The sequence below is a fragment of the Rahnella bonaserana genome (assembly GCF_019049675.1).
Classification (GTDB): Bacteria; Pseudomonadota; Gammaproteobacteria; order Enterobacterales; family Enterobacteriaceae; genus Rahnella; species Rahnella bonaserana.
Genome location: NZ_JAFMOW010000065.1, coordinates 1 through 56,965, shown reverse-complemented (window position 1 = coordinate 56,965; position 56,965 = coordinate 1). Strand labels below are relative to the sequence as shown.

Below are 56,965 nucleotides of genomic sequence, written 5' to 3'. Positions count from 1 at the left end.
GTGGCGGTACGCAAACAGGCGGCGGCATTTCGTGTGCGTCAGCCAAACCGGGGCGGCAGCGCGCGCTTTCTGACGCAGGCTGAGCGGCGTTATCTGAATTTCTCGGGTAATGATTATCTCGGCCTGAGTCAGGATGCTGACGTAATTGCCGCATGGCAGCAGGGTGCGGTGAAATACGGCGTCGGTAGCGGCGGTTCCGGGCACGTCACCGGTTACAGCGAGGCGCACGCAGAGTTTGAGCAGCAACTGGCACAGTGGCAGGATTATCCGCGTGCTCTGCTGTTTATCTCCGGCTTTGCCGCCAATCAGGCGATTCTTGCCGCGCTGATGCAAAGTGATGATCGCGTGCTGGCCGACAAACTCAGTCATGCGTCTTTACTGGAAGCTGCTGCACATGCGCCTTCGCAACTCCGCCGGTTTCATCACAATCAGCCGGATTCCCTGCAACGTCTGCTGGAAAAGCCGGTGAGCGGTGAAACGCTGGTGGTGACGGAAGGCGTGTTCAGTATGGACGGTGATGCTGCGCCATTGGCTGAACTGCATAATTTGTCGAAAACGCACGGCAGCTGGCTGATGGTGGATGACGCGCACGGCGTGGGTGTGACCGGCGAAGAAGGACGCGGCAGTTGCTGGCAGCAGGGCGTCAGGCCGGAGCTGCTGGTCGTCACATTCGGAAAAGCTTTCGGCTGCAGTGGGGCGGCAGTGCTGTGTGATGATGCCACTGCGGATTATCTGTTGCAGTTCGCCCGTCATCTGATTTACAGCACGGCGATGCCCGCCGCACAGGTGTGCGCGTTACAAGCCTCGCTGGCACGAGTCCGGCAGGACGACGACTTGCGTGATAAACTGGCGGCCAATATTGCCCGTTTTCGCGCGGGTGCAGCCGGTTTGCCCTATCACCTGACCGGTTCACAGACCGCTATACAGCCGGTGATTGTGGGTGAGAATCAGCCTGCGCTGGATCTGGCTTCGGACTTGCGCGAACGCGGGTTGTGGGTCAGCGCCATCCGTCCACCGACGGTGCCGCCGGGCAGTGCGCGGTTGCGTATTACCCTGACGGCGGCGCATGAGCCGGAAGATATCGATTTTTTGCTGGAGTCCCTTCATGGGTGCAGTCACTGAATTAGTGAACAAACAAGCGGTGGCCGACGCGTTCAGTCGCGCTGCCATCAGTTATGAAAGCGCCGCACAGTTGCAGCGTGATGTAGGCGAGGAATTACTGGCGCTCGCCGCACCCTATCTTCAGGACGCAGGTAATCTTGTCGTCGATGCGGGTTGCGGCACCGGATATTTCAGCCGTTACTGGAAGGCGCAGGGCAAAAAGGTCATCGCGCTGGATCTCTCGGAAGGCATGTTAGACCGTGCCCGCGAGCTGGACTCCGCCGATGAATACGTGCCGGGCGACATCGAACGTTTGCCGTTCGCCGACAATTCTGTCGACATTTGTTTCAGCAATCTGGCGGTACAGTGGTGTAACGCGTTGCCACGCGCGCTGGAAGAAATGCATCGCGTCACCCGCAACGGCGGGCTGGTGCTGTTTTCCACGCTGGCAGAGGGTTCGCTTAACGAACTGGCTGCGGCATGGATGAAAGTCGATGGCCGACGTCACGTGAATCAGTTTCTGACGCCGGACAAAATCGCCGAAGCCTGCGCGCCTTATCGCCATGAAGTAACCTTCAGCGACCACGTAGCCGAATTCCCCGATGTGATGTCACTGATGCGCTCGCTGAAGGGCATCGGTGCGACGCATATTAAAAATGGCCGTCTCGGCGGTCTGGGCGGACGCGAACGCCTGCAATTGCTGGAAAAACACTACGTCCGGCGCGACGGTGTCCTGCCGCTCAACTACCGGCTGGTCTACGGCATTTTGCAGGTCGAAGAACTTATCCCACGTTAACAAAGCTCCTCCCTGGTTTGAAACTGGCGCGGTCTGCTCCCTCCCTTCACAGGGGGAGGAGCAAAATCCGATGTCATTGCGGGGAGGGAGCCAGAACCAACACCAGGCTTTTATTAAAATAAATCATGAAACAAAAATACTTTATTACCGGCACCGACACTGAAGTCGGCAAAACCGTTGCGACCACCGCATTTTTGCAGGCCGCAGCCTGCGCCGGACACCAAACAGCCGGATACAAACCGGTGGCATCAGGCAGTGAAATGACCGCTGAAGGGCCGCGTAACAGCGATGCTCTTGCGTTACAGGCATACAGCACCGTGGGTCTGCGTTATGACGAAGTGAATCCATGCACCTTTGTTGAACCCACATCGCCACACATCGTCAGCGAACTGGAAAAGCGTCCGGTTGACCCGCAGGTGTTATCTGCAGGTTTACGTCATCTGGAACCGCTGGCGGACTGGGTGGTGGTGGAAGGCGCAGGCGGCTGGTATACGCCGCTGACCGCCGATTATACCTTTGCTGACTGGGTTATCGCCGAGCAGTTGCCGGTAGTTTTAGTGGTGGGAATGCGCCTCGGCTGCATTAACCACGCGGTGCTGACGGCGCAGGCCATCGCACAAAGCGGGCTGCATCTGGCGGGCTGGATAGCCAACGACGTGCAGGAAACGGGGAAGCATCATCAGGCATACATGGATACGCTCACGCGTATGCTGCCTGCGCCATTGCTGGGCGAGATCCCGTATCTGAGCGCCGGAACTGACGTTAATCTGGGGCAATATCTTCATCTTGACCGTCTCACTGCGTGAAACGTCAGACCGTCAGATAGTTTTTGACTAACGTGTCGTCGAGTTGCGCCAGGGTGCCCTGCGCGACATTGCGGCCGTCATCAACCAGACAGAACCGGTCGGCGACGCTGCGGATGAACGGCAGTTTGTGGCCGACCAGCAACAGTGTCAGACCAAGATCACGGTTCAGGCGGTGAATGATATTACCCATATTCGCCGCCATTGACGCGCTGGTATGCTCGGTCGGTTCGTCGAGTATCAATAATTCCGGCTCCTGAACCAGCGCACGGCTGATCGCCAGTTGTTGCTGCTGGCTTTCATCGAGCTCTCCCGCCTTACGCGCGCCCATTTCCTTTAAGGCCGGAAACAGGTCATAGACTTCTTCCGGCACGCGGCGTGTCTTATTCCTGCTCGCCATCATGGCGATTTGCAGATTTTCATCGACACTCAACTGCGAAAAAATCTGCCGTCCCTGAGGCACATAACCGATACCCATCTGTGCGCGGCTTTCGACCGGCAGATTCAGAAGACTTTGCGGTTCTTCATCACGCGACTGCCAGGAAATTGCGCCGCTTTTCACCGGAAGATGGCCCATGATGCAATTGACCAGCGTCGTTTTGCCCACGCCATTTCGCCCGATCAGGCAGGTGCATTGCCCGCGGTACAGTTCGAGATTGATGTCCCAAAGAATATGTTTTTGCCCGTAGTACTGATTAACGGATTTTACACTTAACATCAGATATACCTCCCTCATGGAGCTTTTCAACGGACTGCATTTTGACGGCCACTGTCTTGTTTCTGACATTTATGTTCCGCTGTATGTGCGTTCTACAGGGGAATCCTTCACAAAATCTCTTCAAAGAGTGAATTTGCAACTCTCAGGCCAAGTTTTAGCAGCCGGGGATAAAAAATGCGCTTACTCCGCTGTTAACAGCCCGGACGCGGATGATTTAGGATTATTCATGAGTATTGTCAGGATTTTGAGATTCGGCGCGAAGAGCGGTGAAAGGAAACTGCACTTTGTCAGTGCCGTCTTCACTGATTTTGGTGCAAGGTTTATGCAGTTGAGAAGCTAAAAAATCCTGCTCAGATGCACTTTTGGGTTTTGCAAGGAACATCCGCGCGGAAATCTAGGCGAAATAGGCATAAATAAGGAGATAAAAAAGATAAAAAATAACTAAAAAAGAGCTCTCAGACGCTGACGGAGGAAAAAATGGTTTTTTACCAACTCCCGCCGCGCTTGGCGTGCTGAGACTTATCCACTATTCCTGTGGATAACCTTGTGCATGAGAGTGAGAAAAGTTGCTACAGACGAGTCAGGACGCGGGTTTCGCTCAGTTTGCCCGTATTCGCAGCTTTTTAATGATGTTGTTTTTATTCAATGAGTTAGTTAAAAGCAATACAGCCGTAATTCGTTCGTCATAGTTGTGTCAATCTTCGTCAAGCTGTGGTCAAAAAGTGAATAGCCGTAAATTTTGGGATAAAAATGTCTTGTGATGGTGAGAATTCTCATTTGCCATAACCTAAAAAAGTGCAGTTGCAGCAAGATGTTAAAAGGGGGGCTGATATTATCGATTGGAAGCTGGTTTTATATACAGTATTATAGCGGCGGTAAAATCAGGGCTGGCAAAATTTGCGAAGTCTTTCATACTATTTTTCCTCGAACTGTTCCCCGGTTCAGCCCGTACGGCCTTGTGCATTTTCATTTCAGTCAGGTAGCCCGTCATGAGTAAAGAGTTCAAACTGCATTCCGAATTTAAACCGTCAGGCGATCAGCCTGAGGCGATACGCCGTCTGGAAGAAGGGCTGGAGAACGGGCTGGCGCACCAGACGTTGCTCGGGGTGACCGGTTCAGGCAAAACTTTTACTGTGGCGAACGTGATTGCTGACCTGAACCGTCCGACGATGGTGCTTGCCCCGAACAAAACGCTCGCGGCGCAGCTTTATGGCGAGATGAAAGAGTTCTTTCCGGAGAACGCCGTCGAATATTTTGTCTCCTACTACGATTACTATCAGCCTGAGGCGTATGTCCCAAGCTCAGACACATTTATTGAAAAAGACGCCTCAGTGAACGAACACATCGAGCAAATGCGTCTTTCCGCGACTAAAGCCCTGCTGGAACGCCGCGATGTCATCGTGGTAGCGTCAGTTTCTGCGATCTACGGTCTGGGTGACCCGGACTTGTATCTGAAAATGATGCTGCACCTGACCAAAGGGATGATTATCGATCAGCGAGCCATCCTGCGTCGTCTGGCGGAACTGCAATATTCCCGTAACGATCAGGCTTTCCAGCGCAGTACTTTTCGTGTGCGCGGCGAAGTCATTGATGTGTTTCCGGCTGAATCTGATGATCTGGCGCTGCGCATCGAACTGTTTGATCAGGAAGTTGAACGCCTGTCGCTGTTTGATCCGCTGACCGGTCAGGTTCAGCACGAAGTGCCGCGTTTCACCATCTACCCGAAAACGCACTACGTGACCCCGCGGGAACGTATCGTGCAGGCGATGGAAGAAATCAAAGTCGAACTGGCCGATCGCCGCAAAGTGCTGCTGGCCAATAACAAACTGCTGGAAGAGCAGCGCATCAGCCAGCGCACGCAGTTTGATCTCGAAATGATGAACGAGCTGGGTTACTGCTCCGGTATCGAAAACTACTCGCGCTACCTTTCAGGACGCGGGCCGGGCGAGCCGCCGCCGACACTGTTTGACTATCTGCCCGCAGACGGTCTGCTGATTGTGGATGAATCCCACGTGACCATTCCGCAAATCGGCGGGATGTACAAAGGCGACCGCTCGCGTAAAGAAACGCTGGTGGAATACGGTTTCCGTCTGCCATCAGCGCTGGATAACCGTCCGATGCGCTTTGAGGAATTCGAAGCGCTCGCGCCGCAAAGTATTTATGTCTCGGCCACGCCGGGTAAATACGAACTGGAGAAATCCGGTGATGATGTCGTCGATCAGGTGGTGCGTCCGACCGGTCTGCTGGATCCGATCATCGAAGTGCGTCCGGTGACCACGCAGGTTGACGACTTGCTGTCTGAGATCCGTAAACGTGTGGCAATTAACGAGCGTGTGCTGGTCACTACGCTGACCAAGCGTATGGCGGAAGACCTGACTGAGTATCTGGAAGAACACGGCGAGAAGGTGCGTTACCTGCACTCTGACATCGATACCGTCGAGCGTGTGGAGATCATCCGCGATTTGCGTCTGGGAGAATTCGATGTGCTGGTCGGCATCAACTTACTGCGCGAAGGCCTGGATATGCCGGAAGTCTCGCTGGTGGCGATCCTGGATGCGGACAAAGAAGGCTTCCTGCGTTCTGAACGCTCGCTTATCCAGACCATCGGTCGTGCGGCGCGTAACCTCAACGGTAAAGCGATTCTCTACGGTGATAAAATTACCAACTCGATGGCCCGCGCCATTGAAGAAACCGAACGTCGCCGCGCCAAACAGGAAGCGTACAACCTCGAAAACGGTATCACGCCGATGGGGCTGAACAAGAAGATTTCCGACATCCTGCAACTTGGTCAGCCGAAGACCAAAAAGAACAAAGACAAACGCGATGCAGAAGCGGCGCAAACTTTCAAATCGCTTACGCCGAAAGCGCTGGAGCAACGCATCAAAGAGCTGGAAAGCAAGATGTATGCACACGCGCAAAATCTGGAATTCGAAGAAGCGGCCAACACCCGCGACGAGTTGCATGCATTACGCGAGCAGTTTATTGCCATTTCATAAACCTGAGATGCTAGACTGCGCGGCCTTAAAATAGAAAACGTAAAACGAAGAGCGAGCCAATGACTGATACACCACAAAACCCTGGCGCAGCGAAAGATCCGCTGCACGGCGTCACGCTGGAAAAACTGCTGACAACGCTGGTGGATAACTTTGGCTGGCCGGCGCTGGCTTCGCAGGTGAATATCAACTGCTTTAAAAGCGACCCGAGTGTGAAGTCAAGTCTGAAATTTCTGCGCCGCACGCCGTGGGCGCGCAAGGAAGTTGAAACGCTGTATCTGGATTTCATTGAAGGCCATCTGCGACCGGATATGACCCGCAGCAAGCGCCGTACGCCGCTCTCCGCACAGGCCCCGCAAAAGCCAAAAGTCAGCACCGCCAAACCGGCTGCCGACAGCCCGTGGAATAACCATCCGCTGGTGAAAAAGTAATTTACGCGCATAGCATTCTGTTCATTTGAGGGGAAAGTCGTGTCAGAGCAACATGTTCTTATTGTGGTGGATATGCAAAACGGGGTTTTCGCTGCCCCACGTTATGACCGCAACGGGCGGGCTGAACGTATTAATCAGCTGATTGACCGGGCAGGGCGCGTCATTTTCATTCAGCACGCTGAGGGTGACATGACCGAAGGCAGCGAATTCTGGCAGCTGTTACCTGAACTTCATCAGCCAGCAGGCGCGATTTCAGTCACCAAAACCGCCTGTGATTCTTTCTATCGCACCACGCTCGAATCGGTATTGCAGGAACTTAATGCCACCCGTTTTACCGTCTGCGGTTGTGCAACGGATTATTGCGTTGATACCACCATCAAAGTGGCCGCCAGCAAAGGCTATTCAGTCACCGTGGCGTCTGATGCGCATACCACCGCCGACCGTACGCATGTGACGGCGCAGCAACTGATCGGGCAGCATAACGAAGTGTGGCGTGAGTTATCGGTGCCGGGCAATCCGGTTACTGTGAAAACCACCGCTGAGATCCTGACAGACTGGCAGTAAATTCAGTTTTCGCACATATAAGAAAGGCCGCATCAGCGGCCTTTCTTATATCGCGGTTTACTCATCAGAGCATTTGTTGCAGCGCTTCTTCGATGGCCGCCCGCAACATATCGCGGTCATGGCGATAGGGCACATCGCTGGCTTCAAGCGGGCTCTGAATAATCAGATGTTCAGCAGCGCTTCCGCCGACTTGGACTTTCGGCCCGACAATCGCGGCATCCGCACGGCGGCCAATCCGCGTTTCAATCATATCCAGTTTGTTGTCCAGCGTCAGAGACGCGGCGGCGACGCTCAGTTCTTTCCCCAGATTACCGATATACACGATATGGGCACGACTGCGACGCAGCGCTGTGGTGAGATCATTCATGAGCAAAAGCGGCATCAGGCTGGTGTAGAAACTGCCCGGACCAATCAGGATCAGGTTGGCTTCTGCTATGGCCTGCAACGCTTCGCGGGTGGCCGGCACCTGAGGTTCAAGCCGCAGTTCCTGCGGGATCTGCGTCAGTTTATCGACATTCACTTCCCCGTGAACCGTTTCACCGTTCGCGTCAATGGCGGCCAGATCGACCGGCTGTTCTGACATCGGGATAAGTTCTGCGTCGACTTTCAGCAGGCTGCGCACCAGATTGATCGCTTCGAGCGGACGGACGGTCAGATGATCCAGCGCATGCAGCATCAGATTCCCCAGATTATGACCGTCGAGTTCACCCTGACCGCTGAAGCGGTATTCGAACATCGCGGAGGCCAGGCTCGGTTCGGTGATCAACTGATTCAGGCAATTGCGCATATCGCCCCAGGCGATGCCGCCGACGGAACGGCGGATGCGGCCGGTCGAACCGCCGTTATCGGTGGTGGTCACAATACCGGTCAGGCGCGGGCCAAGAGGAGAGAGGGAGGACATCACACGGCCAAGCCCGTGTCCTCCGCCTAATGCCACCACCCGGTCGAGGTCTGCTAATGTTCGGTTGCGCATGGTTTTCCTTTGAAATGGGGAGTGGCGATATAAATCAATTTTCTGCGGGGATTTTACCTAACTTTGCAACAAGATGTTATCACTTAAGGGGGCGACATACGCAGACTCAGCGTATTCAAAATCAAACGCTTTTCGCCTTGAAAATGCAGCACTTTGTGGTGAAAAATCGTTATATATCAAAATGCATAACGAAAAACCATCTTGGCGATCCGGACTTTACGGCGTTAGAATATGCCCCGTTACCCCCGTATTCATCATCGCTCCGCTATGGACCGGATGAATCAACTCCTAGCCCTGGTTCCTAAGTTGCCTTTCTGACGTTGTTCCCACAGAAACAATATGGAGCCCTGGCCGTGACAATCAGTCACCAGGGTGCATGGCAGAAATGCCCGCATCTCCCGTATTTGGAAAGGTGTTAAGGTGCTTCAACTTACTGATGCTTTTGCCCGCAAGTTTTATTACTTGCGGCTGTCGATCACAGACGTGTGCAATTTTCGTTGCACCTATTGTCTGCCGGATGGCTACAAGCCGCACGGACACAGCAATAAAAGTTTTCTCTCGCTCGATGAAATCCGTCGGGTCAGCCGCGCGTTCGCTAACTTAGGGACGGAGAAAGTGCGTCTGACCGGTGGAGAACCGTCGCTGCGCCGCGATTTCTGCGAGATCATTGCCGCAGTGCGCGAAAATCCTTCCATCAAAACCCTCGCGGTGACCACTAACGGTTATCGTATGGCGCGTGATATCAATAAATGGCGCGATGCCGGTCTGACGAATGTGAACGTCAGCGTCGACAGTCTCGACGCCCGCCAGTTTCACGCCATCACCGGCCAGGATAAATTCCGCGATGTGATGGCCGGAATCGATGCCGCTTTTGAAGCCGGTTTCAGCAAGGTGAAAGTCAATACCGTGCTGATGCGCGATGTGAATCACGCCAGCCTGAATACCTTCCTCGACTGGATTAAAACCCGCCCGATCCAGCTGCGTTTCATCGAACTGATGGAAACCGGCGACGGTGGCGATCTGTTCCGCAAGCATCACGTTTCCGGCGAAGTTCTGCGTGAACAGCTGGTGCGTCAGGGCTGGCAGTTACAGGTTCGCTCCCGCAGCGACGGCCCCGCGCAGGTCTTCAGCCATCCGGATTATCTCGGTGAAATCGGTCTGATCATGCCGTACGAAAAAGACTTCTGCACCAGTTGTAACCGGCTGCGCGTGTCTGCCATCGGCAATCTGCATTTGTGTCTTTTCGGCGAGCAGGGCATCCCTCTGCGTGATTTATTAGCCGACGACATGCAGCAGGACGATCTGATGGACCGCATTCAGGGCGGCCTGAGCCGCAAAAAACAAACTCACTTCCTGCATGAAGGCAATACCGGAATTACCCAGAACCTGTCGTTTATCGGCGGCTGAGTCCGGCATTAATCGTTTAAGGAGCAAACTGATGAGCAAAGCCAGCAAAGAGTTTTTGCCTTTATCTGTGGCGATCATGACGGTTTCCGACCGCCGCACCGAGGCTGAAGACACGTCCGGGCATTACCTGAAAGAAGCTGTCACCGAAGGCGGGCATCACGTCGTTGCACAGCAAATCGTCAAAGAGAACGTTTACAGCATCCGCGCCGTGGTTTCTGCGTGGATTGCCGATGAAAAAATCCAGGCGATCCTGATCAACGGTGGCACCGGTTTTAACGCCGGCAATAATACGCCGGAAGCACTGAAACCGCTGTTTGACCGCGAAATTGAAGGCTTCGGCGAGTTGTTCCGTATGGTGTCGTTTGAAGATATCGGCACCTCGACGATACAGTCGCGCGCCATTGGCGGCATCGCCAACCAGACGGTGATTTTCGCCATGCCCGGCTCGACCCGCGCCTGCCAGACCGCCTGGGACAACATCATTGAAGCACAGCTCGACGCCCGTCAGGGACCGTGCAATTTCACTCCACATTTGAAGAAATAAGTATGTCTGAACTCACTCATATTAATGCTTCCGGCGATGCTCACATGGTGGATGTCTCCGGTAAAGCCGAAACTGTTCGCGAAGCGCGTGCCGAAGCCTTTGTAGAAATGGCTGCCGACACGCTGGCGATGATTATTAATGGCAATCACCACAAAGGTGATGTGTTTGCGACGGCGCGTATCGCAGGCATTCAGGCGGCGAAAAAAACCTGGGATTTAATCCCGCTGTGTCATCCGCTGTTGCTGACGAAAGTGGAAGTGAATCTCGAAGCGCAGCCAGAACATCACCGCGTACGCATCGAATCCCGCTGCCGTCTGAGTGGCAAAACCGGCGTGGAAATGGAAGCGCTGACGGCGGCCTCCGTGGCGGCGCTGACTATTTACGATATGTGTAAAGCGGTGCAGAAAGATATGGTGATTGGCCCGATCCGTCTGCTGGAAAAGACCGGCGGCAAATCCGGAGACTTTAAGGTGGAAAGTAAAGCGGAAGGTAAGGTGGAAGTATGATCGACGTTCTGTTCTTCGCGCAGGTGCGCGAACTGACCGGCACCTCCGGTCTGCAACTTCCGGCAGAATTCCCGACGGTAGAGGCATTACGTACCTCGCTGATTGCACGCGGTGACCGCTGGGCACTGGCGCTGGAATCCGGAAAATTACTGGTGGCGGTTAACCAGACACTGACCACGATGGCGCATCCGCTCACGGCAGGCGACGAAGTGGCCTTCTTCCCGCCGGTCACCGGAGGCTGATATGAGCGAGACAAAAATTGTTGTTGATGCTGCGCCGTTCAGCGTGGGTGATGAATATAACTGGCTGGCGCAATCAGACGCCGACGGTGCGGTGGTGACGTTTACCGGCAAAGTGCGTAATCACAATCTGGGTAACCATGTCAGCGCGTTAACGCTGGAACATTATCCGGGCATGACTGAAAAAGCGCTGGCAGAGATTGTTGCCGAAGCCCGTACCCGCTGGCCGCTGCAACGGGTGTCGGTTTATCACCGCGTCGGGCCGATGTATCCGGGCGATGAAATAGTGTTCGTCGGCGTGACCAGTGCGCATCGCGGCATGGCTTTCGAAGCCAATGAATTCATTATGGATCATCTGAAAACCCGCGCGCCGTTCTGGAAGCGTGAGGCCACGGAAGAGGGCGACCGCTGGGTTGATGCCCGTGACAGCGATAAACAGGCCGCGGCCCGCTGGTAAATCGCATCTCAACCGCACGCAGACCTTCCATGCTTTTCTCTCTATCTGTGATACGCTTTAAAAATCGGGAGGCTGTTTTGGCCTCATTTTTCGTCCTCCATGCAAAAGGGTAATCATCATGGATCGATATCCACGCAGTAACGGTTCAATTGTTGAACGCGCGAATACCGGCATTCAGGCGTACATGGCGCAAGTGTATGGCTGGATGTTCTGTGGTTTGCTGCTGACCGCATTTGTAGCCTGGTATGCTTCCGGCTCTGAGAAAATCATGAGTTTTGTTTTCTCCAGCCAGATTACGTTCTTCGGTCTGATCATCGCTCAGCTGGCGCTGGTGTTCGTGATTTCCGGCATGGTAAATCGCCTGAGTGGCACCGTCGCCACCGGCCTGTTCATGCTGTATTCCGCGCTGACCGGGCTGACGCTTTCCAGTATTTTCCTGGTCTACACCGGTGACTCGATTTTCGGTACCTTCATTGTCGCCGCCGGTATGTTTGGTGCGATGAGTGTCTACGGTTATGTGACCAAGCGTGACCTGACCGGCATCGGCAGCATGTTATTTATGGCGCTGATTGGCCTGGTGCTGGCGTCGCTGGTAAACATGTGGCTGAAAAGCTCCGGCCTCGCGAACATCATTTCGTACGCCGGTGTGCTGATCTTCGTCGGTCTTACCGCCTATGACACACAGAAGCTGAAAAACATGGGGGCGCAGTTGTCTGCTGATGATCGCGATAACTTCCGTAAATACTCCATTGTTGGCGCACTGACGTTGTATCTCGATTTCATCAACCTGTTCCTGATGCTGTTGCGGATTTTCGGCAACCGCCGGTAACGGTTTTTGATTGCAAACGTTTGAGAGGGGCACTGAGAAGTGTCCCTTTTTTTATGCCGGAGCCGCGGCAAAGGGCGGCTTTTAAAAAAGGATTGAGAATGTTTCGGTTTCTCACGTGCGGTGATCGCATAACTCACTGTGCCGAAACCGACCAAAGAGGGCTATGACGAGCCCTCTTTGGAATCTCCACATCTTGAACTGCGCGCTAGCGCTGGCATGATGGACATGTTCCGGCGCATTAGTGAGTGGCGCAAAATGTCATCGCTGCGCGATTCCCGAATTTCAGGTGTCGAGCCAAAGGTCTCGAACCGTTCATTCGGTGTCATTTTTGATCACGCCAATAAACTTATCTAAAAGATAAAAACAGTCTGCCGTTGATTTTAAGATTGTGCGGGCGATTCAGAAATCTTCCCGAACGGAGCGGCCTGAAGACCCAGGGCTTCAGGACCGAGAGAGGGAACCGCTCAGCGGCAAGATTTCCAGCCTGTCGCAGCGGTTGCTGAAACATAGCCAGCGAGCGTAGCGCTTGTTGAAAAAGCGAGGGGAAATCCAAAAGGGGAAAAGCACTTTCCCCTTTTGGTCGGTTTCGGCGCAGCAAGTTAAATGAACGACGTCATTAAGAAACCGAAACTTTCTCAATCAATTTTTAAGTCAAAAAGTTTCCGCTATTTCCAAATGGCCCAGACCCGCCCCGGATACCCCAGCTTACGGTATTCTGACCCGCCCCGTCGGCACCTGCCGGAAACTCCACCACACCTGCACGGTGTTGAACAACACCAGAATCGCCGTCACGATAAACACCCACCTGAAGCCGAGCAGGGCAGAAGCACTGGAGCCAATCAGCGGGCCGACCACGTTCCCCAGATACATAAACGACTGGTTGTATCCAAATATCCGGCCGGTGACCTGATCGCTGCTGTATTTCACCAGCAACGCCTGTACCGCAGGCATCAGCGCGCCATCGCCGAAACCGAGCATGAAACGTAAAATACCCAGTTGAGTTGGGGTATTAATCAGCGCCATCAGACAGAACAGGATGAAGCAAAAAACCAGCGCGGCAATAAGAATACGGTGCGCGCCAATACGGTCGCCGAGCTTGCCAAGTTTCGGGGCGGCCATCAGCGCGGAAACGCCCGGTACGGCGGCGATCACCCCGCTGATAAATGCGATGTTGCTGGTATCAGACGAAATCTCACGGATAAACAACGTCAGGATCGGGCTGATGGAACCGTTCGCCAGTTGAATCATCATGGTGGTGACGAACAGACTGACAATCAGCCAGGGATAAGGCAGCGTGGTAAATACCGCTTTACCGCTGAGGCGGTTAGCTTTGGTGACCGGCACCACGCGCTCTTTGATCAGGAATAACGTGATCAGGAAACTGATAAATAACATGCCGCTGGTGACGAAAAACACCGTGCGCAGGCCGAGATGGTCGGCCATAAAACCGCCGAGCAGCGGGCCGATAATCACCCCTGATACCTGGCCGGTAGACAGCGTGCCCAGCGCCCAGCCGCTTTTATCCCGTGGCACCTGAGAGGCCACCAGCGCCATCGCATTGGGAATATATCCGGACGTCAGCCCCATCAGTGTACGCAGGATGAAAAGCTGCCAGACGTTGGTGGCGAACCCCTGCAACATCATGACAATCGCCATACCCAGCGCGGCGCGCAGCAGCATCAGTTTTCGGCCTTTGCGGTCAGCGAGGCTGCCCCACAGCGGCGCGACAACGGCGGAAACCAGAAATGTTCCGCTGAACACCAGCCCTGACCACAGACTCAGCGATTCATGAGATGTCACGCCCAGCTGTTCGATATAAAGCGGTAAAAAAGGCAGGATCTGACTCATTGCCATGCCGGTAAAAAAACAGCCCAGCCAGACGGAGATTAAATTTACTTTCCAGGTTTCCATGTTGCAGCAAGCGAGCCTTATGGACAGAGGAATGAGAGAAACGAAGCATAGCAATCAAATCTGTGAAGTGGGACGCAAAAAGTGGGAACCCATTCATCAGATTTATAATTGATTATCCTGTGTCAATATTTGGGATTATCACGACAGATTATGCCGCCGGAAAGCGTTGCAGGAGTCAGCCTCTGTAACCGTCCGTTACAGGCTCACAGGAGATAAGTTCACGCACGGCGGCGTTCTGTGGTAGAATCCACACAACTGGCGCACTGCAGTTTGTGCCGAATCCTCGTGGTAATGCCTCATTTGCCTCGTCTGATCATCCACTCTTGAAACTGCACCGAACCCCGTTCGGGTTAGAGTGGACTGGAGCTTTTCCTTATATGTCATTTGATTCCCTCGGCTTAAGTGCCGAAATTTTGCGTGCTGTTGAAGAACAGGGCTATCGTGAACCTACGCCTATTCAGCGTCAGGCTATCCCTGTCGTGCTGGAAGGTCGTGACCTGATGGCGAGTGCGCAGACCGGTACCGGTAAAACCGCTGGTTTTACGCTGCCGCTGCTCAATATGCTCAGCCATACCAACGCGCAATTCAAAGGACGTCGCCCGGTTCGTGCGCTGATCCTGACCCCAACCCGTGAGCTGGCGGCGCAGATTGGTGAAAACGTACAGGCTTACAGCAAATACCTGACCCTGCGTTCGCTGGTGGTATTTGGTGGTGTGAGCATCAACCCGCAGATGATGAAACTGCGCGGTGGTGTGGATGTTTTGATCGCAACGCCTGGTCGTTTGCTGGATCTGGAACATCAACGTGCTGTTGATTTATCTCAGGTTGAAATTCTGGTGCTGGACGAAGCCGACCGCATGCTGGACATGGGCTTCATTCATGATATCCGTCGCGTGCTGGCGAAACTGCCTGCCAGGCGTCAGAACCTGCTGTTCTCCGCGACTTTCTCTGATGAGATTAAAGGTCTGGCGAGCAAGTTGCTGACCAACCCTGCTTCTGTCGAAGTAGCCCGTCGCAACACCGCTTCTGCGCAAATTGAACAAAGCGTTCACTTTGTTGATAAGAAACGTAAAAGAGAATTGCTGTCTCAGATGATCGGCGAAGGCGACTGGAAACAGGTGCTGGTGTTCAACCGTACCAAACACGGCGCAAACCATCTGGCTGAACAGCTGAATAAAGACGGCATCACTGCCGCAGCGATCCACGGCAACAAAAGTCAGGGTGCACGTACCCGCGCACTGGCTGATTTCAAAGCCGGTTCCATCCGCGTTCTGGTGGCAACAGACATCGCTGCGCGTGGTCTGGATATCGACCAGTTGCCGCACGTTGTGAACTACGAGCTGCCAAACGTGCCGGAAGATTATGTTCACCGTATCGGCCGTACCGGTCGTGCGGAAGCCACCGGTGAAGCGATTTCTCTGGTGTGCGTTGACGAACACAAACTGCTGCGTGATATCGAACGTTTGCTGAAACGTGAAATTCCACGCATTGCGCTGGAAGGTTACGAGCCAGACCCGAGCATCAAAGCTGAGCCGATCATCAATGGTCGTCAGGGCAGCGGCGGCGGCGGTCGTGGCGCGCCACGTCAGGGCCAGCGTCCGGGCGCACCACGTTCTGGTGCTCCACGTTCCGGCGCTCCGCGTCAGGGCGGGAATGCTCAGCGCAGCGGCACCTCAGAAAATCGTGGTTCAGAAAACCGTGGTTCAGCTGAGAACCGTCCGGCACGTTCGCGTCCTGCCCATGCAGGCCAGCGTCGCACCGGCAATGCAGGCAGCGGCAACAAGTAATTGTTATCACTGCTTTGCAAACAAACCGCCTTCACCGGCGGTTTTTTTTCGTCTGCGATCTCACGGGTCTACTTTATCTGATCACATACGCACAGCGCCGTGCGCCCTGCAAAATATGCTCGGTGCGTTGCACATCAGCATCCAGCACATCGCTGAACACATCTCGCTCTGCACGGCAAAATCCCTGACAGGTAGCGGCTGCGGCACAAATCGGGCAGTGATTTTCGATAAACAGATAGCTGCCATCTTCCTGTAAGGTCCAGTCCGCCATATAACCTTCGCGGGTACGGATATCTGTCAGTCGTTGCAATTTTTCTTCCATCGACACCGCACCGCGCATCGCCTGACGGTAGTTTTCCTGCGTGATTTTTTCCCGTGAGGTGATCAATTGTTCCAGCGCTGAATCGCCCAGAGAGGTGCGGATCAGTTGCAAAAGTTGTACGGTGAGATCGGCGTGCGCATCGGGGAATCGCGCATGGCCTGCGGCAGTCAGTTGCCAGAACTGTGAGGGGCGGCCGACGCCCTGCGAAACAGCTTTGGCTTCCACCAGACCTTCTTTCGCCAGCTTCACGAACTGCTGCCGTGCGGCTTCACCGGTGGTGCCCAAAAGGTGACCGGCATCACTGGCCTGTAATTCCCCGCGCGTTTTCAGAAGCGTCAGCAGACGTTCTGCCACACTTTGTCTGACGTCATTTTTATTTTCCAAGTCATTGCTTGACATATTACCTCGGCGGGTTCTAGATTACGTAAAACATATTCCAAGTTATTTCTTGTTTTAATCATACCATAACCACAACACGCTTCAATGCGTGGAAAGCATAAACCAAAGGGACACAGAGAAATGTCGGGAAGTCAGAACGGTTGGGCGGATTTATTCAGCGCAGAAAACCGCGGGAGTGCCATTACCCTCAGCGCCGGTGTCGCACTTTACGCCACCAACAGTTACATCGTGATCACCATTTTACCCTCCGTTGTGCAGGATATCGGCGGGCTGGCGTGGTATGCGTGGAACACCACGCTGTACGTCGTGTGCTCCATTCTGGGTTCGGCACTTTCCGCGCGTCTGATGCGAACTGCCGGACCACGCGGCAGTTATCTGATGGCGACCGGTATTTTCATTGCCGGTGCCGCGATTTGTACCGCAGCGCCGAATATGCCCGTGCTGTTGCTGGGCAGGGCGCTGCAGGGGCTGGGCGGCGGATTCCTGTTTGCGCTTTCCTACGCGATGATCAATCTCCTGTTTAAAGAATCTCTGTGGCCGCGCGCAATGGCGCTGATTTCTGCCATGTGGGGGATTGCGACCTTAATCGGCCCTGCGGTGGGCGGGATTTTTGCCGAACTGCACGCCTGGCGCTGGGCCTTTGGTTTGCTGCTGCCGGTGACGTCTTTGTTCGGGCTGTGGGTGTGGCGGATCTTGCCGAAGGCCCAGCGTGAGAAACAGGCCGATGAGCCGTTACCACTGATGCAACTGGCATTACTGACCGGCGCGGTGCTGGTGGTTTCTGCTGGAAGCTTGTCCTCCGAAGGCCTGATTAATCTGATCGGATTCGTCATTGCAGTGGTGATGGTGTTAATTCTGCGTCACCGCGAATTTACCGCTGATGTCAGACTGTTGCCGCGTAATGCATTACGCCGTTCTTCTCCGCTTTACGGCCTGTATCTGGTGATGAGCCTGCTGATTATCGGCCTCGGCTGCGAACTGTTTGTGCCTTATATGCTGCAACATTTGCACGGTCAGGCACCGCTGGCGGCCGGATATATCACGGCCGCAGCGGCTGCCGGCTGGACATTAAGTGAGGTTGCGAGCTCCGGCTGGACAGGTCGCCGTGCTGATAACGCCATTGTTTGCGGGCCGGTGATACTGGCTGCCGGTTTGCTTCTATTGTTGTTTACCGTACCCGTCGCGTTTGGTTTGCCGTGGCTGAATATCAGTGGTGTCGTCCTCGGTCTGACGCTGGCCGGTTTTGGCATCGGTCTTGGCTGGCCGCATCTGCTGACCCGCGTCCTGCAACAGGCTCCGGAAGAGGATCGCGAAAAAGCCGGTGCTTCGATAACCGTCGTCCAGTCTTTTGCTTCAGCACTCGGCGCGGCACTGGCGGGCACCGTCGCTAACTTCGCGGGCGTGAGTCAGGGCGATACCGGTGCGGCCAACGCGGCATTCTGGATGTTCCTGCTGTTTGCTATACCGGCCTTCCTGGCTGTGTGGATTGCCTGGCGTTCGGTAAAAGCCCGGCAGGCCAGCGGCAATGCGCCGGAACACCTGAGCCGCGATTTGTCGCAGGGGTAATTGCCCGGCGGCGGGCCATGCGGTAATCTTGCGCGTCATTTTTAAAGGTTGAACAACGATGCGCGTATTACTGGCTCCGATGGAAGGTGTGCTTGATCCTCTGGTTCGTGAACTTCTCACTGAAGTGAACGACTACGATTTGTGCATCACTGAGTTTGTGCGTGTGGTCGATCAGCTGCTGCCCGCCAAAGTTTTCCATCGCCTGTGCCCCGAATTACATCACGACAGCCGTACGCCTTCCGGTACCCGGGTGCGCGTACAACTGCTCGGACAATATCCGCAATGGCTGGCCGAAAATGCCGCTTTCGCCGCAGAGCTCGGCTCTTACGGTGTGGATCTCAACTGCGGCTGTCCGTCGAAAATGGTCAACGGCAGCGGCGGTGGAGCGACGTTACTTAAAGATCCTGAGCTGATTTATCAGGGGGCGAAAGCCATGCGCGCCGCCGTTCCCGCGCATTTACCGGTGACCGTCAAAGTGCGTCTTGGCTGGGATTCCCTTGAACGCAGTTTTGAAATTGCTGATGCAGTGCAACAGGCTGGTGCCACGGAGCTGACCGTTCACGGGCGAACCAAAGAAGACGGTTACAAGCCGGAGCGCATTAACTGGGCCGCGATTGGTGAAATCCGCCAGCGGCTGAGTATTCCGGTGATTGCCAACGGCGAAATCTGGGATTACGAAAGCGGTCAGGCTTGTCTGCAAACCACCGGATGTGATGCTGTCATGCTGGGGCGGGGTGCGCTGAATATCCCGAACCTCAGCCGCGTGGTGAAGTATAACGAACCGCGTATGCCGTGGCCGGACGTGATGACGCTGTTGCAGAAATATACCCGTCTGGAAAAGCAGGGCGATACCGGTTTGTACCACGTCGCGCGTATCAAACAGTGGCTGAGCTATTTGCGTAAAGAGTACGAAGAAGCGACAGAGTTATTTACTGAAGTCCGTGTGCTGAAGACGTCCAAGGAGATTGCTGAACGCATTAACCGGTGATTTCACTCCATGACGTTTTCTTCGCGCAATAACGTTTAAAAATGGAGAAACATCATGGAACACCAGGATATCGGTCTGTCTCACATCGCATTTGCTGTTAAAAATCTGGATGCCAGCATCGCTTTTTACCAGCAATTCGCCGACATGAAAGTCATTCACCGGCGCGGAGAAAAGGGCAGCACTGCCCGTCCTGTCGCCTGGCTGAGCGATATGACCCGCCATTTCGCCATCGTTCTCGCCGAAGACCCTGAAAATTCCGACACCAGACTGGGCCCTTTCGGCCATCTCGGCGTCGCCTGCGCGTCAAAAGCAGCGATGGATGCCAAACTGGCCGAGGCGCGTGCCGCAGGCGTTTTACGTCAGGAACCGACTGATTCCGGCGCGCCGGTCGGCTACTGGGCATTTCTTGATGATCCGGACGGCAATACGCTGGAATTATCTTACGGGCAGGAAATTGGTTATCTGATTGGCAACCAGTAAGTTTTAGTCAGTAGATGGATTTCAGTGCAATCTTACGCAAGTGTTCACTTACTCGCCGTTCCACGGTTTGCGGGCGCTGGTGACAGACTTTGTGACAAATAGAATTGAAAAATGCGGGTGCCAAGACTATTCGCGTCACTTATAATTCCGCCCGCTGTTTCGACATAACTCAATGACAACTTTCTAAATACAGAGCAATGCATGTGAAAATCCGTCTTCTGGTTCTGAGCTTATTAGCCTTAAATACAGGCATGTTGTCTGCACCTGCCGCTTTCGCTGCAAAGCAAGCGCAGGCCGTCGCCCCGATTGTTCAAATTGCTTCCGGCAGTGCCATGGTGGTGGATCTTAAAAGCCACGAAGTGATTTATTCGCGAAATCCTGATGAGGTGAGGCCGATTGCCTCCCTGACGAAACTGATGACCGCGATGGTCACGCTGGATGCGAATCTGCCCCTCGACGAAGTGATTAATATCGATATCAGCAATACGCCTGAAATGCGCGGCGTTTTCTCCCGCGTGAAACTCAACAGCGAAATTACACGTCGTCAGATGATTCAGCTGGCACTGATGTCTTCGGAAAACCGTGCGGCAGCCAGTCTCGCGGCGCATTATCCTGGCGGTTACTCTGCGTTCATTAAAGCCATGAATGCCAAAGCGAAATCGCTGGGAATGACCCACACGCATTATGTAGAACCTACCGGTTTGTCACCGCATAACGTCTCAACGGCACGTGATTTAACGCGCCTGCTGCTGGCCTCCCAGCGTTATCCGCTGATCGGCCAACTGAGTACCACAGCGGAAAAAACCGCGGTCTTCAGCCATCCGGCGTATGCCTTGCCTTTCCGTAATACCAATCATCTGATCATGAACCCGTCCTGGAATATCCAGCTGACCAAGACCGGTTACACCGATGATGCAGGGCACTGTCTGGCGATGCGCACCACCATCAACGGTAAACCGGTTACGCTGGTCGTGATGGATGCTTTCGGAAAATATACGGCTTTTGCCGACGCAAACCGTCTGCGCACCTGGATGGAAACGGGTAAAACCGTGCCTGTTCCGCAAATTGCGAAGAACTATCGCAAGCAGAAAGAGCAGCAGAAAACACAGCCATCCGTCGAAGAAGCAGACGACTAAAAATATCCTGCATACTTCGGACCGCAATGGCGTTGGCGACGTTCACTCACCCGAATCACTGACTAATGTCAGCTCATCGGGATTCGTTCGCTTGCCGCCTTATTGCAATCCGAATTATTTTGGATATTTCAGCAATCGCTGATAAATGAAAAAGTCCGGCCATGTGCCGGACTTTTTGTTTGCAGGGAATAAATTGATGATCAGAAAATCAGTTTAAACACCCCAGTGAGGGTCAGCAGGCCGACGATAAAGATGATGGCGATGATCCACAGAATAATTTTCATGTTTTCTCCTTAACATACTTTTCAGTCATCATCGGCCGTCCGGCTAAGCCAATGATATTCCTTATCAGTATAGCGTCTGCCTGCGTTTTTGCTTTTTGCCCGCTGTTTTTCAGGCCAGCACCGCGCGTAAACCACATTCGGGGCTGGTGAGCGGTTTGCCCATTTGTGTCAGCTGGGCCGCACCGGTCATTGAAGCCTGAGCCAGCACCACGCAATCCGCACCTTTCAAATATTGCGCATCTGCCGCTGCCGCGATGGCCTGTAAATACCCGGCCAGATCACCCTGCTTAAACTTTTCCCACGCACCCGTTACCAGACGGATTTCAAGCTGTGCCTGTGGATGTTTTTCCACCTGTGCGAATAACTCTCGCGTCGGCTCAAGCGTCGTGTCGACCGCACACAGCGCGACCACCTTGCCTGCCGTTTTCATGGCCAGTTCTGCCAGCGCCTGATCGACTCGCACCACCCGTACCGCGGCTGTTTTGCTGGCAAGCGTTGCCGCTGAGCCCAGCGTTGAACAGGTGAGTAAAACGCAGTCAGCATTTTCACTCAAAGCCAGCAATACATCTGCAGTTTGCTGACGGATTTCCTCGGTCAGTCCGCCGGCCTTTTCTGCTGCGGCGAGCAAATCAGGCCGGGAGATATGGACAAACTGATGCTGATTCAGCCCAAGCGCCTGCGCGGTATTTTCAAACACCGCAATATTGCTGTCGGCCGTGTGTAAACAGGTGATGCGCATGTGATTCTCCTGTGTGATGCGTGCCTTTACGTTAATGACTTTTTAACCGGTATGCAGGCTTTTTTGCCTGTAAAAATTTGTTAGTTAGTGTACGCACTCACTACTAATTAAATAATTCATTGATTTAAAACAAATAAAGTATGTACCAGTTGGTTCAAAATATCTTACTTTCGCCTAACATCTTCGTATAATCTCCGTCACAAAATAAAAGCCCACCACAGATGTGGGTACTTCCCCGTCAGACCCCGTCAACAGGAGTTTAATCGTGAAACGCAGACATTTTCTGACCTCTATGGCGGTGCTGTTATTCAGCACCGCGCTGAAGGTTAAAGCCAAAATTTTCTCCGGTGGTATGCCGTGGATTATCCATTCGGTTCGTCCGCCAAAACCGGTGGTCGCCGGTGAATGGACCTTTTTCACGCCCGAAGAAGTCAGCCTGGTGGAAACCCTGGCCGACCGCATCATTCCGGCGGATGAACTCAGCATCGGTGGAAAAGAGGCCGGTTGCGCAGTGTTTCTGGATCGTCAGCTGAGCGGCGATTACGGCAAAGCCGTGACCACCTATCGTCTCGGACCGGTGATTCAGGACGGGCTGCCGCAAGCCGGACCGCAATATAAAGACACGCCAGCCGAGCGCTACAAACTGGGCCTGACGGCGCTGAATAACATCGCGAAATCGCGCAATGGCGGGAAAACCTTTGTCCAGCTGACCGGCGAACAGCAGGACGATTTACTGCGCCGTGTGGAATCCGGCGAGATCCCGCTGGAAGGCGTCAACGGTCAGTTGTTCTTCAACATGTTAGTGCAAAACATGCGTGAGGGCTTTTTCTCTGATCCGTTATATGGCGGCAACAAAGATATGGCGAGCTGGAAAATGCTCGGATTCCCCGGTGCGCGTTATGACTTCCGTGATGTCATCGACCGTCGCGGCGAAGACCTGCATATCGAGCCGGTCAGCATGCTGTCCCAATACGAAAAATCATAAAAACCGCTTATGAACGGTCATTGATTGAATTGATTTTTGCAGGAGTAAATGTCTTATGAGTAATAAACGTGAAAAGGTCGATGCGGTCATCGTCGGCCTGGGTTGGGCGGGGTCGCTGATGGCGAATGAGCTGACGCTGGCAGGGCTGAATGTGGTGGCAATTGAGCGCGGTTCATGGCGTGACACCAGCAACGATTTCCCGACCACCATTGATACCGATGAGCTGCGCTTCGTAAGCCGTCGCGCAATCATGCAGCCGACGGCGGTGGAAACCCTGACGTTCCGTAACAACCCGATCCAGCAAGCGTTACCGCTGCGTGAATTTAATACCTACCAGTTTGGCATGAATGTCGGCGGCGCAGGTACGCACTGGAATGGCATGACCTGGCGCTTCCTGCCGTACGATTTCCAGAGTTACAGCCAGACGGTTGAGCGTTACGGTAAGAATAAATTCCTCGAAGGCATGCAGGTGCAGGACTGGGGCGTGACCTTTGATGACGTGGAACCGTTCTACGACAAATTCGAACGCTATGCGGGCACCTCCGGGAAAGCGGGTAACATTAAGGGCGAAAAAATTGAAGGCGGTAATGTCTTCGAAGGACCGCGCAGCCGCGATTATCCGCTGCCGCCGCTCAAACGCACCCAGCTGTCGATGATCTTCGATAAAGCCACCCGCGAGATGGGTTATCACCCGTTTGCCGTGCCTGCGGGCAACACGTCTGACGCCTATACCAACCCGCTGGGCATCAATATGGCGCCTTGCACCTACTGTGGTTACTGCGAATTCTTCGGCTGCGGTAACTGGTCGAAAAGCAGTCCCAACGCCTGTATTTTGCCAGCCGTCATGCAACGCCCGAATTTCACAGTGATCACCGAATCTGAAGTGTTGCGCGTAAACAAAGCAGCGGATGGCAAAACCGCCACCGGCGTGACCTTTATCGGCAGCGACGGCGTGGTGTGGGAACAACCGGCTGACATCGTGGTGATTTCGGCTTACCAGATGGATAACGTGCGCCTGATGCTGCTTTCCGGCATCGGCAAACCTTACGACCATAAAACCGGCGAAGGCGTGGTCGGGCGTAATTATGCTTACCAGACTATTTCCGGCGCAGGCTTCTTCTTTGAAGATGAAATGATGAATCCGTTTATCGGTGCCGGTGCGCTGTCGCAGGCAATTGACGATTTCAACGGCGACAACTTCGATCACACCCACCACGATTTTATCGGCGGCGGTGTGGCGCTGGTGCATTCAACCAACGGGCGTCCGATTGGCTATTCCAATAATGTTCCGCCGGGCACCCCGCGCTGGGGCGCCGACTGGAAAAAAGCCGTCAAACACAGCTACCAGAACTACAACAACATCTATTGCATGGGGAACAGCTACCCGCACCGCGATGTATTCCTCGATTTGGATCCGCAATACAAAGACCGTCACGGTCAGCCGCTGCTGCGCGTGACCTTCGACTGGATCGAAAACGACAAACGCTCAGCGAAATTTATGGCAGACCGCTCGGTTGAAATTGCGCACGCGATGGGCGCAAAAACCGTTGTGCGTCAGGAGCCGACTGCTAAACCGTTCTCACCGATGGATAACCTTTCCTCGCATACCACCGGTGGCGCGTGCATGGGCGACGATCCGAAAACCAGCGCGGTAAACCGCTATCTGCAAAGCTGGGATGTGCATAACGTCTTTGTCTGCGGCGCTTCAGCCTTTGCGAATAATGGTGGATATAACCCGACCGGGACCGTTGGGGCGCTGACCTTGTGGGCAGCCGAAGCCATTAAAACCCAGTATCTGAAATCTCCTGGTCCGCTGGTGAGGGTTTAAGCATGAGCGTGAAAAAGACATTAGCAATTATTGCGGGCGTGGTTGTCATCGGCGGGCTGGGCTTTGCTGGTTTTAAAACCTGGCACAATGCCAGTCAGTCAGGCGATTTTCAGGCTCCGGCTGCGGCAGCTATGACCGGCAAAACTGCCATTGAGCGCGGAAAATATCTGGCACTGGCAGGGGACTGCGTGGCCTGCCACACCGCGCCGGGCGGCGGTAAACCTTTTGCGGGCGGCTACGGGCTGAATACGCCGTTCGGTACCATTTACGCCACCAACATCACGCCGGATAAAGAAACCGGTATTGGTGGCTGGACCGATCAGCAGTTCATTAATGCAGTGCGCAACGGCAAAGGGATCAATGGCGAAAATCTGTATCCGGCGATGCCATACAACGTTTACGCCAAAGTCAGCGATCAGGATTTGAAGGACATTAAGGCGTATCTGGATACCGTGCCTGCCGTGCACTACGACGGCCTGAAAACTGATTTGCCGTTCCCGTATAACATCCGTCTGATGATGTTTGGGTGGAACCTGTTGTTCCTGGATACGGCACCGTTTAAAGCGGACCCGTCGCAGTCGGCAGAATGGAATCGCGGCGCGTATCTGGTGGAAGGGCTGGGGCACTGTACATCGTGCCATACCGCTAAAAATCCGCTGGGCGGCGATAACTTTGGTGTGCATCTGCAGGGCGGAGAATTGCAGGGCTGGTTCGCGCCGGAAATCACCGGCAATCGCCGTCAGGGCATTGGCGACTGGAGCAATGATGAAGTGGTGCAGTACCTGAAAACCGGGGCTAACTCGCGTACCGTGGCTGCCGGTCCGATGGCAGAAGCGGTCACGAATTCCCTGCAGCATTTGTCGGATTCAGATCTGCATGCCATCGCGGTTTACCTGAAAAGTTTGCCGGGCAGCAAAGATGATTCCGCACCTTTAGCCGCAAATTCAGCGATGGCCAACGGCAAAGAACTCTACGCTGATAACTGCGCGGCATGCCATCAGAATTCCGGTGACGGGGTACGCAACATGATCCCTGCCCTGAAAGGGAATAACGGCGTTCAGGCCACTCAGCCGACTAACATTCTGCACGTACTGATGAACGGCGGGCAGGGTGCGGCAACGGCCAGCAATCCGACCAGCGCCGACATGCCTGAGTTCGGCTGGAAACTGACCGATCAGCAGATGGCGGATGTCAGTACGTATATCCGCAACGCATGGGGAAATCAGGCTCCGGCGGTCAGCAAAGATGACGTGGCGAAAGCACGTAAATCTCAGCAGGGCGCGGCAGCATTGCATAATCCCGATCAGCAATAAACGAAAACGAACGTAAGCAATAAAGTTTAAAGAGCCTTGTAAGAGGCTCTTTTTGTTGGTTTTAATTCACCGTCTAAATGTAAGCTTTCGAAACATAGATACATAAGCAGTGGGATTTGAATCGAGAAGGAGATTGATTTGATATGGTTATATATACAGCGCAAAATCCCCCCAGAATTAAGAATTTCTAAACAGGGAAAGCTCATGTGAGGGACAACAGCCATGTTTCAGCTCAGCACAATGGAAATCTCGCCCGTCAATCCGATGCTCTACTTTCCCGGTGCCCCTGCCTGGCCGGAAGAATACAAAGGAAAATTGCTCATGGAAAAGCTCATGCAAAATCAGATCAACAGTATTGAAAAACAAGGGATCAAAAACGGTGAGGAAATTGCCGGACTCAATTTGCGGGTTGGGAAGGTGGAGCAGCAGGTCACTCAGCTGACGGAAGTGGTCACCGAAACTAATCTGCGGGTCGGCAAACTGGAATATCAGATGGTCACGCTCACTGAAGCGATAACAGATATCGGTGTGCGTGTTGGAAAAACTGAACAGAGCATCTCCCGCATCGATGGGCATCTGCTGAGAATTGACGATCATTTTGTACGGATCGATAAACAGTTCGAACAGGTGGATAAACAGTTCGAACAAGTGAATAAACAGTTTGAACAGGTGGATAAGCAATTTGAAAGGGTCGATAAACAGTTCGAAAAAGTCGATAAGCGGTTTGAAAGAGTCGATAAACAGTTTGATCGTATGGATGAGCGCTTTGAGAAGGTCGAAGCTTCAATAACTTCGATGCAAACAATGTTTTACGGGCTTATGATCAAACAGACTCGCTGGATTATCAGCATGATGCTGGTATTGGTAGGTGCAACATTTACAGCCGCTCGCTTTATCCATTAAAGGGGGGCCTGCTGCGGTCAATCGCTGATTTCATTGGGTTGGTCGCAGCAGCAAAACTGGCAATAACGACTATAATATAGACAAGTCGCCACCTTCCTGGTGCCCTTGTGTGACGGGCATTCCCGAAGGTCTATCACTGCACGCCGCTGGCGGCTTTCGGCGTACAAGGGGGTGTTTCATGGCAAATCATGTCTGGGGACTGTTATCCCATCCTGGTCCCGAACTGCAGCAAATCCAGCGTGAGCGGGAAACCGTTTCACATGTGTATTCCCACCATGTTCTTTTAATGGCGTTGATCCCGGTTGTCTGTTCGTTTATCGGTACAACACAGTTGGGCTGGAATTTCGGTGACGGTCAGACGCTGATGGTTTCCATGTTCACCGCGTCATATATCGCCGTTATCTTCTATGTTCTGATGCTCGCCGCAGTCGCACTGATGGGGCGCATTATCTACTGGATGGCACGTCGTTATGACAGCCGCCCGACACTCAACAGCTGCATCGTGTTTGCCGGTTATGTTGCCACGCCGATGTTCCTCAGCGGTCTTGTTGCGCTTTATCCGATGGTCTGGTTATGTCTGTTCGTCGGCATCATCGGACTGTGTTACAGCGGATACTTGTTGTATCTCGGCATTCCTAACTTCCTGAATATCGACCGTCGCGAAGGGTTCCTGTTCTCCAGTTCAACGCTGGCAATGGGCGTTCTGGTATTAGAGCTACTTCTGGCTCTGACGGTGATTATGTGGGGTTACGGAACACAGTTATTTTAACTTAATGGCTATCTTACTTGCCATTTTGCCCCCGGGCAGTGCTCGGACCCTCACGTACTTGATGTACGCTCCGGGTCCTCCGCGCTGTCCGGGAACAAATTGCCTGCGCCGACTACGCCATTCCTCTTTTGAAAGACATTATTCCTGCCAGTTTTTCATCTTACTGGTTTTCCCGATACCCGGATTGAAGCTGTTGGTTGGGTCGGCCTGCCGGTAGAACTCTTTCAGATGCGGTTTTGCCAGATACAGATGTCCGACGTTATGCTCGGCCGGATATTCCGCGCCTTTGGCATCGAGCAGTTCAAGCATCCGGTGTTTCAGCGCCTTACTGTTCGTACCTTTTTTGACAATGTAATCCTGATGGAAAACGTGGCACATGAAATGGCCGTAATACAGTTTTGCCACCAGCTGATTGTCGATATCTTCCGGCAATGTTTCGAACCAGTCGCGGTCGTTACGGCGCAGTGCGATATCCAGTGCCAGAATATCTTCCACTTCTTTTTCATGTACCGCGTGATAGCGCACAGCAGCACCGGCTGCGGCGAAACGGTGCAGGAACGCTTTTTTGCCCTCGTCCGCCGAGCAGATAAAGAAATCACCCTGACCCTCACTGAAGAAACGCGTCAGAAATGTTCTGGCTTCATCAATGCCAGGGCCTGACATTTTCAGCAGTAAATGATGTTCAAACCGGTCGCGGTACTGCTTCATGCGTGGCGGAAGGTGATTTGGCAAAGCTTTGCTCAGACACTGCATAACGCGGTCGCTGAAGTTTTTCGGCAGGAAAGGGACTTTACTGGCATGCGCATCGAACTTCCCTTTAGCGGTAAACATGTCCGGCATTTTGTCTGTGCCAAGTTTATCGATCATCATGAACGTGTCTTTGCCGTACACTTCAGTGATATCGAAAATATCCCGATGCATGTATTCACCGGCCACCGGCAGATTCGCAAAATCACGCAAGATCTGACGACGTAATTCGGTCAGCACCGCCGTGTCATTGGTGCCGATATAGAATACCTGCTGCTGAGTTTCAGCCGGGAAGGTGTCCAGACGTACGGCGAAAACGGCCAGTTTTCCGGCGCAACCCGAGGCTTCAAACAGACGTCGCTCATCGGCGTTAAAACGCGAAGGCGTATCCGCGTCCACTTCACGCACCCGTGCAGCATAATCATGATCAGACGCCAGACGCTGATCGTGCAGAATGTCACTTTCCAGATAATCTGCTTTTTCCAGTCGCGTCAGTATTTCTTCCGGCGTTTCGCCAAGATTAATCCCAAGATGGTTAATCAGGCGTAATTCACCTTGTGCGTCTATCTGCGCATAAAGCGCCATTTCGGTATACGCCGGGCCGCGTTTCACCAGTGAACCACCGGAATTATTGCAAATCCCTCCGACGACCGATGCACCGATGCACGACGAGCCAATTACCGAATGCGGTTCACGGTTATAAGGTTTGAGGATTTTCTCCAGCTTATAGAGCGTACTGCCGGGGAAGCCGATCACCTGATGCCCACCGTCGAGCAACTGAATTTGATCAAGTTTGAGGGTACTGAAAATGACGATATCGCGATCATAATCATCGCCGCTTGGCGTTGAACCTTCGGTCAGCCCGGTATTAGCGGCCTGCATAATGACAATCTTATCAGCGGCGATACAGGCTTTGAGCAGTTGCCATTGTTGCAGCAGCGTTTGCGGAAATACCACAGCCAGCGCTTTGCCGCCACCTGAACGAAATCCTTTGCGATAGCGCTCAGTGTTACTGTCTCCGGTCAGAACATGACGGCTGCCAGCAATCTCTTTGAGCATGGCGATGAGTGACTGATTATCCATTTCATCTTCCTTTTTAAATGCGTTGCCATCTAATCATAGACTTAAATGATACTTATTAAGTTAAACCCCATTCGGGATATCCGTTAGGTAATTTCGCTTAATCTGTTGCATTTTTGTCATATGCTGTCCATTAAATCGTCATTGATGTGTCATATAACTCGCGCTTAATGAACGCCAGATTATGAAAGCAACCGAGAGACAGCATCATGGCGCAAGCTCAACTTAAGCTGGCACAGGCTGAATATCCTCAGACCGGGCCACAGCATTTGAACAAAGTTCTGGACGTGAAAGGCCTGGTGAAATCTTATAAATCAGGTCAGCGCGTCCTGAATGACGTCAATTTTGATCTGCACGCGGGCGAGTTCGTGGCGGTGATTGGCCGGTCCGGCGCAGGAAAATCAACTCTGTTGCACGTACTCAACGGTACCATTCCGCTCACCGATGGCAGTGTAGTGTGTCATTACGAAAACGGTGAGCAGCAGCAACTGGCCGGGCTGACCGGCAAAGCGTTGCGTCGCTGGCGTTCGGGTTGCGGGATGATTTTCCAGGATTTTTGTCTGGTTCCTCGTCTGGATGTGCTGACTAACGTGCTGCTGGGCCGCCTGAGCCATACCTCAACATTCAAATCTTTCTTCAATCAGTTTGACGACGAAGACCGCGCCCGCGCGATATCTCTGCTCGAGTGGTTGCATATGCTGCCGCATGCGTTGCAGCGTGCTGAAAACCTTTCCGGTGGTCAGATGCAACGTGTGGCGATTTGTCGTGCCCTGATGCAGAACCCGAAAATTCTACTGGCCGATGAGCCGGTTGCGTCGCTGGATCCGAAAAATACGCTGCGCATCATGAACGCGCTGAAAAAAGTCAGTGAAGAAAATATTGCCGTGATGGTCAACCTGCACTCGGTCGAGCTGGTAAAAGATTATTGCACCCGCGTTATCGGTATCGCTAAAGGGCAAATTATTTTCGATGGTCATCCGGAACAGTTAACTGACGGTATTTTGCAACAGTTATACGGTGAAGAACACGAAGCCATAAACAGTTAAACAATAACCTTATTTATTTTGCAGTGCTTATTTCTACTTACTCTCAATCTACACAAGGTCATCATTACATGAAGAAGTTATTACGTCTGGCAGTCTTCGTAGCAGGTTCTTTTACCGCAATGCACAGCATGGCAGAAGATGCTCCTAAAGAATTGAATTTGGGTATTCTGGGCGGCCAGAATGCAACTCAGCAAATCGGCGATAATCAGTGTGTAAAAGATTTCTTCGATAAAGAATTAAACGTGGATACCAAACTGCGTAATTCCTCTGATTACTCAGGTGTTATTCAGGGGTTGTTAGGTAAGAAAGTAGACATGGTATTAAGTATGTCGCCATCGTCTTTCGCCTCAGTTTATATTAATAACCCGAAAGCCGTAGATCTGGTCGGTATTGTTATCGACGATACCGATAAATCCCGTGGTTATCACTCAGTGGTTGTGGTGAAAGCCGACAGCCCGTACCAGAAATTGTCTGACCTGAAAGGTAAATCATTCGGCTTCGCTGACCCGGATTCCACTTCCGGTTACCTGATCCCGAACCAGACTTTCAGGAAAGAATTTGGCGGCACGACAGACAATAAGTACAACAACTTCTTCTCCAGCGTCACCTTCTCCGGCGGCCATGAGCAGGATATTCTTGGCGTGCTGAACGGTCAGTTTGAAGGCGCAGTAACCTGGGCGTCAATGATCGGCGACCGCGAAACCGGTTATACCTCCGGCGCATTCAACCGCATGATCCGCATGGACCATCCGGATCTGATGAAGAAAATCCGTATTATCTGGGAATCTCCGCTGATCCCTAACGGCCCGATCTTAGTGCGCAGCGATCTTCCACCGGCGTTCAAAGCTAAACTGGTTTCTGCCATTAAGAAACTGGATAAAGAAGACCACGCCTGCTTCGTGAAAGCCGTCGGCGGTAAACAACATATCGGCGAAACGTCCCTGGCTGAATATCAGCAGATTATTGATATGAAGCGTGAGCTGACTAAAGGCGGTCGCTAACCCGTAACTCCCTCCCCTGCGAAGGGGAGGGTTGGGGTGGGGTATTAATGGCAACTCAGGAAGCGAAAGCTTTTACCATTATTGTTTTTTTAATACCCCCTCCTGACCTCCCCCTTCGCAGGGGGAGGAATAATAATTATTGCAAATCGGAAATATTATTTTGAACAAAGACTTCAATCGTTATTACCAGCAGATCCGGGGAAAACAAAAACGTGAGGCGCTGATCTGGTCGGGGCTGATGCTGTTGTTATATCTGTGGTCAGGCAATGTTTCCGAACTTAATTTAAAAACGATTATTGTCTCCGCGCCGAGCTTCTTTGATTATATTGGTCAGACTGTTCCGGTATTACACTGGTCATTGTTATTTGCTGACGGTCATACAGAAGGTTCACTGGCGTACTGGGGATATCGACTTAATATTCAGTTGCCACTGATTTGGGAAACTATTCAGCTGGCGTTATCCTCGACGATATTATCGACCGCGCTGGCGGTTATTCTTGCATTTCTCGCAGCAGGAAATACGGATTCACCTAAGTGGGTGAAATTCAGTATCCGTACTTTTGTCGCTTTCCTGCGCACCATGCCTGAACTGGCGTGGGCGGTGATGTGCGTCATGGCCTTCGGCGTTGGCGCCATTCCGGGCTTTATCGCGCTGACCTTACACACAGTCGGCAGCCTGACGAAACTCTTCTACGAATCCATTGAAACCGCGTCGGACAAACCGGTGTGCGGTCTGAGAGCCTGCGGAGCCGGGCGTTTGCAGCGCATGCGTTTTGCCATGTGGCCGCAGGTCAAACCGATCTTTCTTTCCTACAGCTTTATGCGCCTTGAAATCAACTTTCGCCAGTCCACGATCCTTGGCTTAGTCGGGGCGGGGGGGATCGGGCAGGAGCTGATGACGTCAATCAAACTGGACCGTTATGACCAGGTCAGCATGACCTTATTGCTGATAATTCTGGTGGTGTCGGCGATGGATTTTCTTTCCGGTAAACTGCGTAAACGCGTCGTGGAGGGCACTTTCTGATGTTAACTGATGCGCTTGAACCTCATGTTGTCAGCAGCCTGAAGCAGCAGCACGGACATTTGTTTGCCGCGCAGCGCCGCTATCTGCGTTACCTTGCGATACTGGCTGTCGTCATTACGCTGTACTACCTCTATTTCTTCAGTTATTTCGGCATTCCGTGGAGCGAGGTGGTGCGCGGCACCCGTGAAGTCGGCCGTTACTTCCTGCGTATGTTCGTCTGGCATAACGTTTCCGAATGGCCGTTTAAGTATTACTTCACGCAGATTGCCATTACGCTGGCGATTGTGTTTGCCGGTACGATCACTGCGTCTTTCCTCGCGTTGCCGCTTTCTTTCCTGGCTGCGCGTAACGTGATGTCAACGCCGGTACTCCGTCCTGTTTCCATGATTATCCGTCGTCTGCTGGACGTACTGCGCGGGCTGGATATGGCGATCTGGGGGCTGATTTTTGTTCGCGCTGTCGGCATGGGCCCGCTGGCCGGTGTGCTGGCGATTGTGATGCAGGATTTGGGGCTGCTCGGCAAACTGTATGCCGAAGGGCACGAAGCCGTGGAGCGTTCGCCGAGTCGCGGTTTGCGGGCATTGGGTGCTTCGCCGTTACAAACTCATCGCTTTGGGATTTTCACCCAATCTTTCCCGACATTCCTCGCACTGTCGCTGTATCAGATTGAATCTAATACCCGTTCTGCCGCGGTTCTCGGCTTTGTCGGCGCGGGAGGAATTGGTCTGGTGTATGCGGAAAATATGCGTTTGTGGAACTGGGATGTGGTGATGTTTATCACGCTGATCCTGGTCGCCATTGTTATGACCATGGATAAGATCTCTGCGATGTTACGTGCCAAATATATTCACGGTGAAGAGATTGATTTGTTTGAGCCGGAAGAGCGAAAAATGAAGCCGCCGGTCGAACTTTACCGTCCGTAAGTCATTACTGTCGGTACTGTCGGTTAAAAAAGAGCATAAAAAAGGCGGCATCCGCAGGGAAGCCGCCTTTTGTTATCTTTTTTATCCGCGAAGGATTAATCGTCGAAATACCAGTAACCCTGATTCACCAGATCCGTTAACAGGACGACAAATTCAGGATCCTGCAACGCGCTGCCCAGCTCTTTCTGACTGATGAGAGTGAAGCGGCACAGCGCATCGGCAGCATCATGCTGAGCAGTGTCCAGCGGCTCGCTGTTCACAAAGAAACGTTCACCGACATTCAGCACGCGCAGCCCGCTTAAACGGGTCAGGCTTTCGCCCTGCATCAGCGCATCCACAATTTCCTGCGCTTCATAAGGTGGCTCTGCCGGCGCGATATCCAGTTCATGGCGCGGCGTGGTGGCGAAACGGCCAAACCACTGTTTGAAATCTTCCGGCTGGCTGAGCATTTCAACCATCATCTGGCGCACACGTTCCAGCTCATAATCTTCCACTTTTCCAACGTGATCACGCAGCGTTAAATCAGGATCGCTGTAATGATTGCCGCCCAGATCGTTTTCCAGCGCATAGTCAGCAAAGCTGCTTATGAAATCGCGCGAGTTAGGGCCGCGGAAACCGACGGAATAGTTGAGAGCCGTTTCATGGGTAAAACCGTCATGCGGGAAGCCCGGCGGAATATACAGAATGTCGCCGGGTTCGAGATCTTCATCAATGATTGGCGTGAAAGGATCCACATGCAATAACGCCGGATGCGGACAGAACTGACGCATCGGCAAGGCATCACCCACTCGCCAGCGACGGCTGCCCATCCCCTGAATAATAAACACGTCATACTGGTCGATATGCGGGCCGACACCGCCGCCGGGCACGGAATAGGAAATCATCAGGTCGTCTAAGCGCCAGTCCGGCAAAACGCGGAAAGGTTTCACCAGCTCCGCGGCAGGCAGATGCCAGTGATTCACGGCCTGCGCCAGTAATGACCAGCCTGTTTCTCCCAGACCGTCAAAATGTTCGAAAGGTCCGTTGCTTGCCTGCCATTCCCCATTTTTTTGGCTCACCAGACGGCTGTCCACTTCCGGTTCCATCGCTAAACCGGCTAACTCATCAGGGGAGATGGGATCGACAAAATTGGAAAACGCTTTTTTAATAACAACAGGTTTTTTTTGCCAGTATTTTTCTAAAAATTCCGGCCAGTCCAGATTGAGTTCATAAGCCATGTGATTTACCAGTGGGAAGACAAACGGGCCTGATTATAGGGAGGGAAATAAGGACAGCGCTTTGTCATGCATCAAGGCTACCCATCATAATTCGAACCGCAGATGCGTTGGCTGCGTTCAGTGACCCGAATCACTTACCTGAGTAAGCTCATCGGGATCCCTTCACTTGCCGCGTTACTCGGCAAGCCTCGCCCTGTCAGGGCCAGCGCAAGCGCTGTTCAAAAGCTGAAGCTTTTGTCCTGCAGCCCGAATTATTTTGGGTATAGAACTCTGGTTGAAATATTTATGACTTCGCGGCCAGCACCACCAGTTTCTGGTTCACAAACTCTTTGATACCTAAATCAGACAGTTCGCGACCAAAACCGGAGCGTTTTACACCGCCGAAAGGCAGTTCGGCGGCGGTATCCGTCGGTGAGTTGACATATACCATGCCGGTTTCGATCTGGCTTGCCAGCTTACGGGCACGATTCATGTCTGTGGTAAACAAAGAACCGCCAAGACCGTAATGGGAATCGTTGGCGAGTTTCACCAGTTCCTCATCATTTTTCACCACATATACCTGCGCGACCGGGCCAAAGAACTCTTCGAAGTACGCCGGATTATCGCGGGTAATGTGCGTCAGTATGGTCGGCTCAAAGAAATTCCCCGGATTATCACTGACTTTCTTGCCGCCAAAGTGCAGTTTCGCACCGTGCTTCACGGCGTCATCCACCTGCTTGCTCAGCGTTTTCACCGCATCGGCAGAAGACAACGGTCCGAGAGTGGTGGATTTATCCAGCGGATCGCCCATCTTCAGCGCTTTAAAGTGCTCGGTGAATTTCTTCAGGAATTCATCGGCGACTTTCTCGTGAATAATGAAACGCTTGGCTGCGGTACAGACCTGACCGGCATTCGACACGCGCGCCTGAGCACCCGCTTTGGCTGCTTTATCGATATCGGCATCATCAAGTACCGCAAACACGTCGTTACCGCCCAGCTCCAGAGTCGATTTCTTCAGCTTACCGGCGGCGCGTGCAGCCACGATGGCACCGGCTTTTTCCGAGCCCGTCAGCGCAACGCCCTGAACACGGTCGTCATCGATGATTGAGGCCACCTGATCCTGCGAAATAAACAGATTGGTATAGGCCCCTTTTGGCGCGCCAGCTTCGGCAACCAGTTTCTCAAAGGTTTCTGCACAATGAGGAACGATACTGGCGTGTTTTACGATTACGCTGTTACCGGAAGCCAGATTGGGTGCCAGTACACGCATCAGCTGATAAAACGGGAAGTTCCACGGCTCAACGGCCATGATGATGCCAATCGGGTGATGTTCGACCCACGCTTCACCGAGTTCGGATTTATACGGCACCGGTTTGAGAAATTCCTCCGCTTTTTCAGCATAGAATTTCGCAATATCGGCGCAAATCTGCACTTCGCCACGGCTCTGACCGATGAGTTTGCCCATCTCCGTACTGACCACTTCTGCCAGTTCATCGACACGGGAAGCCATCAGTTCTGAAAGTTTATGCAGCACTTTGACGCGTTGCTTAATATCGCCTTGCGCCCAGTCAGATTTATACAGGGCATGTGCTGTGGACAGCGCTTCCTCGACCTGTTTGTCATTATGGGTCTGATATTCTTTGATGAGTTTGTTGTTGAACGGATTTATCGTTTGATAGGGCATGTGTTGCTCCTTGTTTTGTGACGTGTCGCCAAAAACAGCGCCACGTTGGAATTGAGGTGCGTTCGCCTTACTGCGTTCTTTCTCAACAGAACATTAAGCATAGACGAAAAAACGTGACCTCTGTCCCACAGAAACCTCATGCAACACAACTGTATCGGGGGTTCAGACGGCATTCTTACTGACCCCGCCATACGTGGGCTGCGGGCTGTCTCTAAGAACAATCGGCTTTACGTAACTTTGCGACGGGCTGTTAATGAATTGTTTTTAGCAAGCGATTGATAAATTTACCGCTCACTTTTATGCTGGCGTTCCTTCCTGTTCCCCACATTGAGAAACTCATGAAGCTTGATGCGATTCCGTTTTGCACGACTGACTGGAGCGACGTAACGCCGACACAACATCCGGGCGATACCGGCATGGCGCTGTGGCGTACGCAAAAATTCGGCGATATCCGTGTGCGTATTGTTGAATATTCAGCGGGTTATGAGGCCGATCACTGGTGCAGTAAAGGCCACGTCCTGTTTTGTCTGGAAGGAGAGCTTCATACCCTTTTGGAAGATGGCCGCAAATTTACACTGTCACCGGGCATGAGTTATCAGGTGGCGGACAATGCCGAGGCGCACCGTTCTTCCACGCCGGTAGGCGCGAAACTGTTTGTTGTCGACTAGTCGTAGTGTGTTGTTTATAAAAATTCGCGGCCAGCCAGGTGCTGGCGACAAGGAGCAGCAGGTGAGTAAATTTCGGGTTGGTATCATTTTTGGTGGTAAATCGGCAGAACACGAAGTGTCGTTGCAGTCGGCGAAAAACATTGTTGATGCCATTGATAAGCAACGTTTTGATGTGACATTACTTGGTATCGATAAAAAAGGGGAATGGCATATCAATGATGCCAGCAATTACCTGATCAATGCTGAGAACCCTTCACTGATTGCCCTGAACCGCTCGAATAATCAGGTCGCGCTGATCCCGGGTCAAACGGAAAATCAGTTAATCGAAACGCAAAGTGCCAGCGCACTTTCACAGGTCGATGTGGTTTTCCCGATTGTTCACGGCACGCTGGGCGAGGACGGTTCGTTACAGGGATTGCTGCGCATGGCAAATATAGCTTTCGTTGGCTCAGGCGTGTTGGGTTCAGCGGTCAGCATGGACAAAGACGTCACCAAGCGTCTGTTGCGTGACGCCGGTTTATCCGTGGCCCCGTTCGTCTGCCTGACCCGCGCCAACCGTAATAAACACACCTTTACCGAAGTTTCACAACAATTTGGGCTGCCGCTGTTTATCAAGCCTGCGAATCAGGGCTCATCCGTCGGCGTCAGCAAAGTCAGCGCTGAAGCGGGATATCAGCGCGCGCTGGATGAAGCGTTCAGTTTCGACCATAAAGTGCTGGTCGAGTCGGCCATTAAAGGCCGCGAAATTGAATGTGCTGTGCTGGGCAATGATTATCCGCAGGCAAGCGTCTGCGGAGAAGTCATCCTGCACGACGAGTTTTATTCTTACGACACTAAGTACATCAATGAATCCGGCGCTTCCATTGCTGTTCCGGCGGACTTAGCGCAGGAAACGCACGATCGCATACGGGCCATTGCTTTACAGGCATTTCAGGTGCTGGAGTGCCGGGGTATGGCGCGCGTGGATGTATTCCTGACCGAACAGGGTGAGGTCATCATCAATGAAATCAACACGCTGCCGGGGTTCACTAATATCAGTATGTATCCCAAACTCTGGGCAGCCAGTGGACTAGGTTACAGCGATTTGATCACCCGCCTGATCGAACTGGCGCTGGAGCAACATCAGCAGGACAACCAGCTGAAAAGCTCGGCTAACTGACCGTCTGGTTTCAGGGCAATACGAAGAAGGCAGGGAGAGATCCCTGCCTTTTGTATTTTGTGATAGTGATTATTCGACCACCAGTTTCACCTGTTTGCCAGCCAGACTCAGCATCAGAATCAGAGCATCCAGCGTAAATTTATCGGTTTTTTTATTCACTACGTCGGAAACCCGCGGGCGTGAAACCTGGAGCACTTTAGCTGCATCACCTTGACGCATATTTTGCAGTGCTATCCAGTTACCAATTTCAGTCATCAGTTGTTCTTTCAGGGCAATGGTCTGTGCGATTTTAGCTTGCGAATCCGCATGTAAATGTTGCGCTTGTTCTTCGCAAAATCCTAAATCGGCAAAGCCATTACCGTCAGCTGGCGTGATATGGCGCGAAGCAACATCAATGTCCTCTTTCATTTTGTCTCCTTTCACGCTCCTTGTGTATAAAATTTTATACCTAAATATGCCTCACGCCAACACCTTTATATGACGGCAGGGGCTGTGAGCAAGAAAGCGGATATAAGTTTTGCGTGATGCGCCGTAACAAATGTGGTTTTGGTGAATAGCAGGCACGAAAAAGGCGGCAAACGCCGCCTCTTCTGCTTACTGCTCTGACGCATACCGCTGTGCTTATTTATACAGTTCAGCCGTGCCGTACAGGTGGTTGTCACCAGAAGCACCGATGATACGGTAAGAACTTGCACCGGCTTCACTGGCTTTAGCGCTCAGTTTGTCCTGCAGGCTGCTCAGGCTGTTACCTGAAGTTGCGCTGACAACACCAATTGCCTGCTGACCGGCCGGAGCGGACTGAACTTCAGTCGCAGCCAGGGTGGAGAAAGAAGCGGTTGCCAGTGCGATAGCGGCGAGAGTCATAGTAATGTTTTTCATGATGGTTTCCTCAATTCGTTTATTGCGCTTTGCCAGGCGTTGTCATCAACGTTCATTTAATGTGCAAAGCGGTATTCTGTCCGATCTAACATCTAGCTTATTAATCGTTAACTAAATGTCGGTTACCCTTAACGCAAAACTTCTTACTTATTTGTACAGCTCAGCAGTACCGTGCAGATGGTTGTCACCAGAAGCACCGATGATGCGGTATGAACTTGCGCCAGCTTCGTTAGCTTTTGCATTCAGTTTGTTCTGCAGGCTGGATAAATCATTGCTTGAAGAAGCACTTACTACACCGATTGATTGTTGACCAGCTGGTGCAGACTGAACTTCAGTCGCTGCCAGGGTGGAGAAAGAAACGGTAGCAAGGGCGATTGCAGCTAATGTCATTGTGAAGTTTTTCATGATGGTCTTCCTTTTTAATCTGTTTATCAGCAGGTGATGATTCGGTCAGACGTTGTTAATTAACGTTCGATAATTAAATCTTAGACCTGGATCACATTCTGTGCAACTCATTTATTTATTAATCGTTAACTAATTGTGCGGAACAATCTGCTAACGCATCTTTCATCTCTTATTTGTACAGCTCAGCTGTACCGTACATGTGGTTTTCACCGGAAGCACCGATGATGCGGTAAGAGCTTGCACCGGCTTCAGTGGCTTTCGCATTCAGTTTTGACTGCAGGGTGCTCAGGTCACCGTTTGAAGAAGCGCTGACAGTACCGATAGTTTGTTCACCCGCTGGTGCAGACTGAACTTCAGTTGCTGCAAGGGCAGAGAAAGAAGCGGTTGCCAGTGTCAGGGCGGCGATGGTCATTGCGATAGTTTTCATGATGATTATTCCTGTTCGTTAATTTTTTCGGGGTGCCCTGTTCCTTAATAAGGAACAAAGCGCCTCAGTCTCAGGTCAACGTTATCTATTAGTTAACGTTCGATAAGTAAATGGTAAGGGGTGTTGCGCTTTTGTGCAAGATGTTTTTTTAATGAGCGTTAACTAATTGTGCTGTGACCCGGATCACATCCGCAGGCGTGGCTGTTTTTGTTTTGTTAAATTTATGTTTTTAAAATGGATCCCCGGAACGCAATGAAACAGCCATATCCATAATTTCGCTAAATGAATCTTTAATGATCGCTAAGTTAATGGTTGGCTATGAACGGAGAGGGTGATAAAAAAGGGGTCGGCCGTGAAAAAGATAAGGCGACCAGAGCCGCCTTACCGTTATTCCTGCCCTGACTCTCTGTCGTCAGGTGCCACGCTGGTGAGTACGCAAAAGCTAGTAGTAAACAGAAGCGGGCTGATGAACAGAGGTCGAAGGTGCAGGTGGCTGAGTCGGGGAAGTGGAAATACGGCCCTGTGTGACTTTTTTGTTCGCGCAGGTAGCCGGGTTACAGAAGTTACTGTCACCGGTCACATTGACCATTCTCACTTCCTGACTCAGTGCTGGCATCATGATAACCTGCTGTGCGGCAACATTGGCAACCGGTACAGCGGTTAATGCCAGAACTGCAAGAAGGATTTTAAAGTTACTCATGATGTTACGTCCTGGGTTTGTTGCGTGTAAAAGCGTTTATAGCTGTGCAACTTTGCGGGTTTGAGTGATTTTCTTATCGCTCGATAATTAAATAATAAACTCCGCTGGACTTGTGCGCAACTATTTTTAATAATGATCGTTAAGTTATTTCTATAACTATTTTAATAACCATAATCACAATGGTGATGGAAGGAGGGTGTATGAGCACTGAACAGACGGCTTTGGTCCGGAAAAGTCGCGGTCGCCCAAAACAGTTCGACCGTGGAACTGCTCTGAGCAAGGCCCTGAATTTGTTCTGGCGCCATGGTTACGAGGCCACTTCATTAGCTGATTTGGTCGAAGCAACCGGTGCGAAGGCACCGACTTTGTATGCCGAATTCGGTAACAAAGAAGGGCTCTTTCGTGCAGCCGTTGAACACTATCTGAAAAACTTTTACGAAAAGAGCTCATGTTTATTGAGCAGAACAGATTTGTCCGTCGAAGATACGGTTGGGCGCTATCTGCGCGCCATCGTTGAGCTGTTTACCGACTGCGACACGCCAAGCGGTTGCTTCATGATTAGCGCATCATCCGGGATGTCTTCATCTTCTGCGGACATTGCGGAAATGCTGCGTGCGCGTCACCTCTCGCAGGAACGCACTCTGTTTGAATATTTCGAGAAGAAAAAACAGAGCGGCGATCTGACGGCGGTAACGGACAGCGCGCTGCTGGCGAAATACCTCGCCTGCACCATTCAGGGCTTCTCCGTTCAGGCACGTGACGGTGCAAGTTCCGCTGAACTTAACCGGCTGATCGACGTGGTCATGAATCTGTGGCCGGAGCTGACCAAAGCCACGGTTGTCAGTAAAGCAGCACACTAACCGCTGAGTTTTAGACAATTGTTAAGAAAGAGAATAGAACGCCAGGTGCTGAGTATTTCGGGCCTGGCGTTAGGCGGTATAGACTTTGAGAAACCGGCGGGTGATCCGGGGCTTTTTGGCCCTGACAGTATCACCTGGCGAATTCACGGAGACTTCTCCTCAATGCTTTGCGGTGGCGTCAGTGCCTTACTGCTGCAAATGCTTCATCCGCTGGCGCTCGCCGGTGTCTGGGATCATTCCTCATTTCGTGAAGATATGCTTGGCCGTCTGCGTCGTACCAGTCAGTTTATTTCCGCAACCACTTTTGCGCCGGTCAATGATGCCAATGCCCTGATCGAAAAAGTAAAATCTATCCATTTACGCGTTACCGGAACGGATGCTTACGGCACGCCTTATGCCGCCAGCGATCCGGATTTACTGGTCTGGGTGCACGTAGCCGAGGCGTACAGTTTCCTGCAATCGCATCTGCGTTATCGAAATCCTGCGCTCAGTGTGAGCGATCAGAACCGATATTATCAGGAGTTTGCCCGCGTGGCAGAAAGCCTTGGTGCAGTAAACGTGCCGGACAGTGTGGCGGCGGTAGACGCGTATCTGCAGGCGATGCGCCCGCAATTACGCTGCGATGAGCGTACGCTGGAAGTGGTGAGATTACTGCAGAATGCCCCCGCGCCAAGCCGTCTGGCAAAGCCTGTTGGCAGCCTGATGATTCAGGCGGGTATCGAGCTTTTACCCGGCTGGGCGGCCACACAACTGGGGATTTCCCTTTCACCGCTGAAGCGTCGAAGAATTCGTTTTGCCACCCGTCGCATTGCGGGGGTATTGCGCTGGGCGGTGAGAAACGGCTCATGGCACCGCGCCATGCGCCGTATGGGACGACTGAACTGACCATTACCTGATCGTTAAAGATGCGGATAAACGCCGGGACCAATGGGTAAACCGAGCAGGTACCAGCCCACCAGCATCAGCAACCACACCACGAAAAATACAATCGGATACGGCAGCACCAGTGAATAATAGGTGCCAAGCTTGGCCTCTTTGTTGTACCGCTGCAGGAATCCGAGGAAAAGCGGCACGAACGGCGACATCGGGGCGAGCGGGATAACGGAAGAATCCGCCACGCGAAATACGATTTGCGCGAATGCCGGATGGAAGCCCAGCAGCATAAACATCGGTACGAAAATCGGTGCCAGAATCGACCAGATGGCTGAGCCGCTGGCGATAAACATACACAGCAGTGCCGACAGAAAAATCAGCCCGAGAAACGCCGGAATACCAGTCATACCTAAGTTTTCCAGCACATCCGTCAGCCCGATTGCCATGAATTTCCCCATATTGCTCCAGTTGAAAAACGCCACAAACTGGGAGAGCGGGAACACCATCACAATAAAACCTGCCATTGATTTCATCGGATCCACCAGCAGATCAGGGACGTCGCTGGCGTTGCGGATTTGTTTCGTGACTATGCCGTAAGGCACTGAAATTACAAAGAAGAACAAAATAATCAGCGGAACGATGCCCTGAATGAACGGCGAAGGAATGATGCCGCCGGTTTTCGGGTTACGCAGAGGTGCGGCTTCCGGCACCACCAGCAACGCCACCAGCCCGATAAATACCAGCGCCGCGATGCCGCTGGCCATCAGCCCGCGGTTCTGCTCGGGTGTCAGCTTTTTCATCTCTTCATTGCGCGCACCCTGATACAGCGGCAGACGCGGTTCTACGAATTTATCGGTCAGGATAGCGCCGACAATGGTCAGCAGAATTACCGACGCGGCCATAAAGTACCAGTTGTCGATCACGCTGACCTGGACCGCCGGATTAATGGCTTTCGCCGCTTCGGTGCTCAGCCCGGATAACAACACATCGGTAGTCACAATCAGCAGATTGGCGGTAAATCCGCAGCCGACACCGGCAATCGCTGCCAGTAAACCGGCAACCGGATGACGCCCGACGGCGAGGAAAATCAGGGCGCCCAGCGGCGGCATGACAACCAGTGCGGCGTCTGAGGAAATATGGCTGAAGAAGGCGATAAAAATCACCATATAACTGGCGTAACGGGCGTTCACTTTGGACGCCATTTTATACATCAGGCTTTGCAGCAGCCCGACACGTTCTGCCAGTCCTGCACCTATCACCAGGGCCAGAATCGAGCCCAGCGGAGTAAATCCGCTGAAGTTTTTGATGACGTTGGGCAAAATCCACTGAATACCTTCCACACTCAGCAAATTTTTAACGCGGATAATCTCGCCATTAGTCGGATTCACGGCCGTAATGTTGAACCATGAAATCACCGCACTGGCGACCATCAGCAATGCAATCAGATAAACAAATAATAAAAACGGATTGGGAATTTTATTACCAATGCGTTCTACCCACTGGAGAAATCCTCCAGGGCTCTGGCCGGACTCTTGCGCCTGAATACTCATCTGTTAACCCTCTGTCGTGTTTGTCTTTTTTATATTTATGCCGCTTATTCGTGCCGGAACGGGGCGCGAATAAGCGGTTTATTTCATTAACTGACACTAGTGATTTATTTCAGTGGCGAAGGTTTCACGCCGGCCGGGATTGGGCACTGGTACGGGCGGCGTGCGCGTTGTGCATCGCGCTCTTTCTGACAGGCCGCCAGTAAATCCGGCTGAGTGAACAGTTCAATTGCGGTTGAGGACATGACTTTTGCCGCCAGACACATACCTTTATGGGCGATGGAGGTGCGCCCCTGCGACACAATCTGCCAGGTATGCAGCGGGGAGCCGACGGCAAAACATGGGCTGAAACACTGCGCCGTGGGCACCAGCCAGCTGACATCACCGACATCCGTTGAACCGTAGAGGATATTGCCGTTCGGGGCATACGGAGCAACAGAGTCTGTCAGCGGGGAATGGCGCAGGGTTTCGGCGAATTCGACGCCTTCTGCGCCGCTGGTGCGGGAGATATTCAGCAGATTATTATCGATATCCTGTCCGGTCAGTGTGGCGTGAATCGACGCCGCAAATGCCCGCTCTTCGTCGGTGTAATGCGGTGTACCGAAAGCCTGCACATACTCATACATCGCGCTTTCCAGCGTGCGGTTAGGCACGTAGTTGGAACAGGCTTTATCAAAGCGCATCGACATCTGCGTGCCGGTCATCAGCGCCGCGCCTTTGGCAATATCCACTACGCGGTCGAAAATCGCCTGCGCCTGATCCATCTGCGGTGCACGCACCAGATACAATACTTCAGCATCGGCCTGCACTACGTTTGGCGAAATCCCGCCTGCGTTAGTGATAGCGTAATGCAGGCGCGCTTCCTGAATGATGTGCTCACGCAGGAAGTTTGCGCCGGTATTCATCAGCGTCAGGGCATCCAGCGCGCTGCGGCCCAGATGCGGCGCGGCGGCGGCGTGTGAGGACACGCCTTTAAAGCTGAACGAGGCCTGAATATTGGCCAGCGTCTGGTTGCTGAACATGCCGCTGTAAGTTTCCGGATGCCAGGTCAGGGCGGCATCAACGTCATCGAACAGCCCTTCGCGCGCCATAAAGGTTTTGCCGGATCCGCCTTCTTCCCCCGGACAGCCGTAAAAACGCACCGTGCCCTGAATGTTTTCACGTTCCATCCAGGCTTTTACTGCCAGCGCGCCGCCGAGTGCTGCCGTCCCCAACAGATTATGGCCGCAACCGTGGCCGTTACCGTTTTCAATCAATGGCTGAGCCACATCGCATCCGGCTTTCTGGCTTAAACCTGCCAGCGCATCGAATTCGCCGAGAAGGGCGATCACCGGTTTGCCGCTGCCGAAGCTGGCGATAAACGCCGTTTCCATGCCACCGACGCCGCGCTCAACGGTAAATCCGCCGGCGTCGAGTTTGTCAGCCAGTAATGCAGAAGAGAAGGATTCCACAAAGCGGGTTTCAGGATGATCCCAGATGGCATCGCTGATTTGTGCCAGTGCAGGTTGCTGGTTATCGATAAAGTCATTGATAAAATTGACGATATTTTGTTGAGGAGTCATCAGTTTTCCCCTCTGAATTCAGCAATGTTCAGCGCCAGTGCCGCCAGCGTTTTGATGCCCTGCATCATCACTTTTTCATCGAAATCAAACAGTTCATTGTGATGACCTGCGCTCAGGTCAGTGCCAAAAATCACATAAGAGGCTTCGCCGCCGAGGGATTTCACGCGTTCCATCATGTACGTGGCATCCTCCGAACCCGCTGCGCCTTCCTGACGGTCAATGATCTGTTCGAATTCGCCGAGTTTTTCTGCCTGCCGGTGGATGTAATGCACCCAGGCTGGCGTTGGCGTACTGCTTTGCGCTGCGCCCATCAGGGTGATGTCGAACTTCACCTGATGCATTTCGGCTGCGCCGGAAATCACTTTCAGCGCCTGCTGATAAATGAATTCGTTCACCTCATTGGTGGAGCCACGCGTTTCTACTTTCATCGTGGCGCTGGAAGGCACCACATTGCGCCCGGTACCTGCCTGTAAAACGCCAACATTAATGCGTGAATCACCGCCGCTGTGACGAGGGATTGCATGCAAGCCGAGCGTCGCCTGTGCCGCTGCCAGCAGGGCGTTGCGGCCGTCTTCCGGCTTGCCGCCCGCATGGGAAGCGACGCCGGTGAAACGTACGTCGAGTTTGGTGGTCGCCATAAACGTATCGTTACCGCAGACGATGTGATTAGCCGGTACGCCAGTGCCGATATGCACGGCGGTGAAATAATCCACATCGTCTACCACGCCGGCTTCCACCATGGATTTCGCGCCGCGTGTGCCTTCTTCGGCGGGCTGGAAAATCAGTTTGATGGTGCCGCACAACTGGTCGCGAACCTGCATCAGTACTTCTGCCAGCCCGAGGCCAATGGTTGTATGACCGTCGTGTCCGCAGGCGTGCATCATGCCGTTATTGGCAGAAGCAAATCCCTCGCGAAACGGACGATGCTCGTCTTCAAGTACTTCGTTTAAATCCAGCGCATCCATATCCACCCGAAAACCCATCACCGGACCGGGGCGACCGGTTTCCAGCGTGGCGACAATACCGGTGAAACCGCCGGAGAAATGCGGCATCCAGCGGGCAATTGCGCCCTGTTCCAGTGCACGTTGCTCCTGTTGAGCCAGCACGGCGGCAGAAGGCAGCCCCATGCGTGAACCCGCGTCGATCACTTCTTTGCCCAGTTGCAGCGAATAGCCCAGTTTCTCCAGACGATCGGCCACCAGCGTGGAGGTGCGGAATTCAAGCCAGCCAGATTCGGCGTATTTATGCAGGTCACGACGTTGCGTTTGCAGGGAAGGGAACAGCTTTTCTACACGTTCAGAAATCTCATTAACCATCACGGACTCTCTTTTTGTACAGACATGCAGGCTTTCCGCACAGCGGCAGAAAGGAGGAAATCAAAGCTTTGGGAAGTGCAGGCCAGCGCGCAGAAAGTGGCGAAAGGCGGCCTTAGATGATTTTCAATGTACATAAAGCAATCAGGGCATATAAGATGCCAAAATCTTCTTAGTGATAATCAGGGGTTATCAAAGAATCTCATGCCATCACAAATTAAAATGCATCAGTTGCGGGCTTTTGTCTCGGTTGCGCGTCAGGGCAGTATTCGCGCCGCCAGCCGGACGATGAATTTGTCCCAACCTGCGCTGACCAAATCAATTAAAGAACTTGAGGAAGGACTGGGGGCAAGGCTGTTTATCCGCCGCCGTCAGGGCGTGACGCTAACTGACTGTGGTGAGGCGTTTTTTAAGCGCGCAAGCCTGATTCTGGAAGAGCTGCGTGTGGCACAGGAAGATATTTCGCAGCGCCTCGGCGGCACCAGCGGCAGGGTGAATATCGGCGTTGGTGCCAGTATTGCGCGTACCATCATGCCGGAAGTGGTGGACCGTTTTCACCGCGAATTCCCCAATGTGAAGGTGCGGATTGCCGAAGGACAACTGGTGTCAATGATCCCCGAACTGCGTCAGGGCGAGCTGGATTTCACGGTGAATACCTATTATCAGGGGCCGTTTGATAACGAACTGTTATATGAAAAACTTATGGATAAAGAGTATCGCGTGGTAGCAAGACGTGGTCATCCGATGCAGAACGCCCGATCGATGCAGGCGTTGCGGCATTGCGACTGGACCATGCCGACGCCGCGCGGCAGCTATTACAAACTGCTCAGCGAAGTATTCAGTGAAATGGATGCGGAGCCGAATATCAGCGTGATTTGTGAAACCTTTATGTCATGCACCAGCCTGATTGCGAAAACTGATTTTCTCAGCGTGTTGTCCGTCGATGTGATCAACGATCCGGTGATTGGTCAGAGTCTGGTGGCATTAGATTTGGACCTGCCGCTGCCGAAAGCAACGTTCTATCTCATTCAGCGGCGTGATACCACGCTGACGCCAATGGCTGCACATCTGGCGCAACTGTTTCGCCTGTATTGCCGGTGATGTCGATATTCTGACAAAAAGCGCCTGTTTTAATGATTTATCGGGGAATTTTGGGAATATTGCCCGTTATCGGGTTTGCTTATCCGTTCTACACTGACCATCACAGGGAATAATAAGCTTCCTAATATTGTTGAGGTCATATGCGCCAGTCCGACATAGTTGCTGAAGTCAGTAACGACAAACAAACCCTGACCGCGCTGGTCGAGCAGGACAACCGCGTGGTGTATTTCTACATTTTTGCCCGCGAAGATTTGCGCGATCGCTTTCCGAAAATGCGCGCCTGCTGGGTACGCAATCTGGTGCCTGCGCCGGTAAACGATGATACCGACGCGATGGAGCAGGGGATAGCCCCGATGCTGGCAGCGCAATATTGCCGCAATCTGGAAGGCGAAGCGCCGCTGGATCCGGCACAAATTCAGATCCTGTGGAATGAAAGTGATGACGGCGCGGCATTGTGGTATCAGGGGTTGTTGCTGGCGGTGATCCCCGGCTGGAGTTTGTATATCGACCATTCGGTGTGTTATTCCGCCGGCTGCATTAAACAGAATCCGCTGACTTTCCCGCTGGGTTCTGCCTCGACAAACACGCAATGTGAACTGGCGGAAAAGACGCGTCTTTTCTGGCGCGACTGGCAAAATGAGTTCAGCAATCCGTGGCCGAAAATTCAGCGCAAACTGCTGGAATCTTATGAAGAACGCTTTGGTCCGTCCCTGAAATATTACCTGATCAATCAGGGCAACTGGCCGCCGATGGCGATTTCCCAGCATGAAGATGAAGAGAACTATTACTTCTTCACGGTTGGCATGAGTATCCGGCCGATGCCGCAAATCGACATTGTGTTCAGCGATGAAGCGGAAAAGCACCGCCGCATTGAGCTGGCTTTTTCGGTTGGCAAAGAGTACGTCACTGAAGAAAACGCCGTGCAGATGGCGAGTGCATTATCCGGCTACGCGCAGGTTCCCTGGACCACACTGAGCTGGCTTGGCGAAGGCCATACGCTGATGTCACCCATGGCACCGCTCGGTTTCGAAGGCCACGTGATTTCCTCCGCTCTGTGCGGCCCGGCAGATAAAATGCGTTTGCCGAAGATTTACGGCGATCCGGTGAATCAGTTCTGGGTCAGCCCGGTGTTTACCAGCGAACTGGAGTTCGCCCAGGCTAAACCGAATGGCGGATTTGAACTGGTTGCCGCGATGATAGAAAACGACATCGGGTTTGTGTTTGCGCCGAGAAGCGCGGTGATTTGATGCTTTGAGGTTGCCGCTCAAACTTGGCTTTAAGATCAAGACCGTGGGCTCGCCGCCCACACCCACAAAACCTTGGGTTGCCACCCAAACTGGCCTCAAGGGGCGCCTGTCGCCGCACCCCTTGAGAATCCCGGGCTCTTACACTGCGCGCTTCGCTCGCTGGCTATGTTTCAGGTACCGCAGCGACAGGCTGGAAATCTTGCCGCTTCGCGGTGCCTTCGTTACGGGATTGCAGCCTCTGGTCTGCAACCTCTCACTCAGCAAGCTTTCTGAATCGCCCGCACGATCTTAAATTCAAAACACGGTCTTAAATTCAAAACACGGTCTTAAATTCAAAAATCGAATGGGTTTATCTTTTAGAAAAATTGATTGGCGTGCTCAAAATGGCACCGAATGAATGGTTCGAGACCCAGGGCTCGACACCTGAAATGAGGGAATCGCGAAGCGATGACATTTTACGCCACTCACTATTGTGTTTGAACATGTCCGTCGTTCCAGCGATAGCGCGCAGTGAAAAAGCGCGGAGTCCAGAGGCCCGCGCGTTACCGGGTCTCTGGTCGGTGTGGGCCGACGCCCACGGTCTTGACCTTAAGGCCAGTTTGGGTGGCAACCCAAGGTTTTGACGTTAGCAGCGATTAAACCGCTGCCTACGGTTTAATTTCCTGCTGAAAATCCTCAGCATCAACATCATATCCCGACGGTTCCCACCGTACCGCTGTCAGCACGATCAGACCCGCCAGTGGCGCTAACGCGATCACCCAGAACACGCCGGTGCCGAGGGCAGCGGAAAGTACCGGGAAAAGGAATAACGAAACGGTGGAGCTGGCGCGCATCAGCGTCTGGTTGAAGCCGACACCCATACCACGCAGTGACGTCGGGTAGCTCAGCGAGGCAAATGTCATGGTGTGTGAGCCTGGGCCGAAGCCCTGACCGAACAGGAATAACGCCAGCATGGCGATGGAAATCGCCGCTTCGCTGCCGTCTGCCGGACGGCCAACGACTGCCAGACCGATCATCGCCACCAGCTGACAGGCGTAACCGGCATAAGTCATTTTCCATGCGCCAAATTTGGACACGTACCGCACTGCAATCAGACCGCCGACAAAGGCGAAGCACAGGTTCAGGCTGAGTGAGAACAAAATGGTGCTAATCATCGACTGTTGCAGGAAGCTGGATAAGATGACCGGCAGCCCGAACGCCACGGCGTTATAGGCAAATGATGAGGCAACAGCGGTGACCGTCGCCAGCACGGTGCGGCGCAGATAAATACCCTGCAACAGCGTGCCGTAGTTGCGCCATGCGGCTTTGCGCACTTTTACCTGCGGGGTTTTATCCGCATCGTCCGCGACGACCGCATTAATGTTATAGGATTTTCTCAGGATCGCCGCCGCGCTTTGCAGGTCGCCCTGATTCGCCGCCCAGACCGGTGACTCATTCATATAACGGTGGCGGATAGCAATAATCAGAATCGCCGGAACCGCGCCGAAACCGAGGATCAGGCGCCACAACCAGTCGGTATGTGTGGCAGGCAATACCGCATAAAGCAGCAGAACCAGCAGATAAGAAATGCTGATCGCTGCGTACCACGTCGGACACCACATCGCCACGCGCGAGGCTTTATTGCCGCGCCCCTGAAGTTTTGAGAACTCCGCCAGAAACGCCATCGCCACCGGCAAATCAATACCGACCCCGAGTCCCATCACAAAGCGCGACCCGCCGAGCACCCATTCGTTTGGCGCAAAGGCACAGGCCAGTGCAGCAATCACGAAGAAGAACATATCGGCCATGAATACGCGGTAACGGCCAATTTTGTCGGTCAGATAGCCGCCAAATAATGCGCCGACAATCGCCCCGAAGGTAATCGCCGAAGCGACAAAGCCCGCGCCGGAAGGCGTCAGACCAAACTGGCGGGTGATATCTTTCATCCCGAAGGCCAGCGCGCCCAGATCGTAAGCGTCGAGGAAAACGCCGCCCAGTGCGATAGCAATCACGATGCGTGCGTCGCTGATTTTCGCAGCGCCGCGGTTCACTAACTGAGTAATATCGGCAGCGGAACGAATCACTACCGGCTGGTCAGACGCAGAACCTGCGCTGTAATCCCCTGAAGAGGCGGTGGAAGAGGCCGCAATTGAGTCAGACATTATTGTGTTTACGCTTTTTGACAAAAAAACCAGCATAGAGGCGAGGTGATGCCCGTCACAAGTCCTGATTAGACGTTGAGTGAAAACAAATGGCTATAAGTTAAAACAAAGTGATCTAAGAGGGGGGAGGCATCTTCTTACGGGAAATAAACGATCGGGTCACAGTGGTTTAGCGGATAAGCTTCGAACATTTCGGCATTTTACTCCGCTACCGTCTCCTGCTTTTATGGCTCACCATCCATCCCCCTGCGCGAAATTGGACTATTCTTGTTAGCAGCTTGTTTATTAAGATGAAAGTTTATTCAGATGAAAGCAGAAAGGCAACGCAGTCGCCGGGCGACAAAAACCAACATAACCCGATAAGAGGATAGAACATGACTGTAACAACTGGGCGAGTACGGGGATTTTCAGTGGCAGCGCTGGCGCTGGTTTCCGCGTTAAGTTTCAGCGCACAGGCCGCTGATGATGCTGTACGTGTCGGCTCAAAAATTGATACCGAAGGGTCGTTGCTCGGTAACATTATCATTCAGGTGCTGGAAGCCAACGGTATTCACACCACCAATAAATTGCAGCTGGGGACGACAAAAGTCGTGCGCGGCGCGATCACCGCCGGTGAAATCGATATCTATCCGGAATACACAGGTAACGGCGCATTTTTCTTCTCTGACGATAAAGATCCGGCGTGGAAAAATGCCCAGGCCGGTTTCGATAAGGTCAAAAAGCTGGACTACGACCAGAACAAAATAGTCTGGCTGGATCCGTCTCCGGCTAACAATACCTGGACGATTGCGGTGCGTCAGGACGTGGCGAGCGCGCATAACCTGAAATCGCTGGGTGATTTGGGCAAATACATCAGCAGCGGCGGCGAGTTCAAACTGGCGGCCTCGGCAGAATTTATCGAGCGTCCGGATGCCTTACCGGCGTTTGAAAATGCTTACGGTTTCAAACTCAATCAGGCGCAGTTGCTGTCGCTGGCGGGCGGTGATACGGCGGTAACCATCAAAGCGGCAGCGGAAAAAACCTCCGGTGTGAACGCGGCGATGGCCTACGGTACCGACGGTCCGGTGGCGGCGCTTGGCCTGCAAACGCTGGAAGATCCGAAAGGCGTGCAGCCAATTTACGCACCTGCGCCAATCATCCGCGAGGCGGCGCTGAAAGCGCATCCGAACATTCCTGATTTGCTCAAACCGGTGTTTGCTTCGCTTGATACCAAAACGCTGCAAGGCCTGAACGCGAAAATCGCGGTTGATGGTCAGGATGCGAAAAAAGTGGCAGCGAAGTACTTGCAGGAAAAAGGTTTCGTTAAAAAATAACCGGGCAGTGACGCCCTGAGCACGGCCTTCGGGGCGTGCTCTTTGATATCAGGTAATGTTTTGACTTATCACTCACCCGTTAAAAACCGCGTTCTGCTGACGCTGGTTTTGCTGCTGTGGCTGGCCGGTTTCGGACTGGCCTTCGCCAGCCATGCACCTAACCGGCTGGTGTCCGGAAAAGGTGTTTCGCTGGCGAGCCTGCTGAATGGCTATTCTGCATTACTGTTGTTGCCTGCTATTTTGCTGCTGGTATGCGCCTTTGTGACCCTCTATGGCCGCAATCATTTAGCGGTGATGTTGCTGGCGGAAATCCTGCTGACCGCGCTGGTCTGGCTGGCGGGGCACAGCGCAATACAACTGGCGGGAGGCGATGAAGACAGTATCGCGCGCACGTCGCTCGGCGGCGGTTTCTGGGCGGGCGCGGCGCTTTGTCTGCTGATCGCCTCTGACGCTATTTCCCGTTTTACCCGCAATCACAGCCTGCGCATTTTGCTGAATGTGCAGATGATCGTGCCGGTGGTTTTGCTGCTGGCGTACGGTCAGCTTGCCGAACTTTCGCTGCTCAAGGAATACGACAACCGTTCCGACGTGTTCAACGACGCGCTGTGGCAGCATCTCGGCATTTTGGCTGGCACGCTGGTGCCTGCGGTACTGATCGGTCTGCCGGTCGGTTTGCTGTGTCATCGCAAACCCCGCTGGCGCGGGCCGGTATTGTCGGTGCTCAATATTATCCAGACCGTGCCGTCGATTGCGCTGTTTGGCCTGCTGCTCGCGCCGCTGGCGGGGCTGGCAAAAGCGCTGCCGTGGCTGGCGGAGCATGGCATCAGCGGCATCGGGCTGGCGCCCGCGATTATCGCGCTGGTGCTTTATTCGCTGTTGCCGCTGGTGCGCGGGGTGATTGCCGGGCTGGAATCGGTGCCGGAGGCGGTGATTGAGTCTGCCCGCGGCATGGGCATGAACCGCGCTCAGGTGTTTTTCCGTGTACAGATGCCGATTGCCTTGCCGGTTGTGCTGACCGGCGTGCGGATCGTGGCGGTGCAAACCGTCGGCATGGCGATGGTCGCGGCCTTGATTGGCGCGGGCGGGTTAGGCGCCATTATGTTCCAGGGCTTACTCAGCAGTGCGCTGGATCTGGTGTTGCTCGGGGTGATCCCGGCGGTGCTGATGGCGGTGGTCGTCGACAGTCTCTTTAAATTTGCAGTATCAATTCTGGAAACCACACGCAGATGATTCATTTCAAGCAGGTTAGCAAACACTTTGCCGGAAAAGCGGTCGTGCGCGATCTCACGCTGGAAATGGCCAAAGGCGAATTTACGGTTCTGATCGGTACATCCGGTTCGGGGAAATCCACCACGCTCAAAATGATCAACCGGCTGGTGGAGCACGATCGTGGTGAGATTTTATTTGCGGGTGAACCGATAGAAAAATTCCGGGTACAGGATTTGCGCCGCCGGATGGGCTACGCCATTCAGTCGATTGGCCTGTTCCCGCACTGGACGGTGGAAGAGAACATCGCCACCGTACCGCAGCTTCTGAAGTGGCCGAAGGCGAAAATCCGCGACCGTGTGACAGAGCTGCTCGAATTGCTCAATCTGGATCCGAAACAGTTCCGTCATCGTTATCCGCATCAGCTTTCCGGCGGGCAACAGCAACGCGTTGGCGTGGCGCGTGCGCTGGCTTCAGACCCGGAAGTATTGCTGATGGATGAACCCTTCGGCGCGCTCGATCCGGTGACCCGCGCTACGCTGCAGGAAGAAGTAGCGCGCATTCATAAAATCACCCATCGCACCATTGTGCTGGTGACGCATGATATTGATGAGGCGCTGGCACTGGCCGACCGCATCGTGCTGCTCAACGACGGACAAGTGGTGCAGCAGGGCACGCCGCTGGAATTGCTGACCCGGCCAGCGACGCCGTTCGTGCGCGATTTCTTTGGCGGCAGCGATATGGGTATCCGTTTGCTTTCACTGCGCGAAGTCGGTTCATTAACGCGGCGTGGCGAGCCATATGCCGGCAGCCAGCCACCGCTGAAGGACTCGATGAGCCTGAGTCAGGCGCTGTCAAAATTTGTCGAACAGCAGGTTCAGCAACTCCCGGTCGTCGATGAACAAGGCAAGCCGCTGGGCGTGCTGCATTTCGCCGATCTGACCACTGAAAGGAACGGCGCATGAAACGGATATTTGCAGATCCTCTGATTTGGTTATTCGCTTTGTTACTGGCGCTGATTTTCGGCATGACCTCGCTCGGCGGCCTTTTCCACTGGATGTTCCCTGAGCTCAGCCGGCCGGTGTATCAGCAGGAAAGTTTCGCCTCGCTGGTGGAGGCGCATTTGTTACTGGTCGGTATTTCCAGCCTGATCGCGGTGGTGATTGGTGTGGCGGCCGGTGTAAGTGTAACGCGTCCGGCGGGCAAAGAATTCCGCTCACTGGTCGAAACGCTGGTGGCGATGGGGCAGACGTTCCCGCCGGTCGCCGTGCTGGCGGTTGCCGTTCCGGTGATGGGTTTTAGCGAAAAACCGGCGATTATCGCGCTGGTGCTTTACGGGTTGTTGCCGATTTTGCAGGGAACCATTGCCGGGATTGAATCAGTGCCTGCTTCGGCGCGGGAGATTGCGCAAGGGGTGGGCATGAACCGCTGGCAGATGTTGCGAAAAGTGGAGATTCCGCTGGCCGCGCCGGTGATTATTTCCGGCATCCGCACGTCGGTGATTATCAACATCGGGACGGCGGCAATTGCCTCATCGGTCGGCACGTTAAGCCTTGGCTCACCGATTATTATCGGCCTGAGCGGGTTTAATACGGCTTACGTGTTGCAGGGCGCGGTGATAGTGGCGCTGCTGGCGATTTGCGTGGATATGCTGTTTGAACGCTGGAGCCTCTGGTTACAACGCTGGCAGCAGCGATCAGCAGACGAATCAGTTCGTTGATGCAGAAGACGGTGCAGGGACAACAGAAGGGGCGTCGTTATCGCTGACAGGTTTAGCGTCGTCCTGAATCACCACCGCATAACCGGCAACCATCACGCCACCAATTGCGCCCATCGCCATCAGACCAAACAGCGCGATAAATAATTTTTTGCCAAGCGAATTCATGTGCAATACCTCAGAAATTTGAACGACGAATTATAAATCGTTTCGTTACCCCTGCAACAGGCTATTCATGCTGTGACTACATTATCGTTGCCGTCAGCGAATTTTTTGTCATATGCCGAAACTTTTTAGCAACATTTTGACGCGATCGCACAGATTCCCTTGCCGAAAATCAGGCCAATAGCGTTAACTGTTGACCTTCATTATCACGCTAATAAGTTCTTCCTATGACTGGTTCCGTCACCCGTTCTCTGCTTCCATTAATTGCTGCACTGTTTGCGTTGTATTTTATCTGGGGATCTACCTATTTTGTTATCCGCGTGGGTGTGGAAAGCTGGCCGCCGCTGATGATGGCCGGTCTGCGTTTCTTCGTCGCCGGATGTATTTTATTCACGTTTTTGCTGCTGCGCGGGCATAAAGTCCCGACGCTGAAACAGTGGATGGCCGCCGGTGCCGTGGGTATTTTGCTGCTCTCGGTCGGCAACGGGCTGGTGACGGTGGCGGAACATATGCAGGTGCCGTCAGGTATTGCCGCCGTGATGGTCGCGACCGTTCCGCTTTTTACCCTGTGTTTCAGCCGCCTGTGGGGAATGCCTAACAGCCGCCTGGAATGGACCGGTGTCGCCATCGGCCTGTTCGGGATTGTGCTGCTCAATACCGGCAGCAATCTGGAAGGGAACCCGTGGGGCGCGGCGCTGATCCTGCTCGCCTCATTAAGCTGGGCATTCGGTTCGGTGTGGAGTTCGCGCCTGCCGTTGCCAACAGGCCTGATGGCCGGTGCAGCAGAAATGATTATCGCCGGTGTGGTACTGCTGGTGGCGAGTCGTGTCACCGGGGAACATATGACCGCGATGCCTTCGCTGCGCGGTTTTCTGGCGCTCGGTTATCTGGTGGTCTTTGGCTCGATGATTGCCATCAGCGCTTATATGTTTTTGCTGAAAACTGTGCGTCCCGCCGTCGCGACCAGTTATGCCTATGTGAACCCGATTGTGGCGGTTCTGCTGGGGATCACCTTCGCAGGCGAATCCCTTTCACCGGTCGAATGGGTGGCGTTAGGTGTGATCCTGTGCGCAGTCCTGCTGGTTACGCTGGGGAAATTCGTGTTCGGGCGTAAGAAAACTGAGATCACGGAAGTGAATGTTTAAACCGCTTCCCTTTCGCAGATGTGACAGCTGGTTTGTTGTGCTTCTCCCCCTGCGAAGGGGGAGGG

The 56,965-nt window shown here is 53.2% G+C and carries 57 protein-coding genes and 1 riboswitch (1 of these 58 cut by a window edge); of the genes, 38 read left to right on the top strand and 19 right to left on the bottom strand.

Annotation, left to right across the window (positions count from 1 at the left end; all coding sequences use genetic code 11):
* The 3 genes from bioF to bioD form a co-directional block, all read left to right on the top strand.
* Positions 1-1,122 carry the 3' portion of an 8-amino-7-oxononanoate synthase gene (gene bioF / locus J1778_RS15970; RefSeq protein ID WP_217174031.1) on the top strand. 30 nt of this gene lie to the left of the window's left edge, so the window shows 1,122 of its 1,152 coding nt (coding positions 31-1,152); the start codon falls outside the window, past its left edge; its stop codon occupies positions 1,120-1,122.
* Positions 1,106-1,897 carry a malonyl-ACP O-methyltransferase BioC gene (gene bioC, locus J1778_RS15965; protein ID WP_217174030.1) on the top strand — a complete coding sequence of 264 codons (792 nt, stop codon included), beginning with the start codon at positions 1,106-1,108 and terminating at the stop codon, positions 1,895-1,897. The genes bioF and bioC overlap by 17 nt, the downstream gene beginning before the upstream one ends.
* A gap of 125 nt (positions 1,898-2,022) precedes the next feature.
* Positions 2,023-2,703, top strand: a complete 681-nt coding sequence (gene bioD, locus J1778_RS15960; protein ID WP_217174029.1) for a dethiobiotin synthase — start codon at positions 2,023-2,025, stop codon at positions 2,701-2,703.
* A 4-nt stretch (positions 2,704-2,707) separates the two neighbouring features.
* On the opposite strand, the gene J1778_RS15955 is transcribed toward bioD, so the two are convergent.
* Positions 2,708-3,418 (bottom strand): ABC transporter ATP-binding protein, encoded by a 711-nt coding sequence (locus J1778_RS15955; RefSeq protein ID WP_217174028.1) that lies wholly within the window; start codon positions 3,416-3,418, stop codon positions 2,708-2,710.
* Positions 3,419-3,434: 16 nt separating this feature from the next.
* On the opposite strand from J1778_RS15955, the gene J1778_RS15950 reads away from it, so the two are divergent.
* From J1778_RS15950 to J1778_RS15935, 4 genes are all read left to right on the top strand, one after another.
* Positions 3,435-3,758 (top strand): hypothetical protein, encoded by a 324-nt coding sequence (locus tag J1778_RS15950; RefSeq protein WP_217174027.1) that lies wholly within the window; start codon positions 3,435-3,437, stop codon positions 3,756-3,758.
* A gap of 649 nt (positions 3,759-4,407) precedes the next feature.
* A complete protein-coding gene (gene uvrB, locus J1778_RS15945) occupies positions 4,408-6,414 on the top strand; it encodes an excinuclease ABC subunit UvrB (protein ID WP_217174026.1) in 2,007 nt (668 codons plus the stop codon).
* 59 nt (positions 6,415-6,473) lie between these two features.
* Positions 6,474-6,842, top strand: a complete 369-nt coding sequence (locus J1778_RS15940; RefSeq protein WP_013576381.1) for a VF530 family protein — start codon at positions 6,474-6,476, stop codon at positions 6,840-6,842.
* A 39-nt stretch (positions 6,843-6,881) separates the two neighbouring features.
* Positions 6,882-7,406, top strand: a complete 525-nt coding sequence (locus tag J1778_RS15935; RefSeq protein WP_217174025.1) for an isochorismatase family protein — start codon at positions 6,882-6,884, stop codon at positions 7,404-7,406.
* A gap of 64 nt (positions 7,407-7,470) precedes the next feature.
* Here the strand turns inward: J1778_RS15935 and J1778_RS15930 are convergent, their stop codons facing one another.
* A complete protein-coding gene (locus J1778_RS15930) occupies positions 7,471-8,379 on the bottom strand; it encodes a gluconeogenesis factor YvcK family protein (protein ID WP_217174024.1) in 909 nt (302 codons plus the stop codon).
* A gap of 273 nt (positions 8,380-8,652) precedes the next feature.
* A riboswitch (molybdenum cofactor riboswitch) is annotated at positions 8,653-8,810 on the top strand.
* Here J1778_RS15930 and moaA point away from each other — a divergent pair.
* The 6 genes from moaA to J1778_RS15900 all read left to right on the top strand — a co-directional run bounded on the left by moaA (position 8,800) and on the right by J1778_RS15900 (position 12,361).
* Complete coding sequence (gene moaA, locus J1778_RS15925; protein ID WP_217174023.1) at positions 8,800-9,786, top strand: GTP 3',8-cyclase MoaA; 987 nt, start codon at positions 8,800-8,802, stop codon at positions 9,784-9,786. Its footprint overlaps the riboswitch before it by 11 nt.
* A 31-nt stretch (positions 9,787-9,817) precedes the next feature.
* Complete coding sequence (gene moaB / locus J1778_RS15920; protein WP_217174022.1) at positions 9,818-10,330, top strand: molybdenum cofactor biosynthesis protein B; 513 nt, start codon at positions 9,818-9,820, stop codon at positions 10,328-10,330.
* A 2-nt stretch (positions 10,331-10,332) separates the two neighbouring features.
* Positions 10,333-10,836 (top strand): cyclic pyranopterin monophosphate synthase MoaC, encoded by a 504-nt coding sequence (gene moaC / locus J1778_RS15915; protein WP_217174021.1) that lies wholly within the window; start codon positions 10,333-10,335, stop codon positions 10,834-10,836.
* Positions 10,833-11,078 carry a molybdopterin synthase sulfur carrier subunit gene (moaD, locus tag J1778_RS15910; protein ID WP_217174020.1) on the top strand — a complete coding sequence of 82 codons (246 nt, stop codon included), beginning with the start codon at positions 10,833-10,835 and terminating at the stop codon, positions 11,076-11,078. The genes moaC and moaD overlap by 4 nt, the downstream gene beginning before the upstream one ends.
* A gap of 1 nt (position 11,079) precedes the next feature.
* Positions 11,080-11,532, top strand: a complete 453-nt coding sequence (gene moaE / locus J1778_RS15905; protein ID WP_217174019.1) for a molybdopterin synthase catalytic subunit MoaE — start codon at positions 11,080-11,082, stop codon at positions 11,530-11,532.
* 118 nt (positions 11,533-11,650) lie between these two features.
* Positions 11,651-12,361: a Bax inhibitor-1/YccA family protein gene (locus J1778_RS15900; RefSeq protein ID WP_013576373.1), complete on the top strand. Its 711-nt coding sequence runs from the start codon at positions 11,651-11,653 to the stop codon at positions 12,359-12,361.
* Positions 12,362-13,066: 705 nt separating this feature from the next.
* Here the strand turns inward: J1778_RS15900 and J1778_RS15895 are convergent.
* A complete protein-coding gene (locus J1778_RS15895) occupies positions 13,067-14,272 on the bottom strand; it encodes a multidrug efflux MFS transporter (protein ID WP_217174018.1) in 1,206 nt (401 codons plus the stop codon).
* Positions 14,273-14,649: 377 nt separating this feature from the next.
* Between J1778_RS15895 and rhlE the strand changes: the two genes are divergently transcribed.
* Entirely contained in the window at positions 14,650-16,059 is a 1,410-nt protein-coding gene (gene rhlE / locus J1778_RS15890) for an ATP-dependent RNA helicase RhlE (protein ID WP_217174017.1), read from the top strand.
* A gap of 73 nt (positions 16,060-16,132) precedes the next feature.
* Here rhlE and J1778_RS15885 read toward each other — a convergent pair whose 3' ends face one another.
* Complete coding sequence (locus J1778_RS15885; protein ID WP_217174016.1) at positions 16,133-16,780, bottom strand: helix-turn-helix transcriptional regulator; 648 nt, start codon at positions 16,778-16,780, stop codon at positions 16,133-16,135.
* Positions 16,781-16,900: 120 nt separating this feature from the next.
* Here J1778_RS15885 and J1778_RS15880 point away from each other — a divergent pair, with 120 nt between their 5' ends.
* The 4 genes from J1778_RS15880 to pbpG all read left to right on the top strand — a co-directional run bounded on the left by J1778_RS15880 (position 16,901) and on the right by pbpG (position 20,950).
* The gene (locus J1778_RS15880) at positions 16,901-18,346 is read left to right on the top strand and encodes an MFS transporter (RefSeq protein WP_217174015.1); all 1,446 of its coding nucleotides are present in this window, start codon (positions 16,901-16,903) and stop codon (positions 18,344-18,346) included.
* 58 nt (positions 18,347-18,404) lie between these two features.
* The gene (gene dusC, locus J1778_RS15875; RefSeq protein WP_217174014.1) at positions 18,405-19,334 is read left to right on the top strand and encodes a tRNA dihydrouridine(16) synthase DusC; all 930 of its coding nucleotides are present in this window, start codon (positions 18,405-18,407) and stop codon (positions 19,332-19,334) included.
* Positions 19,335-19,388: 54 nt separating this feature from the next.
* Positions 19,389-19,814 (top strand): VOC family protein, encoded by a 426-nt coding sequence (locus tag J1778_RS15870; RefSeq protein WP_217174013.1) that lies wholly within the window; start codon positions 19,389-19,391, stop codon positions 19,812-19,814.
* 197 nt (positions 19,815-20,011) lie between these two features.
* Positions 20,012-20,950 (top strand): D-alanyl-D-alanine endopeptidase, encoded by a 939-nt coding sequence (gene pbpG, locus J1778_RS15865; protein WP_217174012.1) that lies wholly within the window; start codon positions 20,012-20,014, stop codon positions 20,948-20,950.
* 200 nt (positions 20,951-21,150) lie between these two features.
* Here pbpG and J1778_RS24945 read toward each other — a convergent pair whose 3' ends face one another.
* Entirely contained in the window at positions 21,151-21,234 is an 84-nt protein-coding gene (locus J1778_RS24945) for a small membrane protein YohP (protein WP_019105993.1), read from the bottom strand.
* 109 nt (positions 21,235-21,343) lie between these two features.
* The gene (locus J1778_RS15860) at positions 21,344-21,973 is read right to left on the bottom strand and encodes an aspartate/glutamate racemase family protein (protein ID WP_217174011.1); all 630 of its coding nucleotides are present in this window, start codon (positions 21,971-21,973) and stop codon (positions 21,344-21,346) included.
* A 265-nt stretch (positions 21,974-22,238) separates the two neighbouring features.
* Here J1778_RS15860 and J1778_RS15855 point away from each other — a divergent pair, with 265 nt between their 5' ends.
* The 5 genes from J1778_RS15855 to J1778_RS15835 all read left to right on the top strand — a co-directional run bounded on the left by J1778_RS15855 (position 22,239) and on the right by J1778_RS15835 (position 27,771).
* The gene (locus tag J1778_RS15855) at positions 22,239-22,958 is read left to right on the top strand and encodes a gluconate 2-dehydrogenase subunit 3 family protein (RefSeq protein WP_217174010.1); all 720 of its coding nucleotides are present in this window, start codon (positions 22,239-22,241) and stop codon (positions 22,956-22,958) included.
* A gap of 55 nt (positions 22,959-23,013) precedes the next feature.
* Positions 23,014-24,786 carry a GMC family oxidoreductase gene (locus tag J1778_RS15850; RefSeq protein WP_217174009.1) on the top strand — a complete coding sequence of 591 codons (1,773 nt, stop codon included), beginning with the start codon at positions 23,014-23,016 and terminating at the stop codon, positions 24,784-24,786.
* A gap of 2 nt (positions 24,787-24,788) precedes the next feature.
* Positions 24,789-26,099 carry a c-type cytochrome gene (locus J1778_RS15845; RefSeq protein WP_217174008.1) on the top strand — a complete coding sequence of 437 codons (1,311 nt, stop codon included), beginning with the start codon at positions 24,789-24,791 and terminating at the stop codon, positions 26,097-26,099.
* Between the two features lie 222 nt (positions 26,100-26,321).
* Positions 26,322-27,002, top strand: a complete 681-nt coding sequence (locus tag J1778_RS15840) for a hypothetical protein (protein WP_217174007.1) — start codon at positions 26,322-26,324, stop codon at positions 27,000-27,002.
* A 178-nt stretch (positions 27,003-27,180) separates the two neighbouring features.
* Positions 27,181-27,771, top strand: a complete 591-nt coding sequence (locus J1778_RS15835; RefSeq protein ID WP_113877882.1) for a Yip1 family protein — start codon at positions 27,181-27,183, stop codon at positions 27,769-27,771.
* Between the two features lie 138 nt (positions 27,772-27,909).
* Here J1778_RS15835 and dld read toward each other — a convergent pair whose 3' ends face one another.
* Positions 27,910-29,601, bottom strand: coding sequence for a D-lactate dehydrogenase (gene dld / locus J1778_RS15830; RefSeq protein ID WP_217174006.1), 1,692 nt, complete (start codon positions 29,599-29,601; stop codon positions 27,910-27,912).
* A gap of 206 nt (positions 29,602-29,807) precedes the next feature.
* On the opposite strand from dld, the gene phnC reads away from it, so the two are divergent.
* The 4 genes from phnC to phnE (J1778_RS15810) all read left to right on the top strand — a co-directional run bounded on the left by phnC (position 29,808) and on the right by phnE (J1778_RS15810) (position 33,592).
* Entirely contained in the window at positions 29,808-30,644 is an 837-nt protein-coding gene (phnC, locus tag J1778_RS15825; RefSeq protein WP_217174005.1) for a phosphonate ABC transporter ATP-binding protein, read from the top strand.
* A gap of 68 nt (positions 30,645-30,712) precedes the next feature.
* Entirely contained in the window at positions 30,713-31,645 is a 933-nt protein-coding gene (phnD, locus tag J1778_RS15820) for a phosphonate ABC transporter substrate-binding protein (protein WP_217174004.1), read from the top strand.
* A 160-nt stretch (positions 31,646-31,805) separates the two neighbouring features.
* Entirely contained in the window at positions 31,806-32,669 is an 864-nt protein-coding gene (phnE, locus tag J1778_RS15815) for a phosphonate ABC transporter, permease protein PhnE (protein ID WP_217174231.1), read from the top strand.
* A complete protein-coding gene (gene phnE, locus J1778_RS15810; RefSeq protein ID WP_217174003.1) occupies positions 32,669-33,592 on the top strand; it encodes a phosphonate ABC transporter, permease protein PhnE in 924 nt (307 codons plus the stop codon). Before phnE (J1778_RS15815) ends, phnE (J1778_RS15810) begins: the two co-directional genes overlap by 1 nt.
* 95 nt (positions 33,593-33,687) lie before the next feature.
* On the opposite strand, the gene J1778_RS15805 is transcribed toward phnE (J1778_RS15810), so the two are convergent.
* Both J1778_RS15805 and J1778_RS15800 read right to left on the bottom strand, forming a co-directional pair.
* Positions 33,688-34,809, bottom strand: a complete 1,122-nt coding sequence (locus J1778_RS15805; protein WP_217174002.1) for a ribosomal protein uL16 3-hydroxylase — start codon at positions 34,807-34,809, stop codon at positions 33,688-33,690.
* Positions 34,810-35,092: 283 nt separating this feature from the next.
* Positions 35,093-36,472, bottom strand: coding sequence for an NAD-dependent succinate-semialdehyde dehydrogenase (locus tag J1778_RS15800; RefSeq protein WP_217174001.1), 1,380 nt, complete (start codon positions 36,470-36,472; stop codon positions 35,093-35,095).
* Between the two features lie 338 nt (positions 36,473-36,810).
* Between J1778_RS15800 and J1778_RS15795 the strand changes: the two genes are divergently transcribed.
* Positions 36,811-37,140 (top strand): DHCW motif cupin fold protein, encoded by a 330-nt coding sequence (locus J1778_RS15795; RefSeq protein WP_217174000.1) that lies wholly within the window; start codon positions 36,811-36,813, stop codon positions 37,138-37,140.
* Between the two features lie 61 nt (positions 37,141-37,201).
* On the top strand, positions 37,202-38,299 hold the full coding sequence (gene ddlA, locus J1778_RS15790) for a D-alanine--D-alanine ligase (protein WP_217173999.1): 1,098 nt from the start codon (positions 37,202-37,204) through the stop codon (positions 38,297-38,299).
* A gap of 69 nt (positions 38,300-38,368) precedes the next feature.
* Here the strand turns inward: ddlA and J1778_RS15785 are convergent, their stop codons facing one another.
* The 5 genes from J1778_RS15785 to J1778_RS15765 all read right to left on the bottom strand — a co-directional run bounded on the left by J1778_RS15785 (position 38,369) and on the right by J1778_RS15765 (position 40,710).
* Positions 38,369-38,707, bottom strand: a complete 339-nt coding sequence (locus J1778_RS15785) for a helix-turn-helix domain-containing protein (RefSeq protein WP_217173998.1) — start codon at positions 38,705-38,707, stop codon at positions 38,369-38,371.
* Between the two features lie 213 nt (positions 38,708-38,920).
* Positions 38,921-39,178 (bottom strand): multiple stress resistance protein BhsA, encoded by a 258-nt coding sequence (gene bhsA / locus J1778_RS15780; protein WP_113877874.1) that lies wholly within the window; start codon positions 39,176-39,178, stop codon positions 38,921-38,923.
* A gap of 147 nt (positions 39,179-39,325) precedes the next feature.
* A complete protein-coding gene (bhsA, locus tag J1778_RS15775; protein WP_217173997.1) occupies positions 39,326-39,583 on the bottom strand; it encodes a multiple stress resistance protein BhsA in 258 nt (85 codons plus the stop codon).
* A gap of 169 nt (positions 39,584-39,752) precedes the next feature.
* The gene (gene bhsA / locus J1778_RS15770) at positions 39,753-40,010 is read right to left on the bottom strand and encodes a multiple stress resistance protein BhsA (protein ID WP_217173996.1); all 258 of its coding nucleotides are present in this window, start codon (positions 40,008-40,010) and stop codon (positions 39,753-39,755) included.
* A 442-nt stretch (positions 40,011-40,452) separates the two neighbouring features.
* Positions 40,453-40,710: a hypothetical protein gene (locus tag J1778_RS15765; protein ID WP_217173995.1), complete on the bottom strand. Its 258-nt coding sequence runs from the start codon at positions 40,708-40,710 to the stop codon at positions 40,453-40,455.
* A 200-nt stretch (positions 40,711-40,910) separates the two neighbouring features.
* Between J1778_RS15765 and J1778_RS15760 the strand changes: the two genes are divergently transcribed.
* Positions 40,911-41,570, top strand: coding sequence for a TetR/AcrR family transcriptional regulator (locus J1778_RS15760; protein WP_217173994.1), 660 nt, complete (start codon positions 40,911-40,913; stop codon positions 41,568-41,570).
* An 18-nt stretch (positions 41,571-41,588) separates the two neighbouring features.
* The gene (locus tag J1778_RS15755) at positions 41,589-42,455 is read left to right on the top strand and encodes an oxygenase MpaB family protein (RefSeq protein WP_217173993.1); all 867 of its coding nucleotides are present in this window, start codon (positions 41,589-41,591) and stop codon (positions 42,453-42,455) included.
* 14 nt (positions 42,456-42,469) lie between these two features.
* Here J1778_RS15755 and abgT read toward each other — a convergent pair whose 3' ends face one another.
* The 3 genes from abgT to J1778_RS15740 all read right to left on the bottom strand — a co-directional run bounded on the left by abgT (position 42,470) and on the right by J1778_RS15740 (position 46,868).
* Positions 42,470-43,993, bottom strand: a complete 1,524-nt coding sequence (gene abgT / locus J1778_RS15750; RefSeq protein WP_217173992.1) for a p-aminobenzoyl-glutamate transporter — start codon at positions 43,991-43,993, stop codon at positions 42,470-42,472.
* A gap of 104 nt (positions 43,994-44,097) precedes the next feature.
* Positions 44,098-45,552, bottom strand: a complete 1,455-nt coding sequence (locus J1778_RS15745) for a M20 family metallopeptidase (protein WP_217173991.1) — start codon at positions 45,550-45,552, stop codon at positions 44,098-44,100.
* Positions 45,552-46,868, bottom strand: a complete 1,317-nt coding sequence (locus J1778_RS15740) for a M20 family metallo-hydrolase (RefSeq protein ID WP_217173990.1) — start codon at positions 46,866-46,868, stop codon at positions 45,552-45,554. Before J1778_RS15740 ends, J1778_RS15745 begins: the two co-directional genes overlap by 1 nt.
* 201 nt (positions 46,869-47,069) lie before the next feature.
* On the opposite strand from J1778_RS15740, the gene J1778_RS15735 reads away from it, so the two are divergent.
* Together J1778_RS15735 and J1778_RS15730 are read left to right on the top strand one after the other, a co-directional pair.
* Positions 47,070-47,966 carry a LysR family transcriptional regulator gene (locus tag J1778_RS15735; protein WP_217173989.1) on the top strand — a complete coding sequence of 299 codons (897 nt, stop codon included), beginning with the start codon at positions 47,070-47,072 and terminating at the stop codon, positions 47,964-47,966.
* Positions 47,967-48,106: 140 nt separating this feature from the next.
* Positions 48,107-49,213, top strand: coding sequence for a suppressor of fused domain protein (locus J1778_RS15730; RefSeq protein WP_217173988.1), 1,107 nt, complete (start codon positions 48,107-48,109; stop codon positions 49,211-49,213).
* A 647-nt stretch (positions 49,214-49,860) separates the two neighbouring features.
* Here J1778_RS15730 and J1778_RS15725 read toward each other — a convergent pair.
* Positions 49,861-51,354 carry an MFS transporter gene (locus J1778_RS15725; protein ID WP_217173987.1) on the bottom strand — a complete coding sequence of 498 codons (1,494 nt, stop codon included), beginning with the start codon at positions 51,352-51,354 and terminating at the stop codon, positions 49,861-49,863.
* A gap of 374 nt (positions 51,355-51,728) precedes the next feature.
* Between J1778_RS15725 and osmF the strand changes: the two genes are divergently transcribed.
* Genes osmF through J1778_RS15705 form a run of 4 tightly spaced genes read left to right on the top strand, consistent with a single transcriptional unit; the run spans position 51,729 to position 55,593 of the window.
* Positions 51,729-52,667 carry a glycine betaine ABC transporter substrate-binding protein OsmF gene (gene osmF, locus J1778_RS15720; protein ID WP_217173986.1) on the top strand — a complete coding sequence of 313 codons (939 nt, stop codon included), beginning with the start codon at positions 51,729-51,731 and terminating at the stop codon, positions 52,665-52,667.
* 60 nt (positions 52,668-52,727) lie between these two features.
* A complete protein-coding gene (locus J1778_RS15715; RefSeq protein ID WP_217173985.1) occupies positions 52,728-53,897 on the top strand; it encodes an ABC transporter permease in 1,170 nt (389 codons plus the stop codon).
* On the top strand, positions 53,894-54,838 hold the full coding sequence (locus J1778_RS15710; protein WP_217173984.1) for an ABC transporter ATP-binding protein: 945 nt from the start codon (positions 53,894-53,896) through the stop codon (positions 54,836-54,838). Before J1778_RS15715 ends, J1778_RS15710 begins: the two co-directional genes overlap by 4 nt.
* Positions 54,835-55,593 (top strand): ABC transporter permease, encoded by a 759-nt coding sequence (locus J1778_RS15705; protein WP_217173983.1) that lies wholly within the window; start codon positions 54,835-54,837, stop codon positions 55,591-55,593. Before J1778_RS15710 ends, J1778_RS15705 begins: the two co-directional genes overlap by 4 nt.
* Here the strand turns inward: J1778_RS15705 and J1778_RS24890 are convergent.
* Positions 55,582-55,758 carry a hypothetical protein gene (locus tag J1778_RS24890; protein ID WP_165353138.1) on the bottom strand — a complete coding sequence of 59 codons (177 nt, stop codon included), beginning with the start codon at positions 55,756-55,758 and terminating at the stop codon, positions 55,582-55,584. The two genes, J1778_RS15705 and J1778_RS24890, sit on opposite strands and share 12 nt — an antisense overlap.
* A gap of 224 nt (positions 55,759-55,982) precedes the next feature.
* Here J1778_RS24890 and yedA point away from each other — a divergent pair, with 224 nt between their 5' ends.
* On the top strand, positions 55,983-56,900 hold the full coding sequence (gene yedA, locus J1778_RS15695) for a drug/metabolite exporter YedA (RefSeq protein ID WP_217173982.1): 918 nt from the start codon (positions 55,983-55,985) through the stop codon (positions 56,898-56,900).
* Positions 56,901-56,965: the final 65 nt, after the last annotated feature.

Coding starts and splice junctions, on each gene's coding strand:
- bioC (WP_217174030.1), top strand. CDS start 1,106: ATGGGTGCAGTCACTGAATTAGTGAACAAACAAGCGGTGGCCGACGCG.
- bioD (WP_217174029.1), top strand. CDS start 2,023: ATGAAACAAAAATACTTTATTACCGGCACCGACACTGAAGTCGGCAAA.
- J1778_RS15955 (WP_217174028.1), bottom strand. CDS start 3,418: ATGTTAAGTGTAAAATCCGTTAATCAGTACTACGGGCAAAAACATATT.
- J1778_RS15950 (WP_217174027.1), top strand. CDS start 3,435: ATGGAGCTTTTCAACGGACTGCATTTTGACGGCCACTGTCTTGTTTCT.
- uvrB (WP_217174026.1), top strand. CDS start 4,408: ATGAGTAAAGAGTTCAAACTGCATTCCGAATTTAAACCGTCAGGCGAT.
- J1778_RS15940 (WP_013576381.1), top strand. CDS start 6,474: ATGACTGATACACCACAAAACCCTGGCGCAGCGAAAGATCCGCTGCAC.
- J1778_RS15930 (WP_217174024.1), bottom strand. CDS start 8,379: ATGCGCAACCGAACATTAGCAGACCTCGACCGGGTGGTGGCATTAGGC.
- moaB (WP_217174022.1), top strand. CDS start 9,818: ATGAGCAAAGCCAGCAAAGAGTTTTTGCCTTTATCTGTGGCGATCATG.
- moaC (WP_217174021.1), top strand. CDS start 10,333: ATGTCTGAACTCACTCATATTAATGCTTCCGGCGATGCTCACATGGTG.
- moaD (WP_217174020.1), top strand. CDS start 10,833: ATGATCGACGTTCTGTTCTTCGCGCAGGTGCGCGAACTGACCGGCACC.
- moaE (WP_217174019.1), top strand. CDS start 11,080: ATGAGCGAGACAAAAATTGTTGTTGATGCTGCGCCGTTCAGCGTGGGT.
- J1778_RS15900 (WP_013576373.1), top strand. CDS start 11,651: ATGGATCGATATCCACGCAGTAACGGTTCAATTGTTGAACGCGCGAAT.
- J1778_RS15895 (WP_217174018.1), bottom strand. CDS start 14,272: ATGGAAACCTGGAAAGTAAATTTAATCTCCGTCTGGCTGGGCTGTTTT.
- rhlE (WP_217174017.1), top strand. CDS start 14,650: ATGTCATTTGATTCCCTCGGCTTAAGTGCCGAAATTTTGCGTGCTGTT.
- J1778_RS15885 (WP_217174016.1), bottom strand. CDS start 16,780: ATGTCAAGCAATGACTTGGAAAATAAAAATGACGTCAGACAAAGTGTG.
- J1778_RS15880 (WP_217174015.1), top strand. CDS start 16,901: ATGTCGGGAAGTCAGAACGGTTGGGCGGATTTATTCAGCGCAGAAAAC.
- dusC (WP_217174014.1), top strand. CDS start 18,405: ATGCGCGTATTACTGGCTCCGATGGAAGGTGTGCTTGATCCTCTGGTT.
- J1778_RS15870 (WP_217174013.1), top strand. CDS start 19,389: ATGGAACACCAGGATATCGGTCTGTCTCACATCGCATTTGCTGTTAAA.
- pbpG (WP_217174012.1), top strand. CDS start 20,012: ATGCATGTGAAAATCCGTCTTCTGGTTCTGAGCTTATTAGCCTTAAAT.
- J1778_RS24945 (WP_019105993.1), bottom strand. CDS start 21,234: ATGAAAATTATTCTGTGGATCATCGCCATCATCTTTATCGTCGGCCTG.
- J1778_RS15860 (WP_217174011.1), bottom strand. CDS start 21,973: ATGCGCATCACCTGTTTACACACGGCCGACAGCAATATTGCGGTGTTT.
- J1778_RS15850 (WP_217174009.1), top strand. CDS start 23,014: ATGAGTAATAAACGTGAAAAGGTCGATGCGGTCATCGTCGGCCTGGGT.
- J1778_RS15845 (WP_217174008.1), top strand. CDS start 24,789: ATGAGCGTGAAAAAGACATTAGCAATTATTGCGGGCGTGGTTGTCATC.
- J1778_RS15840 (WP_217174007.1), top strand. CDS start 26,322: ATGTTTCAGCTCAGCACAATGGAAATCTCGCCCGTCAATCCGATGCTC.
- J1778_RS15835 (WP_113877882.1), top strand. CDS start 27,181: ATGGCAAATCATGTCTGGGGACTGTTATCCCATCCTGGTCCCGAACTG.
- dld (WP_217174006.1), bottom strand. CDS start 29,601: ATGGATAATCAGTCACTCATCGCCATGCTCAAAGAGATTGCTGGCAGC.
- phnC (WP_217174005.1), top strand. CDS start 29,808: ATGGCGCAAGCTCAACTTAAGCTGGCACAGGCTGAATATCCTCAGACC.
- phnD (WP_217174004.1), top strand. CDS start 30,713: ATGAAGAAGTTATTACGTCTGGCAGTCTTCGTAGCAGGTTCTTTTACC.
- phnE (WP_217174003.1), top strand. CDS start 32,669: ATGTTAACTGATGCGCTTGAACCTCATGTTGTCAGCAGCCTGAAGCAG.
- J1778_RS15805 (WP_217174002.1), bottom strand. CDS start 34,809: ATGGCTTATGAACTCAATCTGGACTGGCCGGAATTTTTAGAAAAATAC.
- J1778_RS15800 (WP_217174001.1), bottom strand. CDS start 36,472: ATGCCCTATCAAACGATAAATCCGTTCAACAACAAACTCATCAAAGAA.
- J1778_RS15795 (WP_217174000.1), top strand. CDS start 36,811: ATGAAGCTTGATGCGATTCCGTTTTGCACGACTGACTGGAGCGACGTA.
- J1778_RS15785 (WP_217173998.1), bottom strand. CDS start 38,707: ATGAAAGAGGACATTGATGTTGCTTCGCGCCATATCACGCCAGCTGAC.
- bhsA (WP_113877874.1), bottom strand. CDS start 39,178: ATGAAAAACATTACTATGACTCTCGCCGCTATCGCACTGGCAACCGCT.
- bhsA (WP_217173997.1), bottom strand. CDS start 39,583: ATGAAAAACTTCACAATGACATTAGCTGCAATCGCCCTTGCTACCGTT.
- bhsA (WP_217173996.1), bottom strand. CDS start 40,010: ATGAAAACTATCGCAATGACCATCGCCGCCCTGACACTGGCAACCGCT.
- J1778_RS15765 (WP_217173995.1), bottom strand. CDS start 40,710: ATGAGTAACTTTAAAATCCTTCTTGCAGTTCTGGCATTAACCGCTGTA.
- J1778_RS15760 (WP_217173994.1), top strand. CDS start 40,911: ATGAGCACTGAACAGACGGCTTTGGTCCGGAAAAGTCGCGGTCGCCCA.
- abgT (WP_217173992.1), bottom strand. CDS start 43,993: ATGAGTATTCAGGCGCAAGAGTCCGGCCAGAGCCCTGGAGGATTTCTC.
- J1778_RS15745 (WP_217173991.1), bottom strand. CDS start 45,552: ATGACTCCTCAACAAAATATCGTCAATTTTATCAATGACTTTATCGAT.
- J1778_RS15740 (WP_217173990.1), bottom strand. CDS start 46,868: ATGGTTAATGAGATTTCTGAACGTGTAGAAAAGCTGTTCCCTTCCCTG.
- J1778_RS15735 (WP_217173989.1), top strand. CDS start 47,070: ATGCCATCACAAATTAAAATGCATCAGTTGCGGGCTTTTGTCTCGGTT.
- J1778_RS15730 (WP_217173988.1), top strand. CDS start 48,107: ATGCGCCAGTCCGACATAGTTGCTGAAGTCAGTAACGACAAACAAACC.
- J1778_RS15725 (WP_217173987.1), bottom strand. CDS start 51,354: ATGTCTGACTCAATTGCGGCCTCTTCCACCGCCTCTTCAGGGGATTAC.
- osmF (WP_217173986.1), top strand. CDS start 51,729: ATGACTGTAACAACTGGGCGAGTACGGGGATTTTCAGTGGCAGCGCTG.
- J1778_RS15710 (WP_217173984.1), top strand. CDS start 53,894: ATGATTCATTTCAAGCAGGTTAGCAAACACTTTGCCGGAAAAGCGGTC.
- J1778_RS15705 (WP_217173983.1), top strand. CDS start 54,835: ATGAAACGGATATTTGCAGATCCTCTGATTTGGTTATTCGCTTTGTTA.
- J1778_RS24890 (WP_165353138.1), bottom strand. CDS start 55,758: ATGAATTCGCTTGGCAAAAAATTATTTATCGCGCTGTTTGGTCTGATG.
- yedA (WP_217173982.1), top strand. CDS start 55,983: ATGACTGGTTCCGTCACCCGTTCTCTGCTTCCATTAATTGCTGCACTG.